The organism is Geobacter sp. AOG1 (assembly GCF_019972315.1).
Taxonomy (GTDB): domain Bacteria; phylum Desulfobacterota; class Desulfuromonadia; order Geobacterales; family Geobacteraceae; genus Geomobilimonas.
The window spans coordinates 1840357-1898027 of sequence record NZ_BLIZ01000001.1 but is presented as its reverse complement, the minus strand read 5'-3'; the positions used below and the strand labels follow the sequence as shown (position 1 = coordinate 1898027).

Annotated in this window: 52 protein-coding genes (2 of these 52 only partly in view); 13 read left to right on the top strand and 39 right to left on the bottom strand. The window is 54.4% G+C overall.

Annotated elements, in window-relative coordinates; all coding sequences use genetic code 11:
• Positions 1-401, top strand: the final stretch of a protein-coding gene (locus LDN04_RS08725) for an AsmA-like C-terminal domain-containing protein (protein WP_223908937.1). 2824 nt of this gene lie to the left of the window's left edge; only the last 401 of its 3225 coding nucleotides appear in the window; the start codon falls outside the window, past its left edge; its stop codon occupies positions 399-401.
• Between the two features lie 102 nt (positions 402-503).
• A complete protein-coding gene (locus tag LDN04_RS08720; RefSeq protein WP_223908935.1) occupies positions 504-917 on the top strand; it encodes a hypothetical protein in 414 nt (137 codons plus the stop codon).
• 55 nt (positions 918-972) lie between these two features.
• Here the strand turns inward: LDN04_RS08720 and LDN04_RS08715 are convergent, their stop codons facing one another.
• The 4 genes from LDN04_RS08715 to cdaA all read right to left on the bottom strand — a co-directional run bounded on the left by LDN04_RS08715 (position 973) and on the right by cdaA (position 5650).
• Positions 973-2643, bottom strand: a complete 1671-nt coding sequence (locus LDN04_RS08715) for a B12-binding domain-containing radical SAM protein (RefSeq protein WP_223908933.1) — start codon at positions 2641-2643, stop codon at positions 973-975.
• Positions 2621-3034 carry a (deoxy)nucleoside triphosphate pyrophosphohydrolase gene (locus LDN04_RS08710; protein ID WP_223908931.1) on the bottom strand — a complete coding sequence of 138 codons (414 nt, stop codon included), beginning with the start codon at positions 3032-3034 and terminating at the stop codon, positions 2621-2623. The genes LDN04_RS08715 and LDN04_RS08710 overlap by 23 nt, the downstream gene beginning before the upstream one ends.
• 62 nt (positions 3035-3096) lie before the next feature.
• Positions 3097-4134 carry a C40 family peptidase gene (locus tag LDN04_RS08705; RefSeq protein ID WP_223908928.1) on the bottom strand — a complete coding sequence of 346 codons (1038 nt, stop codon included), beginning with the start codon at positions 4132-4134 and terminating at the stop codon, positions 3097-3099.
• A gap of 103 nt (positions 4135-4237) precedes the next feature.
• Positions 4238-5650, bottom strand: coding sequence for a diadenylate cyclase CdaA (gene cdaA, locus LDN04_RS08700; RefSeq protein WP_223908925.1), 1413 nt, complete (start codon positions 5648-5650; stop codon positions 4238-4240).
• Positions 5651-5851: 201 nt separating this feature from the next.
• Here cdaA and ubiE point away from each other — a divergent pair, with 201 nt between their 5' ends.
• On the top strand, positions 5852-6559 hold the full coding sequence (gene ubiE / locus LDN04_RS08695; protein ID WP_223908922.1) for a bifunctional demethylmenaquinone methyltransferase/2-methoxy-6-polyprenyl-1,4-benzoquinol methylase UbiE: 708 nt from the start codon (positions 5852-5854) through the stop codon (positions 6557-6559).
• A 63-nt stretch (positions 6560-6622) separates the two neighbouring features.
• Here the strand turns inward: ubiE and LDN04_RS08690 are convergent, their stop codons facing one another.
• The 9 genes from LDN04_RS08690 to LDN04_RS08650 form a co-directional block, all read right to left on the bottom strand.
• Positions 6623-7780: a DUF3108 domain-containing protein gene (locus LDN04_RS08690; protein WP_223908920.1), complete on the bottom strand. Its 1158-nt coding sequence runs from the start codon at positions 7778-7780 to the stop codon at positions 6623-6625.
• 131 nt (positions 7781-7911) lie between these two features.
• Positions 7912-9378 (bottom strand): B12-binding domain-containing radical SAM protein, encoded by a 1467-nt coding sequence (locus LDN04_RS08685; RefSeq protein ID WP_223908918.1) that lies wholly within the window; start codon positions 9376-9378, stop codon positions 7912-7914.
• Positions 9379-9532: 154 nt separating this feature from the next.
• Positions 9533-10636, bottom strand: coding sequence for a cell wall metabolism sensor histidine kinase WalK (locus LDN04_RS08680; protein WP_223908916.1), 1104 nt, complete (start codon positions 10634-10636; stop codon positions 9533-9535).
• Positions 10637-11353: a response regulator transcription factor gene (locus tag LDN04_RS08675; protein ID WP_223908914.1), complete on the bottom strand. Its 717-nt coding sequence runs from the start codon at positions 11351-11353 to the stop codon at positions 10637-10639.
• Positions 11354-11367: 14 nt separating this feature from the next.
• Positions 11368-11649: a rhodanese-like domain-containing protein gene (locus LDN04_RS08670; RefSeq protein WP_223913362.1), complete on the bottom strand. Its 282-nt coding sequence runs from the start codon at positions 11647-11649 to the stop codon at positions 11368-11370.
• A gap of 44 nt (positions 11650-11693) precedes the next feature.
• The gene (locus LDN04_RS08665; protein ID WP_223908912.1) at positions 11694-13130 is read right to left on the bottom strand and encodes a B12-binding domain-containing radical SAM protein; all 1437 of its coding nucleotides are present in this window, start codon (positions 13128-13130) and stop codon (positions 11694-11696) included.
• 211 nt (positions 13131-13341) lie between these two features.
• Positions 13342-13725 (bottom strand): HsmA family protein, encoded by a 384-nt coding sequence (locus tag LDN04_RS08660; RefSeq protein ID WP_223908910.1) that lies wholly within the window; start codon positions 13723-13725, stop codon positions 13342-13344.
• 68 nt (positions 13726-13793) lie between these two features.
• Positions 13794-15662 (bottom strand): lipopolysaccharide assembly protein LapB, encoded by a 1869-nt coding sequence (locus LDN04_RS08655; protein ID WP_223908909.1) that lies wholly within the window; start codon positions 15660-15662, stop codon positions 13794-13796.
• On the bottom strand, positions 15662-17482 hold the full coding sequence (locus tag LDN04_RS08650) for a tetratricopeptide repeat protein (protein ID WP_223908908.1): 1821 nt from the start codon (positions 17480-17482) through the stop codon (positions 15662-15664). The genes LDN04_RS08655 and LDN04_RS08650 overlap by 1 nt, the downstream gene beginning before the upstream one ends.
• A 239-nt stretch (positions 17483-17721) precedes the next feature.
• On the opposite strand from LDN04_RS08650, the gene LDN04_RS08645 reads away from it, so the two are divergent.
• From LDN04_RS08645 to LDN04_RS08600, 10 genes are all read left to right on the top strand, one after another.
• On the top strand, positions 17722-19374 hold the full coding sequence (locus LDN04_RS08645) for a glycosyltransferase family 39 protein (protein WP_223908906.1): 1653 nt from the start codon (positions 17722-17724) through the stop codon (positions 19372-19374).
• Positions 19375-19474: 100 nt separating this feature from the next.
• Positions 19475-19930 (top strand): hypothetical protein, encoded by a 456-nt coding sequence (locus tag LDN04_RS08640; RefSeq protein WP_223908905.1) that lies wholly within the window; start codon positions 19475-19477, stop codon positions 19928-19930.
• Positions 19931-19958: 28 nt separating this feature from the next.
• Positions 19959-21587: a glycosyltransferase family 39 protein gene (locus tag LDN04_RS08635; protein WP_223908904.1), complete on the top strand. Its 1629-nt coding sequence runs from the start codon at positions 19959-19961 to the stop codon at positions 21585-21587.
• Positions 21562-22380 (top strand): dolichyl-phosphate beta-glucosyltransferase, encoded by an 819-nt coding sequence (locus tag LDN04_RS08630; protein ID WP_223908902.1) that lies wholly within the window; start codon positions 21562-21564, stop codon positions 22378-22380. The genes LDN04_RS08635 and LDN04_RS08630 overlap by 26 nt, the downstream gene beginning before the upstream one ends.
• A gap of 175 nt (positions 22381-22555) precedes the next feature.
• A complete protein-coding gene (locus tag LDN04_RS08625; protein ID WP_223908901.1) occupies positions 22556-22894 on the top strand; it encodes a hypothetical protein in 339 nt (112 codons plus the stop codon).
• A 118-nt stretch (positions 22895-23012) separates the two neighbouring features.
• Positions 23013-24515 (top strand): hypothetical protein, encoded by a 1503-nt coding sequence (locus LDN04_RS08620; protein WP_223908899.1) that lies wholly within the window; start codon positions 23013-23015, stop codon positions 24513-24515.
• On the top strand, positions 24512-25861 hold the full coding sequence (locus LDN04_RS08615; protein WP_223908898.1) for a hypothetical protein: 1350 nt from the start codon (positions 24512-24514) through the stop codon (positions 25859-25861). Before LDN04_RS08620 ends, LDN04_RS08615 begins: the two co-directional genes overlap by 4 nt.
• 42 nt (positions 25862-25903) lie before the next feature.
• Positions 25904-26593, top strand: a complete 690-nt coding sequence (locus tag LDN04_RS08610; protein WP_223908896.1) for a glycosyltransferase family 2 protein — start codon at positions 25904-25906, stop codon at positions 26591-26593.
• 55 nt (positions 26594-26648) lie between these two features.
• Positions 26649-28331 carry a tetratricopeptide repeat protein gene (locus tag LDN04_RS08605; RefSeq protein ID WP_223908894.1) on the top strand — a complete coding sequence of 561 codons (1683 nt, stop codon included), beginning with the start codon at positions 26649-26651 and terminating at the stop codon, positions 28329-28331.
• Between the two features lie 339 nt (positions 28332-28670).
• Positions 28671-30101 (top strand): lipopolysaccharide assembly protein LapB, encoded by a 1431-nt coding sequence (locus LDN04_RS08600; RefSeq protein WP_223908892.1) that lies wholly within the window; start codon positions 28671-28673, stop codon positions 30099-30101.
• 32 nt (positions 30102-30133) lie between these two features.
• Here the strand turns inward: LDN04_RS08600 and LDN04_RS08595 are convergent, their stop codons facing one another.
• The 26 genes from LDN04_RS08595 to rplS form a co-directional block, all read right to left on the bottom strand.
• On the bottom strand, positions 30134-32572 hold the full coding sequence (locus LDN04_RS08595; protein WP_223908890.1) for a YfhO family protein: 2439 nt from the start codon (positions 32570-32572) through the stop codon (positions 30134-30136).
• 102 nt (positions 32573-32674) lie between these two features.
• Complete coding sequence (locus LDN04_RS08590; RefSeq protein ID WP_223908889.1) at positions 32675-33739, bottom strand: WG repeat-containing protein; 1065 nt, start codon at positions 33737-33739, stop codon at positions 32675-32677.
• Positions 33736-35097, bottom strand: coding sequence for a cytochrome c biogenesis protein ResB (locus LDN04_RS08585; protein ID WP_223908888.1), 1362 nt, complete (start codon positions 35095-35097; stop codon positions 33736-33738). The genes LDN04_RS08590 and LDN04_RS08585 overlap by 4 nt, the downstream gene beginning before the upstream one ends.
• A gap of 124 nt (positions 35098-35221) precedes the next feature.
• The gene (gene ccsA / locus LDN04_RS08580; protein ID WP_223908887.1) at positions 35222-36058 is read right to left on the bottom strand and encodes a cytochrome c biogenesis protein CcsA; all 837 of its coding nucleotides are present in this window, start codon (positions 36056-36058) and stop codon (positions 35222-35224) included.
• Positions 36059-36131: 73 nt separating this feature from the next.
• The gene (locus tag LDN04_RS08575) at positions 36132-37319 is read right to left on the bottom strand and encodes a cytochrome c biogenesis protein ResB (protein WP_223908885.1); all 1188 of its coding nucleotides are present in this window, start codon (positions 37317-37319) and stop codon (positions 36132-36134) included.
• Between the two features lie 128 nt (positions 37320-37447).
• Complete coding sequence (locus LDN04_RS08570) at positions 37448-38698, bottom strand: hypothetical protein (RefSeq protein WP_223908882.1); 1251 nt, start codon at positions 38696-38698, stop codon at positions 37448-37450.
• On the bottom strand, positions 38695-40032 hold the full coding sequence (locus LDN04_RS08565; RefSeq protein ID WP_223908880.1) for a DUF2318 domain-containing protein: 1338 nt from the start codon (positions 40030-40032) through the stop codon (positions 38695-38697). The genes LDN04_RS08570 and LDN04_RS08565 overlap by 4 nt, the downstream gene beginning before the upstream one ends.
• On the bottom strand, positions 40032-40706 hold the full coding sequence (locus LDN04_RS08560; protein WP_223908878.1) for an ABC transporter ATP-binding protein: 675 nt from the start codon (positions 40704-40706) through the stop codon (positions 40032-40034). Before LDN04_RS08560 ends, LDN04_RS08565 begins: the two co-directional genes overlap by 1 nt.
• Positions 40687-41358, bottom strand: a complete 672-nt coding sequence (locus LDN04_RS08555) for an ABC transporter ATP-binding protein (protein WP_223908877.1) — start codon at positions 41356-41358, stop codon at positions 40687-40689. Before LDN04_RS08555 ends, LDN04_RS08560 begins: the two co-directional genes overlap by 20 nt.
• Complete coding sequence (locus LDN04_RS08550) at positions 41358-42563, bottom strand: ABC transporter permease (RefSeq protein WP_223908876.1); 1206 nt, start codon at positions 42561-42563, stop codon at positions 41358-41360. The genes LDN04_RS08555 and LDN04_RS08550 overlap by 1 nt, the downstream gene beginning before the upstream one ends.
• Positions 42560-42991 (bottom strand): DUF4418 family protein, encoded by a 432-nt coding sequence (locus LDN04_RS08545; protein ID WP_223908875.1) that lies wholly within the window; start codon positions 42989-42991, stop codon positions 42560-42562. The genes LDN04_RS08550 and LDN04_RS08545 overlap by 4 nt, the downstream gene beginning before the upstream one ends.
• A gap of 24 nt (positions 42992-43015) precedes the next feature.
• Positions 43016-44176 (bottom strand): ABC transporter permease, encoded by a 1161-nt coding sequence (locus LDN04_RS08540; protein ID WP_223908874.1) that lies wholly within the window; start codon positions 44174-44176, stop codon positions 43016-43018.
• A gap of 1 nt (position 44177) precedes the next feature.
• The gene (locus tag LDN04_RS08535; RefSeq protein ID WP_223908872.1) at positions 44178-45407 is read right to left on the bottom strand and encodes an FtsX-like permease family protein; all 1230 of its coding nucleotides are present in this window, start codon (positions 45405-45407) and stop codon (positions 44178-44180) included.
• 175 nt (positions 45408-45582) lie between these two features.
• Positions 45583-46017: a hypothetical protein gene (locus LDN04_RS08530; RefSeq protein ID WP_223908871.1), complete on the bottom strand. Its 435-nt coding sequence runs from the start codon at positions 46015-46017 to the stop codon at positions 45583-45585.
• Between the two features lie 47 nt (positions 46018-46064).
• Positions 46065-46889, bottom strand: coding sequence for a cytochrome c biogenesis protein CcsA (gene ccsA, locus LDN04_RS08525; protein WP_223908869.1), 825 nt, complete (start codon positions 46887-46889; stop codon positions 46065-46067).
• A gap of 217 nt (positions 46890-47106) precedes the next feature.
• Positions 47107-49365, bottom strand: a complete 2259-nt coding sequence (locus LDN04_RS08520; RefSeq protein WP_223908868.1) for a hypothetical protein — start codon at positions 49363-49365, stop codon at positions 47107-47109.
• 36 nt (positions 49366-49401) lie between these two features.
• Positions 49402-50097: a cytochrome C gene (locus LDN04_RS08515; RefSeq protein WP_223908866.1), complete on the bottom strand. Its 696-nt coding sequence runs from the start codon at positions 50095-50097 to the stop codon at positions 49402-49404.
• Between the two features lie 15 nt (positions 50098-50112).
• Positions 50113-51324: a hypothetical protein gene (locus LDN04_RS08510; RefSeq protein ID WP_223908864.1), complete on the bottom strand. Its 1212-nt coding sequence runs from the start codon at positions 51322-51324 to the stop codon at positions 50113-50115.
• Between the two features lie 99 nt (positions 51325-51423).
• The gene (locus LDN04_RS08505; RefSeq protein ID WP_223908863.1) at positions 51424-52035 is read right to left on the bottom strand and encodes a TetR/AcrR family transcriptional regulator; all 612 of its coding nucleotides are present in this window, start codon (positions 52033-52035) and stop codon (positions 51424-51426) included.
• Between the two features lie 543 nt (positions 52036-52578).
• On the bottom strand, positions 52579-53748 hold the full coding sequence (locus tag LDN04_RS08500; RefSeq protein ID WP_223913361.1) for an MFS transporter: 1170 nt from the start codon (positions 53746-53748) through the stop codon (positions 52579-52581).
• An 8-nt stretch (positions 53749-53756) separates the two neighbouring features.
• Positions 53757-54596: a 16S rRNA (cytidine(1402)-2'-O)-methyltransferase gene (rsmI, locus tag LDN04_RS08495; protein WP_223908862.1), complete on the bottom strand. Its 840-nt coding sequence runs from the start codon at positions 54594-54596 to the stop codon at positions 53757-53759.
• 149 nt (positions 54597-54745) lie between these two features.
• Positions 54746-55567 (bottom strand): NAD+ synthase, encoded by an 822-nt coding sequence (locus LDN04_RS08490; protein WP_223908861.1) that lies wholly within the window; start codon positions 55565-55567, stop codon positions 54746-54748.
• A complete protein-coding gene (locus LDN04_RS08485; RefSeq protein WP_223908860.1) occupies positions 55567-56418 on the bottom strand; it encodes a nitrilase-related carbon-nitrogen hydrolase in 852 nt (283 codons plus the stop codon). The genes LDN04_RS08490 and LDN04_RS08485 overlap by 1 nt, the downstream gene beginning before the upstream one ends.
• Positions 56419-56541: 123 nt before the next feature.
• A complete protein-coding gene (locus LDN04_RS08480; protein WP_223908857.1) occupies positions 56542-56925 on the bottom strand; it encodes a YraN family protein in 384 nt (127 codons plus the stop codon).
• 24 nt (positions 56926-56949) lie between these two features.
• Entirely contained in the window at positions 56950-57603 is a 654-nt protein-coding gene (locus LDN04_RS08475; protein ID WP_223913360.1) for a ribonuclease HII, read from the bottom strand.
• 53 nt (positions 57604-57656) lie between these two features.
• Positions 57657-57671 carry the end of a 50S ribosomal protein L19 gene (rplS, locus tag LDN04_RS08470; RefSeq protein WP_223908855.1) on the bottom strand. 339 nt of this gene lie beyond the right edge of the window, so 15 of the gene's 354 nt are visible here — the last part of the coding sequence; its start codon lies off the right edge, out of view; the stop codon is at positions 57657-57659.

Genomic DNA, 57671 nt, shown 5'->3' with positions numbered 1-57671 from the left:
CAGGCGGCATGCCCTTTAACGAGATCACCGGCACCCTTGCCGTAAGTGACGGCATCGTTTCCACACGTGACCTGTTCATAAAAAGCAACGCCATCAACATCTCGGTCGTGGGCAATATCAATCTGGTCAAAGAAGAACTCGACGTCACCATCGGCACCCAGCCTCTCCAGACGGTTGACAAGGTAGTAAGCAGGATTCCCATCGTAGGATGGATCCTGACGGGAAAAGAGCGAACCCTCGTCTCAGCCTATTTTGTTGCCAAGGGGAACATCGATGATCCTGACGTCACGGCCATCCCCATCGACTCCATGGCCAAGGGGGTGTTCGACATCTTCAAGAGGATTTTCCAACTCCCCGCCAAGCTGATAACCAACACCGGCGAAGTCATCATGGGGAAATAATTATGATAAGTTTCTCATGCTAAGCAAAATTTTTTATTGTCAAAAAATTGCCGTGTATGCTATTTTTCTCAATGGTCACAACAACTCATCAGGAGGATACCCGTGAAAAAAACAGTAGTGGTGGTTCTTGCAGTCATGGCACTTGCGGCCGCCGGTTGCCAGAAGAAGGAAGAAGCCCCCAAAGGCATGGCTCCCCAAGGTGGCATGCCTGCCCAGCAGATGCCAGCCGCCCAACCCGGCGGTGGTGATCCCCATGCTGGTCTCAAGCCCCAGGAAATTCCGGCTGGCGTCGGTCACAAGGGAAAAGTTGTGCAGACCATGGATGCTGCTGGCTATACCTACATCGAAGTGGAAGAGAAAGGGCAGAAGCTGTGGGTAGCGGTCATGCAGACCAAGGTCAAGGTGGGCGATGTTGTAGAGTTCCCCGACTCTCCGCCGATGGTCAATTTCCAGAGCAAGACTCTGAAGAGAACCTTCGACAAGATTATCTTCGCTCCGGGCCTGCATGTAAACTAACGCGGATATTTATTTCATTTTTATTATCAAGGCGAAACCGATCGGTTTCGCCTTTTTATTTCGCCAGCAGCTTGAGTCCTGCCAGGGCGGTCGGCTCACCGGGAGCAAGGCTCAATGCCCGCTGATACCAGGCTTCGGCCTGGTGCCTATCGCCACGCAGTCGGCACAGCTCCCCCAACGCCACACAGGCAGGCGCATGGGCGGGAACTAACTCCAGCACACAACGAAATGCCTCCTCCGCCTCGGCAACTTCCCCCAGCCCACCATACATCTCACCGATGGCAAGCCACCCCCACGGGTTATCCGGCTGCCGTTCGATTATTTCTCGATATTCTCGTTCCGCCCGAAATCTGTTCCCTTCTGCTTCATACTGCTCCCCTGACATGAGATTGGTCGCGTGGCAAAACCCCAGCAGCCTTTTCTGGGCGGCAAAATCGGCCGGCCGAAATCTGCTGCGGGTTGCTGTTCGCGTCAGACGGCCGAGGAGCTTTCGGGTCGAGAGGGCGACAAAGGGATCGTCCCGAAGATAGAATGCCTCCCGGTGGTCCTTTTCGAACATGTCGGATGAGCAAGCACCCGACGTAACAATATCTGCAAACAGGCTGGTGCCGGGGTAACAGGCCAGCGGCGATACTTGCCCGTCATGGGGTTTGATATCGTCAATGAGTCGCAGGGTCGTCTGAAGGTCCTCGTCGGTTTCGCCGGGAACCCCGGTGATGAGATAAATAGAGAGGTGCAGGCCGACCCTGCGTGTGGCCGCTGCCGCCTGCCGGATCTGGGAGGGAGTGATTCGTTTGCCCAGGGACGCCAGTATCCGTTCCGAACCTGACTCCACACCGTACTGAACACACTCACAGCCAGCCCGCTTCATCCAGCTGAGCATTTCCTCGTCCACGCTGGTAACCCGGGACTGGCAGTTCCATAGGATATGGAGACGCTCCTCCACGAGCAGGTGACAGAATTCAAGTACACGTTGACGGTCCGCGGTAAAGGTATCATCACGCAGGGAAAAGTAGATGAGTCCGTACTTGTCACGGATAGTTCGTAATTCATCGACGATGGCCCGAGGGGAACGGAAACGGAGGCTTCGCCCCCAGAATAGGGGAGAAGAACAGAAGCGGCAGGTGGCGGGACACCCCCGTGAGGTGATGATGAATTCCATCTGGCGCTGCCGGTCAACCCCGATGGCATCATCGTAACAGGATACGGCGGAAGGGAGAGTATCGAGGTCGGAAATGGTGGGACGGGGTGGCGTAACGACGATTTCACCCCTGCGACGACATGCCAGCCCGCGTATTGCAGTCAGATCCCGCGCACCCGACTGCTGCAGATGGCGGGCAAGCTCAAGAAACGTCTCCTCACCTTCCCCGAGGACCACCCCGTCAACCTGGGGGAAACCGGCCAGGAGTTCCCGGCTTCTGTGGGTCGCATGGGGCCCCCCCAGCACGACATGACACAGGGGATTCATACGCTTTGCCAGTTCGGCCAGTCGCAGGGCTGCGAAGCGGTTATGGGTGAACTGGGATATTCCAATGAGATCGGGTTTTTCATCGGCCAGCAAGGCTTCGGTTCTCTCCCAAGAAAAGGGAGAAAAATTGGCAAGCCTCGCCGTTATCCCTTCCCGCCGGAGCAGCGCACAGATGGAGCCCAGTCCGACGGGGAGAAGTGACGTATAGGGGTCGGCAGCAGTACGGCCGGTGGTTTTATAGGCGAGAAGTATCCTCATAGGCAAACTCTCTGCAGATCCTTTCCGACAGAGGCATGTCTGCAGGCAATAGACGATAGCCCGCGATGTCGGCCGGCAGTACCCAGCGGTGTTCTGCAACCTCCAGGTCCGCGACCTCTCCGGCGATCCAGAAACAACGGTAGACCAAGACGAGCACGGTACGTTCCGGATACCGGTGATAAATTACATCGAAGACCGGCCCAACCGTCACTGTTATCCCCAGTTCTTCAAGAATTTCCCGGGCAATACAGGTACGGGGGTCCTCATCCGGTTCGAGTTTGCCACCAGGGAACTCCCAGAGGTTGGGATAGGGAACGTCTGCCCGCCGGCGCGTCAAAAGTATTTTCCCTCCCTGTTCGATAAGGGCAGCCGTCACGAGAAGCGGAAGCATGATCACCTCAAAAAAAAATCCGGTCAGAGACCGGATTTTTCAGCACAACTGCCGCCCCCACCTCAATTATTATTGAGGGAGAGGCCGAGAGCGTCGTTTGCCAAGGCGTCGTCAGCCGTCTCTTCTTCTACGCCGGAGAGCAGGTCATCCCACTTGAAGACCTGCGGGTTAATCTTGCCGATCCTCTTGGCGCCGAGAAAACGAGATCGATAATAGGGAGTATCCATGGTAGAAATCACCACACGCCGGTCGCGCGACGACGCGTGGATCATTTTGTTGCCCCCCAGATAGATGCCAACATGGGAAGGGAATCGGGCATAGGTACGAAAAAAGACCAGGTCCCCCTTCTGCAGATCCCCGGGGGAGACCTCATTTCCTACCTCAAACTGTTCGCGGGCGGTGCGGGGAAGGGAAACTTCCATCTCGCGGAACACCTGCTGGACGAAACTGGAGCAGTCGATTCCGTTGCGACTGCTGCCGCCGAACCGGTAGCGCGTCCCGAGAAAACCGTAGGCTTTCGTTTTCAGGAGCTTGACATTGTCGGCTTTAAGCTCCAGGTTTTTGGTCAGATCCACCGGTTTTGAGGGGTCGGCCTCGGTCAAGTCCGCCAAACTCTGTTCGTAATCCTTCTCGCTGAACAAGTCGTTACTCTTGAGGTAAAGGCCGGCGGCTTTGGCGACACGCGGCTTGGCATCCTCGACCGCTTCGGCATCCCGCAGCACCAGCATCTGGCCAGCCTTCATCCGGGCTTTAGCACGTGGGTTGAGCCTCTGCAACTCGCTGACCGATACCCCCGTTTTCTTGGCGATCCGCACCAGATTGTCACCCTTCCTGACCCGGTATGTACTGGCAACAGCCTTTGCTTTGCCGCTGGCAGCAGCAGACCGGGGGGGAATGACCAGGGTATCACCCTTTTTTACTTGATTGTGTACCAGATTGTTGGCGGACTTGAGATCAGCAATGGAAACGTGATATTTTTTTGAAATAGCTTGCAGGGTTTCATTTCGCTTGACGCGGTGCGTCTTTGCAGCAAAGACAAGCGAAGGGAAGGTCATCAGAAATAGAAGGCAGACCAGTACGAATGTGCTGCTTTTTTTCATGCCCCCTCCTTTCATTGTTCTAAAAAAATGGCAAATGCGCGCACCTTTATATAACAACTAGCCGCTTTTGTCAAGCATGCAGGAAATCTGCCAAATCAAAGGGTTAACGACCGACGACATTCACCCGTACCTTTACCGGCTCATCTTGCAGCACGCGAAGCTGAGGAGACGGCATCACAAGACGTTTTTCTACCACCGTGCTTTGATGGATTGCGGATAGGTCGATTTCTTCAGTGGCAACACTCTCCAATTGGCTTAACATATGGGCAGGCCCCTCGGCCAGCACCGTCCCAGGTTCACTCGTAAGCCTTTTTATGTGCAATTGGCCGGGAAGCATTCCCACCGTCTTTACTCGAATACGGACCATTTTGCGGATTTTTTTCTCGGTCATAACACGGACTACCGACGGCTTAACCCCGGTTACCACTACCCCGGTCGGCAACTGGAAATTATCCCCTTTAACCGCCAACTGACTGTTTCCTTCACGAATGCTTGCCAGATCCAGATCGGCGACGACATCCAGATTCTTCGGTGATGGGATAAGGCGGCTGATGAATTTTAGCTGTACCTCCACCTCTTCCGGCGTCGTCCGGGTCAGGGCAAGTCCCTCCGGAAGGTTGTGGTACTTGATCGGCGCCGCGACCGTTATGACTCCACCCTCCCGGGTAGTAATGAGCAGCCAGCAGACCACCACCAATAGAACCGTCGCCAGCTTCGGCATCAGATTGCCGAACAGACGGCGGCGCCAGGGAATTTTCCTAATTTCCTGAGAGGGGGGGGCCAGCAGTGCATGGAGCCTTTCGCTCAACTGCTCAGGGGTGGCAATGGGAAGGAGTTCACCGGCCAGCGCAAGGGAAACCTCGCCTCGCTCTTCAGACACAATGACCACAGTTGCATCGGATCGTTCGGAAAGTCCAAGCCCTGCCCGGTGGCGGGTACCGTAATACTGGGGGAGGTCTGAATTCGCCGAAAGGGGGAGATGGCAGGACGCCTGAATCACCCGGCCGTCACGGATGAGCACTGCACCGTCATGCAGGGGAGTACCGTCGAGAAAGATGCTTCCGATAAGCTGGGCGGTCACCAGGCCGTCCACCTGCACACCATGCAGCAGATATTCATCCAGCGGCTCTCTGCGCTGGAAAACGATGATGGCACCGGTTCGCCGGGAAGCCAGGGAGAAAACGGTGTTCGCAATATCCATGAAATCAAGCTGGGCAGAGTTTTCCTGGCGGTCGAACAGGTTGCGGAGCAGACTGAATCGGTAGAGCGCCTGTCGTATCTCGCTCTGGAAGATAACGATCAGAAGGACAAACAACACCGTCCCCAGCTCCTGGAGGATCCAGCTGGTCATGAAGAGCCCCAGGTTCTTGGTCACCACATAGAGGGCGCCAAGAAAGCCGAGCCCGATCACCACCTGCATGGCCTTGGTGTTCCTGAACCAGCTGTAAAGCTGGTAGACCAGAAAGCTCATAATGATGATGTCAATTATGTCCTGGACACGGATATAGGGAAACACGGATTTCCTTTACGGCCGTTGGTCTTTGTTGCAAGACATTCCCATTGCCACCCTGAATGCCCCGTGAGGCCACGCCCCCACAACAATTTACTGGCATGCCCGGCTGATTTTATGTTACAAGTTACAACCTGTTGGACCTGCAAAGACGATAGTTCACAAGCGTAGTTTCATACCATTTCCACCACAATAAAGGTAGTAAAAATGTACAAATTAAGTGAGAAGGGGGAGCGGATCCGGTCGATGTTCGACGAGATTGCCCCCCGCTACGACTTTCTCAACCGGCTCCTTTCCCTCGGCATCGACCGGGGCTGGCGCCGCTTTGCCGTTGGCCAACTGGCGGTTCCCGCCGGTGGAGAGGTCCTCGATATCGCTACCGGTACCGGCGACGTGGCACTGGAGATCGCCCGGCAGACCCCGCGAGACGTTTCTATCGTCGGCGCCGACGTGAGCCGGGAAATGGTGGAGATCGGCCGGCAAAAGGTTGCCGCATCCCCCCATGCCGGCCGCATTATCTTCGAAATCTCCCCCTGCGAGGCGCTCCCCTTCGTCGACAACCGGTTCAACGGGATCACCATAGCCTTCGGCATCCGCAACGTCGTGGACCGCCCCCAGGGGCTCGCCGAGATGCACCGGGTGCTCAGGCCCGGTGGCCGGGTCGTCATCCTCGAGTTCTCCACCCCCACCTTCCCCCCGTTCCGGGCACTCTACCAGTTCTACTTTCTCAAGGTCCTCCCCCGCATTGCCGGGCTCTTCTCCCGTCAGAGCGCCTACCAGTACCTCCCCGATTCGGTCATGGAGTTCCCCTCCCGCGAGGAATTCAAGGCGCTCATGGCCACGGCGGGCTTTAAGAACCTTCGTCACTTCAATCTCACCTTCGGCATCGCCACGGTCTACGTAGGGGAGAAATAACCTTCCTTTTCACTTCCTTTCGGGAATCCCTGGCTGAGAACGGCAGCGGTGAAGGATGGGGAGTCACCTCCGCACTTCAGCCGGTGAAGCGGTTGGAGCTGCTTCCGCCTTTTCGGCCGACAGGAGTTCCACCGTCACCTTGCCGAGGGGGATTTGGGTCTCCACCTTCACCGGCGCCCGGGAGTTATCATCGGCCAGCCAGATCGTAACATCTCCGGTCCTCTTGAATATGCCGTCGGTCTTGAACTGCGGCTTAATCACGATGGTATCGGCTTTCCTGAATCCCGGCAAACTCACCCGTTCCCGGCGCAGCACCTGCACGGGAATTTCGGTGTACTGATCGCTGTCATAGACCTGGAGCATTTCCGACGTACCGACCTTGAGCGGCCTTCCCCTCAGGTAGTAAAAACCGGAGAGAAGATCGAGGACGTCGCTAGTCGGAACTGTCTCATTACTACTTTTGTGCGTGAAGAGATTATGCCAGAACACTTTCTTGTCCCGCAGAAAGAGGGTAAATCCGCGGTTGCTGCGTAATGAGCCTTCCTGCTGCCTGATCTTGGTAACGATAAAGTTACCGGCGATATGCCGCGTTTCGATGAAGTCATCCACGGGATAAAGGCTGGCGAGGGCAGCGTTGGACGTGACCTTTAGGGTGATCCTCACCTCTCCGCGCTCGTTTTTCGCCTCCAGCTCGGCACTACCCACCGGAAAACCGAACATGCTTATCTGGTAGGAGAGCTTTTCCCGTTCCGTCGCCAGGAACTCGCCAGCTGTTCTCAATGGTGGTACGACTTCATAGGTAGACACTGTTTTCCGCGCTGTCGCAGGCATCGTCTCGATTGTCGATAACGTTCGCTGAGAGGTGTCAGCCTTATCCGCATTTACTACAGCGCGCTCCGCTGCCTGCTCCGGGGCGGTCTGGCGCTGCGCCATCCCTTCCAGCGATGCATCGACTGACGCTCCAACCGTTGGAGTATGGTTTGCTGCATCTTTCGTAGCAGCTCCCCCCCCGACTGTCTCAGTGAGTTCTTGCCCCGTGGTTTCCTTGGCAGGCTCGTCAGCATCGCCAGACACCTTCACGTCGACCGTGACAGCTTGGAGCAGATTGACCGGTCTGGCAAAATTGTAACTGCCAAGCCTTCCCAGCGGAAACAACAGGAGGAAATGCGCCATGACGGACAAGCAGACACAGATTGTCGGTATGCGAATTCTTTCATTCATGGGAGACATTTCCCCTAGTTATGCAAAAAGCCGCACCCTGTGGGGTGCGGCTTTTAAATTCGCCCCCCTTAAGGGAGGGAGGCAAGGCCCTCCCCCAGAGGTGGCGAGCCACGGAGTTGTGCCGCATCTTTTCAATAACTCACAAAAGCGTCTGTCGTGAAATGCATTGGCATGCCGGAAGCGGAGAAATCGAAATGTTTTCCGTGATCTTTCATCATCAGCTTGAACGCGCTCATCATGTAGCGCCGTTTGAAACCGTCCTCCAGCGCGACAATTTCCTGCACCTTCTCGGTGTAAAACTTCATGTAGCAGGTACCGAGTGCCTGGGTAATTTCGTCCATGGTCATCTCGAATGGCTCGACAATGGGGGTCACCAGATTGTATTTCGAGTAATCCCATACCCTGATGCGGTCCTTCATATCCGCATGAATCGGTGTAAACGGCATGGGGGTGACGACGGGGAACACTGCGATATCCGGATTGAGATACTTGGCGGACTCGATGGTGCTGTCGATTGAATCCCATGTTTCATTCGGAAAGCCGATCATGAATGACGCTTCCGTGATGATGCCCGCCTCGCGGCACAGATCCAGTGCCTGCTTGTTCTGCTCGAAACTGGTGCCTTTGTTCAGGCTGTTCAAGGTATCCTTGTCGGCGCTCTCCGCACCGATGTAAATGTGGATGATCCCGGCCTCCGCGTATTTGTGCAGGATGTCCGCATCCCTGATGATATCTTCCACCCTGGTTTCGATGAGCAGCTGGACCCCGAACTTCCGCTCGATCAACAGGTCCAGGAACAGTTCCCAGCGGTCCCGGTGTTTGGTCGGATAGGCATCGATCAGCGTGAAAAAGCCGATATTGTAGGTCTCGATCAGGTGGGCCATTTCTTCGACGACATTTTCCGGTTTCCGGCAGCGCCAGTCCTCGCGCCAGAACATCCTCTGGCTGCAAAACGCGCACTCCATGTCGCAGCCGCGGGAGGTCAGAATGGAGGCCATTCTGCCGCCGGGCGCGACACGATACTGGTAGTCATCCCAGTCCAGCAGGTGCCACGCTGCAGACAAGGAGTCCAGTTCGACAATGTGGGGTTGATTGGTGTTTGAAACAACCTCGCCACCCTCCCGATACGCAATCCCCTTAACGTCTTTTCCTTTACCATCCGGGATAGCGGCAAGCAGCTGTTTCAAGGTCTGCTCCGGCTCTCCCTTCAAGATATAATCTACGTGGTTTTTACCGTCTTCGAGGATTTCATTAAACATGAAGGTGGGATGGGGGCCGCCCAGCAGGGTGACAATGGCCGGATTCACCTCTTTGGCAACATCCAGAATCCTGAGGGCATCGGGAACCGTGGCGGTGCTGATCGCGCCGGTGACCGGAAGATAATCCAGGGTCATGACGAAATCGGGCTGGAAGCGTTTTATTTCCTGCCTGATATCTTCGAACGCGAGCCCTTTGTTCATGGCGTCAAATATGCGGGCTTCGTGTCCCGCTTCAAGTGCGGCTCCGGCGAGATAGGCCAGATGCAGTGGGGGCCATTTGCCGACTACCTGCACTCCCCAGCAGTGATAAGGGGCTGTTACAAAAAGAATCTTGCTCATCTTGGTCCTCCCCTGCGTAAATGGTCTCAGTTGCAAAGTTGAAGCGTGCGAAGCACCTTGTGAACTTTACCAATGAAACGATCAATGGTCATGTAAAGATTTGGTAAAGAATCAGATGTCATTGAGGGATAGGGAAAGAAAGGGATGAGCGGCGCTACAAGGTTGGGTCATCATTTAGTATTGATTTTACGGCACAAGGGAGGTTAAACCAGACGCGGGTCCCATTCCCGTCGCTTTCCGCGCCGACCGTGCCGCCATGCGCCTCGATAAGTTCCTTGACTATTGCCAGTCCGATACCCGCGCCCCCGGCGTCCCTGGAGCGCGACCTGTCCGCCCGGAAAAACCGCTCGAACAGATAGGGGATATCATCTGCCGCAATGACCCCGCCACTGTTGGCAAAGACGGTCTTTATGCCGTCCGCGGTATGCTGCGTTGAAATTGTCACGATTCCCCGGCGTGGCGTGTATTTCCAGGCATTGTCGGCCAGGTTGCGAATCGCCTGCAGCAGCTTGTCCCGGTCTGCCGTCACGAGATCGCTCCCTGGGTCGAGCTGCCACTGCACATCAATCTCCTTCTCCTGGAAATTAGGCCGATACAGGGCCATGATCTGGCCGAGCAGTTCGTGGAGGGAGATATCCTGGCAATCGAGAAACGCCTTGGCGGCATCGGCTCTGGCCAGTTGCTGGAGATCGTCGACAAGATGGACCAGGCGCAGGACCTCCTGCTCAAGCATCTGAAAAGTATCGCTGGTCGGCGGGATGACGGAGTCGCTCAGGCCTTCCAGGTATCCGCGCAGGTTGGTCAGCGGGGTACGCAGCTCATGGGATATGTCGGCTACCATGTTCTTGCGCAGCCGTTCAACCGTCTCCAGGTTGTCGGCCATGTGGTTGAAGGCATCCGCAAGTTGCCCCCCCTCATAGCGGGACACCACGTTGACCCGTTCGGAATAGTTACCGTCGGCAACTTTTTTGGTGATGGCGGTGATCTGTAGCAGGGGGCGCAAGACCCAGGTAGTCAAGAGGTACGTAAAGAGCAGGGTAAAGGTCAGCGCAGCGAAAACTCCCCAGAACATGTGGTGGTGGATAGCTTCAAGAAACCTGCTATGTGCATCAACCGGCGAGATGTGGAAACGTTCTTCCAGCTCCCTGTAATATTCTGCCGCCCGCCGGTCTACGGCTTGCCAGACCACCAGCGAAAAAATCGCGAAGATCGGGACGAAGTGGCCAATCAATAACTTCCAGAGCAGCCTCTGTCGCATCTACCCTCCCGGGTTTTCGTCGCTGAAAGAATAACCATGGCCGCGCACCGTTAGAATGAAACAGGGCCGGGAAGGATCATCCTCGATCTTTTGACGGAGTTTGCCGATGTGCACGTCGATGACCCGGTCGATAACCGCCTCGCTGTTCTGATAGCACTGACTCAGGAGTTCCTCTCGGGAAAGGGGCTTCCCGGGAGAACTCATCAGAGCATACAGAAGTTTGTACTCCCACGTTGTAAGGGGAACAAGTTTCCCCTCGCGGGTTACCCTGTGTTTCTCGGGATCCAACTCCAGCCCGGCAAACGAGAGGATTGCCGCAGCAGCGGGCAAAACCGGCCTGCTGCGTCGCAGGATCGCCTTGACCCGTTCCACCAGTTCGCGGGGACTGAACGGCTTGACAACATAATCATCGGCGCCCATAGCCAGTCCGGCAATCCGGTCGACCTCTTCTTCCCGCGCCGTGAGCATCAGGACAGGGACATCGGAGCTTTTCCGCAGAACCCCGCAAATCTCCCAGCCGTCAACGTTCGGCAGCATGACGTCGAGGATGACGAAAACGGGATTACAATCGTCGGCGGCCTGGAGCGCCTCCCCGCCGTCGTGGACAACCACCGTCGAGAAACCCTCCCGTTCGAGATACGTTGCAACCAGAGCGGCGGTATTGCGGTCATCTTCTACGATCAACACTGTTCCTTCGTTGCCAGTGGGCTGATACATTCAATTTCTCCGAATCATTTAACCATGGGAAGACCTGAACGCCGCCAGGCGGCCATATGGCCCGTAAGAAGCGTGACATTGCGGAAACCGAGGAAGCCGAGCAGCACCTTGCCCATCATGGCCCGAGGACCAAGTTCGCACAGCACGACAAGTTCGGCATCTTTATCCTGCGGAAGCGGCTCAAGCAGCAACAGGATTTTCCAAACCGGTGCGTTAATCGCACCGGGAATATGGCCGGCCCTGAACTCGAACCCCGTGCGGACATCTATCACCGTCGGGGGCTGCCCAGAGGCCATTTTTTCTGCGAGTATCCGGGGATCCATAGGCGAATTCCGCTGAGTCATCCCTTGAGTTTCATTTTCATCGCATCAATTGTTGCCGGGATCTTGCCAACTATGCCGATTCCCAGTTTTTTCATGACAAAGTTGCTGCTCATGAACAGCTTGGTGATGCGCATCAGATAGTCACGCTTGAATCCGGCCTTCATGGTCATGTATTCCAGTATCTTGCCCATGTAAAAATTGCGGTAGCCGTCCGCTATCGCAACTTCAATCTGAAGCATGCTCATGTTGTGGGGCTCGATAACAGGATCGACCATGTTGTATTTTGCATAATCGTGGACACGAATAAGGGGATTGAGGTCATTGTAGCCGTCTGCATACGGCCAGGGGGTGAACGTGAAAAAGTTTGCAATGTCCGGGTTGTACTGCTGGGCCAGTTGCATGGTTTTCTTTATGCTCCCTGAAGTCTCGTCGGGGAAACCTACCATGAAAGACGCCTCGGACACGATCTCATGGTCGCGGAGGCTATCAAAGACCTGCTTGGCTTCTCCCAGGACCATCTCTTTTTTCATTGCATCGAGGGCAGTCTGGTCGGCTGTCTCGACCCCGGTCGATATGTAGATGATGCCGGCCTTACGGTATTTCCAGAGGATGTCCCTGTCCCGGATGATGTCCGAGCCCCTGGTCTCCATCAAGAGATAAACCGGGATATCCTTGGCAATGACCGCATCGAGCAGGGCTTCCCAGCGCTCCCTGCTTCTGGTGGGATGCTCATCGGTGAGCATGAAGACGTTGACGTGGTGCGTTGTAAATAGATATTCCAGCTCGTCGGCCACCTTCCGGGGGTCCCGGGCGCGCCAGGACTTCTCCCAGAACCTCTGCTGGGAGCAGAATGTGCAGTCATGATCACAGCCGCGGGAGGTGCTGATCGCTCCCAGGCGGGAGTCGGGGATCACCAGGCTGTAATAGTCCCCCCAGTCGAGCAGATCCCACGCAGTCGGGAAATCATCAATGGTCTCCCTGAAAGTGCAGCTATCTGTCTTGACGACCGCACCCTCCCTCCGAAAGGCAATTCCGGCAACTGTTGCCGGATCGCCGCCAGCCTCCAGCACCTCCAGCAAATGCCGGAGTGTGGCTTCCCCCTCGCCGATGACGATATAGTCAACGGCAGCAGAGCTTGCAAGCACCTCTTCATACATAAAAGTCGGGTGCACGCCACCCAGAATGGTTACGGTATCCGGCCTGATCTTCTTGGCCAGTTCAAGGGTCTTGACGGCGTCATTGATGGTAGCGGTGATCGCGGTTGAGGCAACGTAAGCCGCCACGGATTCGCGAAGGCGGTGTTCGATATCGGGATATGCATCTCCCTTGGCCATGGCATCATAGATCTCTGCATCCAGACCCGCCAGTCGTGCGGCGCCGGCAAGGTAGACCAAACCGAGGGGAACCCAACGGCCGGCGACTTCATCCACGCCACTATGGTAGGGGGGGGTCACAAACAGGATTTTACGGGGGTTGGTTTCTGGTTTGATACAATTCTCCCTGTTCTTTGAGCAGTAAAGTTATACCGATTCAAAATGCTTTCTGTGCTGTTAGATTAGCATGTTACGGCGATAAAACCCAGCCGTTTCACTGAACATCGCCACAAATAAACAGTGGACGGGAAAGAAACCGCAGGGCAATCGAGCATGCCGTTTCCTCGTACCGCTATGAATGCGTCATGCGCATCATACCCGAAATGGCTCCGCTGAAAAAAGCCACCAGCCAGCACGTGTAGATAGTGAGGCTGACCCGGTGGAAGACGCGGTTTACCGCCTCGGCCCGGTTGGCCAACGAGGCAATGAGCGCCAGCAGAAAATGGAAGGCCATACCGGCCAGCGAGGCAATGCCGGTGATGTTATGCCATTCGGGCGCCTTGCCGAAAGTAGCGGCAAACAGGTTCATCTGGTGTGTTCCAAGATAGTCGCACAACAGGCCGATGCCGAAGATGATCAGGTGCTTCCGGTGCAACCCATGTTTCCGCCCGCTAAAAACCGCCCACGTATAGAAGAGCAGTGCCAGGTTCATCCAGATTACCGCTTGCAGCAACATCAGCAGATCCTTTCACATCAAAGACATTCCTCACAGGCATACCGCCGCGAACAATGGAATTTCAGCCCTTACCAGGGATGGCCAAAATAAACGGTAAACAGCTCTTTGCTAGAGGGAAGTCGCCGAAGGGGGGCAAGCTCCGGAGTGTTGTTAATTGCGTCCAGGTTGCGGTATCCCAGCTTGAGGGCCTCTGCAAGATAGTTCAGAGCCGCCTCGTAATTCTTCTCACGCGCTTCAACACGGGCCAGATTAAACTGAAGATCGGGGCTGTTGCCGCCATTTTCGTAACACTTGCGGTACCATGCCCGCGCTTCGGCCACTCTTCCCGTTGCGAGACATATGTTTCCCAGCGAAATAAGTGCATTTGGGGAAGCGGGCTCCAGAAGCAATGCCTTATGATACGCCTTTTCTGCTTCCGGCAGATTCCTGGCAAGGACATAATAGCGGCCTAGTGTGAGGAACCCTCGGGGATAATCGGGAAACTTCCTCGTGAGAGTCAGCAGCAGAGGAGAAGCCTTTTCGAGCGATCCCTCGTCCATATAGAGATTTGCCGCTTCCAGAAGCGCTTTTTGTTCCACGTGAGGATCGGCAAACTCCCTTTTCAGGGCAAAAAGTTCTTCATAGGTGGCGAGGGCTTCCTTCTTTTTGTCGTCATAGATATATGCAGCGGCAAGGGTAGCGCGCTGGTCCTTGAGCGTGGGGAGCTTTTTCACCACATCGCTCCAGAGAGCGATGGCGTTCTGCCAGACCTGCGTCCGCTGGTAAGAAAGCAGCACATAGGGGATGAGCAGGCAGGTAATGACGACCAGTGCCGCGCCTGTCCGTTTTGGGAAAAACCTGTCATGGCAGAGGGACAGCAATCCGCCGACCATCCAGGCGGCGCCCAGCATGGGGAAGTAAAGGTAGCGGTCATTCATCAGGGTTGAGAGCGGAACAATCTGGGCAACGGGTATCAGCCCGAGAAAAAACAGGGCAAAACCGAAAAACAGGCACCGTTCTCGACGCCAGAGATAGATACCGGTGAGACAAAGGGTCGTAACAAGCAGGAGTGCCACGGCCACGTCGCCATCGAGGCGGTTTTTTACGAAAAAAATGTAGACCGCATTCAAATTTTCGTTTACCGGCCAGAGCAGAATCTGTACGTAGCGAGTCAACACGGTAAGCATCGTCAGGAATTTGGCAACGATGTTTCCTTCAAAGAAGTCAACACTCCCTCCACCGGCCGACTGGGTTACCATGGCAATGCCTGAGGCAACTGCAACCGTTACAATATAGGGGATCTTGTCGACAAATGCCCCTTTTTTGCGCCGAGGCTGTTCAAGGTAAAAATCGTAGAGCAGAAAGACGAAAGGCATGATGACGGCGATCGACTTGGCAAAGAGCGCAAGCAGCAGGGAAAGTACGGAGAGAATATAGGCAAGTTGACGTCCCTCTCCGGTTCGTTGCCGGTACGAGAGATAGGCGAGGAACGAGCAGAGCGAGAAAAACATGGCCAGGAGGTTCTTGCGCTGGGAAACCCAGGCAACCGACTCGACCTGAACCGGGTGCAGAAGAAAAACGGCGGCGGACACGAAAGCCCAGGCCGGTTTCCCCGTTAACCGGTAGACCAGCAGGGAGAACAACAGGCCGTTAACAGTATGAAACGCTACATTGACCCCGTGGAACCAGGCCGGGTTCAGCCCAGCCAGTTGATAGTCGAGCATGTAGGAAAGCAGATGTACCGGCGCATAGTTTCCGACGTATGATGAAGAGAAAATATGAACCAGGTTGATTGCTGAAAAGCCGCGGATATCCGGGTTGCTGGTTACATACTGATAATCATCCCAGTTAGAGAGAAAATCAAAATTCAGGACCTGTCCGTAAACCACTAACGTCAGGAGAATCAGGACGATGGCCGGGACCAGATGCGGCTTTAATTTCGTAAAGTTGGTTGACATCATCGGTGGGACTGCCTGGCGGACGCATCCAGCTCCCTGTACCTATTCATTTCGATTGCAGCTTCAGCCGGCCTCCCCATCAATTCGTACGCCAACGACAGGTTATAGTGAGCTTGAGGATTGGGCGGATCGAGGTCAATCGCTTTCTTGAAAAGCTCTACGGCGCTCGCCAGATTACCCCTCTCGGCGGCCACGCTTCCCCTGTCGATAAGGGCGGGAACGGAGTTCGGGTTCATCATCAGGGCTTCCTTGAATTTTCTCTCCGCTTCGGCGTGTCGTCCTTCAGCGAGCAGCTTTTCACCTTCCCGGCAGAGCACACTGACCCGGCCATTCAGCATCTCTTCGATATTCGGGAACATTGCCGTAACTTTGTCGTAGTATTTTTCGGCCATGGCTTTATCACCCATACTCGCGTAGATCCTACTCGCCATAATATACGATTGGGGATTGCCGGGCTCAAGAGCCATCAGTTTGTTCAATACTGTCAAGGCCTTGTCGAACTTGTTGCCTTCCCAGTAAACGGCCGACAAATAGTGGTACGCATCCCGAATAACGATACCGTTCTTTGAACAGGATTCTTCCAGATACTTCTCAGCCTTGACCAGATCCCCGTTTTCGTAATAATACATGCCGAGATTTGTAAAACCGATGCTCCTTGCCGGAGCATCGACTGTCATCTGGGCATAAAGTGACGGCATATTTTTCCAGATAGCGTTCCGTTGCAGGTCAATTGCTGCATAAAAAACACAGAGTAACACCGTACCTGCCACAATGACCCACTTATTCCCCTGGCAAATGACATAGGCCAGTGCCAGGCTGAATCCCATTAACGAAAAATAGGCATACCGGTCCGCTAACAAGGTAGTCCCGAGAGGGACTATGCCGGTGACAGGAAGTAAAAAAAGGAAAAACCAGCAGGCGGAAAAAGCTATTTCCCTCTTTGTTCTGAATATGACCGCAACGATAATAACAACCAGCAGCAGTGCCGAATAAAACGTGAAGGAAGGGACCGAAACGTCGGGGGAAATATCGTAGATCACTTTCAGGTCAACGGGAAAGAACATGTTCTTAAGGTAGCTGACGACAATTTTGGGTATCAATAACAAATTGTCCGACAGCTGAATCGTTGTGAGCAAATTGCCATGGGCGACGGCAAACGACCTGAGGGTAAGGTAGCAGATAATTGAGGCAAGGTAGGGGAGGTAAGCTGTCCAGCGTCTCTTTTCCGTGCCGATGTACCGGTCATAGGCGATCAATACGAGCGGCAGAAGCAGAGCAAACTCTTTCGAGAAAATTGCCACCGTAAAACTGATAACTGCGGGGAGCCATCTCTTGTTGACATACAGGAGCAATGCCAGCAACGAAAAACAGGCGCTGAGCAGCGTGTTCCTTCCTCCTGCATGGAAATTCACGCTTTCCACAGCAACCGGATGCAGAGCAAAGAGCAAGGCAGCGACAAACGCCATCCGTTCCTTCTTGAACAGCGCAAACACCACTCTGTAAAAAAGAAGCACACCCACGATGTGGAGGATCAGATTGGTAATGTTGAAGCCTACGGGATTCAAGCCCCAGACAGCTCGATCGAACAGAAAGGAAATATATGTCACGGGCCGGTAGTAACCAGTGAGACCATCGCCAGTCCTATCCTCATAAAGGAACAGTTTTGGCAGATTGGTGAAGTTTTCCAGCAGTCGGTTTTTAACTATTACGTCAAGGTCGTCCCATACGAAACGATTGGTGAGGGTACTGCCATAGACCACGACGAGGAGAAAAGTGATAAAAGCGGATCGCCAGAGGAGTGTTTTTTGTGAGTCGGTCATTACCGCAAAATCCTTTGTAAACCCTGACCTTCTATATGTTGGCGCCTACCCTGCACCATGTCGGCAATCGTTTTACTGAATGAAACAATCAGCCAGCAGATACTATGAGGCTGAATTTATCACCCCAGAATAAAGACCGTCAATACAATTAGCGGCAGTTTGGTGTGTCGTTGTTTGGCCGTTTCAACAAGACCGCCCCTTATTGCTAATTCCATCAACAAATGCTACATAATCTATCCATGAACACAAGAAACTTGAAAAACCCCCGCAACTTTCTTCCAATACTCATCCTGATCTCGGTAACCGTCCTCTCCCTCGCACCATTTGCCGCCAAGGCGTTTAACATCGATGAACCGCTCTTCATATGGGTTGCCAAACATATTCAATCCCATCCACTGGACTTCTACGGTTTCAGGATCAATTGGTATGGCACTGATATGGACGCTGCACGGATCATAAAAAACCCACCTCTCGCTTCATACTACATCGCCATGGTAGCGACACTTTTCGGTTGGAACGAAATCCCCCTGCACCTGGCTTTTCTTTTCCCAGCGGTCGCCGCTGTACTGGGAACCTACTTCCTGGCTAAGGATTTCACGCAAAACCCCTTGATGGCGACTCTCATCGGCATTTTGAATCCGGTCTTCATTCTGTCGAGCATGACGGTCATGTGTGACACCATGATGCTCGCTTTCTATGTCTGGTCAGTGTACTTTTGGGTGCGTGGCACAAAAGACGGCAGTTGCCGGAATCTTTTCATTGCAACCGTGTTGATAGCGCTCTGCAGTCTTACCAAATACTTTGGATTAAGCCTGATTCCGCTCCTGTTCCTGTACACACTTATGGCTCGTAACGAAAGGAGGCATCAGGCGCTATTTCTGCTGGTCCCGATTGTTATCCTTTGCCTGTATCAATGGGAGACCTACGTGATTTACGGCAGAGGACTGCTGTCGGATGCCGCCAGTTATGCCAGCAAAGAAAAGGCCCTGGATCTTGCCGCCCTATTTCCCAACCTTGTCACCGGTCTCAGTTTTACCGGGGGGTGCCTCATATCCACGCTGTTCTTTGTCCCACTGCTACGAAACAAACCCATAGTGTTTGCCGCGGCTATCCTCATCCCGATGGCAGCTTTCGGTCTCAACCGGATCAACTTTTCCCACCTCCCCGAGATCCCTTGGTGGGGATATTATCTTCAACTTTCGATTTTCGTAGCAGCAGGGATAAACATTCTCGTTCTTACCGGTCAAGACTTCTGGCAACGAAGAGAGTCTGATTCCATGCTCCTTGTTCTGTGGATAATGGGAACTTTTGTCTTCGCTGCCATCGTGAACTGGTCCGTCAACGGAAGGAGCATCCTCCCGATGGCTCCTGCCGTGGGTATCGTCGTCATGCGTTTCCTCGAAAACAAAAAAGAGCCCATGAGGCAACCAAGTTTCAAACAGATGCTGATATCGTTATCCTGCGCCTGGCTCGTTTGCATGATGGTCGCATGGGCCGACTATAGTCTGGCGGAAACGGCACGCACCGCAGCAAAGGAAATCGGCAGGACATATGGTGGTTCGGCTAAACCGCTCTGGTTCCAAGGGCATTGGGGTTTCCAGTACTACATGGAGAAGAATGGTGGTACTGCATACGACAGGGTAAAAGCCTCAGTCCAACCTGGAGATATCATGGTGATCCCGGAAAATAGCACCAACGCCTTTCCGGAAATCATGGTGAAAGGCACCCCATTAAAAGTCCTGCAGTTCACTCCGGCAAGGTTTTTGACTACCATGAACTTTTCAGCCGCCGCCGGCTACTACTCCAGCAGTTTTGGGCCACTCCCGTTCCTGGTCGACAAGTCACTCGAAGAACGGTATCATATCGTCGTTTTCCCGCCATCTCATCAGTAGGGGCACGACTTGTCGCGCCAAGCAGGCCACTGCAGGATTTGTCCCTTAAAAAATACATCATCGTCTGCAAATATAAATATTACAAGACCACGGAGGAATTATGAAAAATTTAGCAAGAATTGCGGTGAGTTGCGTATCTCTGGCGGCGGCGTTATTGCTCATTATTTCCTGCTCAAGCTCAAGCTCAAGCAAAAATGACCCTGCGATCATTGTTTGCAAAGAATTTATAAAAAAAGCGGCAACAGGTGACAAGACATTGGCAGATCTAATTGATTTTGAGTCAGCGGCTCAAAAATATGGGACGACAGAACAAGAGATAATCAAAAAAGAAGGTGCAGAAAAATGGAATAAAATAAAAGATGACATGGTAACTACCATCATCACAACGTTCACCCCTCTTAAAAATAACTACGACACGGCTTTCAAAGATTTCAAGGTAGATGAAAAAGGGGTGGATTACTGGATTGTCTCATATGTAAACCCGGCAAAAGAACGCAAAATGATGATGGTAAAAAAGAGGGCCGATAAGCTTAAAGCATATTTTTACCAGCGCTGATACCGGACTATTTATGTTTTAGGCTCATATGAAAGAAAGAACCATTGACCTCGGCAGGTTTGTGCCATGCCTGCAGTATATTCCGCTGGCTCTTGTCCTGGCGGTTGTCGCCTATGTCCGTATCCGGCTTCTTCAGGTTCCCCTTGAGCGCGATGAAGGCGAGTACGCTTACATGGGGCAACTCCTGCTCAATGGCATGCCTCCCTATGTTCATGCCTATTCCATGAAACTCCCCGGAGTCAGCGGTGCCTACGCACTTATCATGGCGTTATTTGGCCAGACCCCTTCAGGTATTCACCTGGGGCTGATACTTGTCAACGGGTTGTGCGTTTTATTTGTATACCTGTTGGCATTGCGGCTGTTCGACCGTGCAGCTGCTTTCCCCGCCGCCGCAAGCTACGCTGTTTTGTCCCTCAGTGAGTTCGTATACGGCATTTTTGCCCATGCGACCCACTTCGTTGTGCTGTTCTCATTGGCTGGCTTCATCTTACTCCTAAGTCCTTACAATAGAGCCCGCACATTGCTGCTGTTCCTAAGCGGGTTCTGTTTCGGTCTGGCATTCACCATGAAGCAACCTGCAGCATTGCTGGCTGTCTGCGCATTGCTGCATCTTGCCTGGACTGGTTACCACACGCACGGCTCCAGCAGAAAGGCTCAGGTAACGGGGTTCGCCCTGTTTCTGTTTGGATTGGTCGTTCCCTATACGCTCATCCTAATCTGGGTGCTCAAGGCGGGCGCATTTGAAAAATTCTGGTTCTGGACCGTCACCTATGTCCGGGAATACGCCTCCGGCCAGACAGTCGCCCAAGGTCTGTCCGTATTGGACCGCACATTTCCGCTCATCGTGAAACCGCATCTTCCACTCTGGCTCCTGGCAGGCGCAGGTGCACTTTTCCTGATGGCAAACCGCGGGCGGTGCACAAACAGGCGGCTTGTCGCGGGGCTGTTGTTCTTTTCGTCCCTTGCGGTCAGTTCGGGTTTTTATTTCCGGTGGCACTATTTTATTCTCATCCTGCCGGTAATTGCTTTACTGGTGGGCGCTTCATGCGCAGCAATCGAGGATATAATTGCTCCGGGAACGAACAGTAAAAAATGGCTGGGGCGCATGGTCCCCACGCTCCTCGTCATGGCGGCAATCGGGTATGGTCTCTACCAGGAACGATCGTACTTTTTCAAGCTCACCCCCCTGGAAGCGAGTGCTGCAACATATGGGACAACCCCCTTTCCCGCAGCGATCGAAATTGGCCGCTACATAAAGGATCACACCTCTGGCACCGACCGGATTGCGGTACTTGGCTCCGAACCGGAGATTTACTTCTACGCCGGAAGACTGTCGGCAACGGGCTATATTTACATGTACAGCCTGATGGAAGACCAACCGCATGCCGAGAGGATGCAGCAGGAATTGATCCGCGAAATCGAACAATCAAAACCGATCTACTGTGTCTTCACCAAAAACCGATTCTCGTGGCTGGGGAGCCCCTCTTCGCCGCGATTGATTTTCAGCTGGTTTGAACCGTATGCACAGGAACACTATGAGCAAGTCGGTGTTATTGAACTGTACGATTCAGAAACACGCTACTTCTGGGACGCAGATGCGGCACAACACACTCCCGGCTCGGAGTCATATCTTGTCGTCTATAAACGCAAGTCCTAATACTTTGGATACTGGACTCGATTTGAGCACTGTTTTTCTGTCCATAATAATTCCGGCATTCAATGAGGAAAAACGTCTCCCCGTATATCTGACGAGAGTCCTGGAATATCTCGAACGGCAGGACTTCTCCTATGAGGTAATTGTCGTCGATGATGGGAGTGCCGATGCAACTGCGGAAGCCGTTGCACGCATCATGGAAGGAAACAACCGGGTTAAGCTCATCCGCCACCCTGCAAACCGGGGTAAAGGCTATGCGGTCAAGACCGGCATGCTTGATGCGTCCGGCAAACTTCGGCTCTTTACCGATGCCGATGGTGCAACGCCTATCATGGAACTGGAACGGCTTCTAAAAGCCATTGATAGCGGAGCAAACGTGGCGATAGCTTCCCGGGCAATGAAGGATGATTCATGCACCATAAACGCCCATCTCCACCGGAAAGTGATCGGGAGAGTCTTCCATAGCATTGTGAACGCACTAACGGTAAAAGGAATCCATGATACCCAGTGCGGCTTTAAACTATTCACTGCCGAAGCAGCACAGGAGGTATTTCAACTCCAACGCATCGATGGTTTCGGGTTCGATGTCGAAATTCTTTATCTCTGCCAGCGAAACGGGTACCGCATTACGGAAGTGCCGGTTAATTGGACCGATATAGCGGGTTCTAAAGTCAACCTGATCGTGGATTCACTTCGAATGTTAACGGATATATTCAAGATACGGCTCAATGAAATGACAGGAGCTTATCAACCCAACTCTTTATCTGTAGAGGGGAAGAATACCATTCCGAAGTGATCAGGACGCGCCAATACTGCGTGCAAGTGAAGCAGGATCCTTGTGAAAGTAAATGGAATGCGGTATAAACGCGTGTACAGAGTTGCAGGATTCCCCCAAGCGTTGATAAACCGATACATGCTTGGCATCTATGCTGATACCTTTGAAGTAAAACCATATTTTTGAGGAGATGACGATGAAAAGCTCAATGATTCTACTATCAATTTTGATGCTATGTATGATCGGATGCAGCAAGCCGGAAACAAGGCTCGTCGGCAAATGGAAGAGCCCGACAGTCCAGGGCTTTGTTGCAGAATTTAATAAAGACAATACGGGATTCACGTCAACAGTTGTTCCAGGTCATGCCGGTAAGATAGCAGCTGAAATGAATAAATTACCGTTTCAATGGACAATCTCGAAGGACGGGAAGATTAAGATTAAAGAAGACAAGGCGGAATACTTTGGCAAATTGGCGGGAAACAAGTTGGAGTTGGAGGTAAATGGCGCAACTGTCGTATTGGAGAAAGCAAAATAACGCTCTTTTTATTCCTTTAGCCAAAAATTTACTGATATGAGGATTTGTCTTGCACGATGGGCTTGACATCAAATCGCCAAGGTGCGTTTCAGATCGGGAAACTCGTTTTGCATTTTCGGTGGCCATAATTTTCCTGCTGTATGCAGGTTTCTCCACATTTCATCACGAGATGTGGCGCGATGAGATGGGTCCTTGGCTCATAGCCCGTGACAGCCGTTCGTTATTCGACATCTTCCACAACATCAGATACGATGGCCACCCCTCACTCTGGTACCTCCTGATCTGGCCCCTCACGGTTTTCACCATCAATCCCGAATCAATTCAGTGGCTGAACCTGGGGGTCGCCGCCAGCGCCGTCTTCCTGATCGCCCGTAACGCACCAGTCTCCCGGTGGGTACGCACCGCCGTTGCCTTGGGATATTATCCCATCTACGAGTACGGCTCCATTGCGCGTAACTACTCCCTTGGGCTCCTCGCCCTGGTAGCATTCTGCACACTCTTCCCGTACCGCCGTGAACGGCCTTTATTGCTTGGCGTCCTGCTCCTGGTGGCGGGGAACAGCAGCATGCTTGCCTGTATTCTTGCCATCGCCGCCCTTCTCATGCTGACTATCGAGACCGTCATCTTCAGGCCTCAACCGACAAAAATCAAGCAAAGCTGGTGTGGAATCGGCATCGCGGCAGTGAGTATCGCCTTTGCAATTTGGCAGATGATCCCGCCGCACGATTCCGGTTACGCAATGGGTTGGCACTTCAGTTACGATCCGGTCAAACTGGTAAAGGTTTTGAAGAACATGACCGCCGCCTATCTGCCATTGCCGAATGCCGGTCCCGGTTTCTGGGAAACCGAATTCCTTGCGGCATTTTCTCTGTATCGCAACTTTTCCTGGGTCGGCGCTCCCCTCCTCCTTATCATTGTCTCGTTGGCCCTGTTGCGCCGTCCGCTAGCGCTTGTCTATTACCTGTGCGGCAGCCTGGGATTGCTGGCTTTCTTCTACGTAAAGCATGTCGGCTATCTGCGGCATCACGGATTTCTTTTTGTCTGCTGTGGGACCGCTTTGTGGCTCGCCAGGACCATGCAGCCGGTCACCCTGGCTGGCCTGCTGGATGTTGCAGCGCGACGCTCGGAAAGGGCCGTTGCACTGCTTTTCCCGGTTATCCTGGCCGTGCACCTTGCCGGTGCACTGATTGCGGTCGCTGGCGAGTACAAGTACACCTTCTCCGCGGCCAAGGCGACAGCCGACATGATCCGTGAGCGAGGGCTCGACAAACTGCCGCTGATTGCCGACCTCGATGTTACCGGCATGCCCGTGGTAGGCTACCTGAACAAACGCTCTGCGTTCTATCCCTGCGGCGACCGATACGGTTCGTATGTCGTATGGGATACTGCCCGGATGCAGCACTCGATCGTCTGGGGCGAACCGTTGCAGATGGCCGCAAAAACCGGGTCTCCGGCGGTCGTGCTCGTCGATGACTTTGTTATGAAAAAATTCCCGCCTCCAGCGGAGTTGCAACCCAAACTGCAATTGATAGGTTGTCGCAACGCCGAGATTGCCACCGATGAGAGTTACTGCGCCTACCTCTTCGATCCGGACCACACCATAGAGGCCTTGCGACAATGACGGACAGGACAACCCCATCAGATACGCCAGTTCGGCAAAATCCACGCTGGTTCTTCCTCTTGTCGGTGGCCATTCTGGGAATCATCGGCATAATGGCGGTTTACTCCCTGCGGCTGAACTTCCCGCCGATTCGCAGTGACGGCCTCGGTTATTACCTCTATCTCCCGGCAACGTTCATATATCACGACTTAAGCCTGCAGAGCATTGCCGAGGTCTTTAACAACGGACATATCCCTGACGTGACCCCCTCGCTGTGGCAATACTCCGGCCCCGCTCTGTGGGAAGATTCCACAAATTACCTGATAAAATATCCCTTGGGCGAAGCACTTCTGATGCTGCCGTTTTTTTTCTTGGCATGCATCGCGGCGTTTGTTACCGACACTCCCGTTGATGGCTTTTCGCCGCTTTTTCAATACGCTGCCGCAATTGCCGGCTTGTTCTACGCAATCGCCGGCATTGCCATACTTTGGAAAGTGCTGGAAAGGCGATTCAGGCAAAACACCATCCTCCTTGCCATGGTCGGCATGGTATTCGGGACAAACCTCTTTCACTATGCGACCTATGACAGTGTCTTCAGTCATGTGTACTCATTTTTTCTCTGCTCAGCCTTTCTTTACATCATTCAACGCATCTATTCACAGGATTCCGCACGGTATTTCATAAGCGGAGGAGCATTAGCTGGCCTGATCGTCATCACACGGCCCACAAACGGACTTTGGTTGCTCTTTGCCATCTTTTACGGCGTGGACTCTCTCCATGCTCTGTCGGACAGACTTTCCTTCTGGAAGCGCCACGTAACCAAGGTAGTGTATGGCGTCCTGCCGTGTGCCTGTGTCATTTCCCTGCAACTACTGTACTGGAAAATCATTACCGGGCATTTTGTTGTATTTTCATATCGTGGCGAGTATTTCAATTTTGCACGTCCTGAGATTTTCAATGTGTTGTTCAGTGTCCGTAAGGGACTGTTTTTCTGGTCTCCCATTCTTCTGCTGGTCATTCCCGGTTTGTATTATGTGCGGAAAGGCGCCCGCGAGTTCTTGGCACCAACCTTACTTTTTTTGCCGTTAAATATTTACGTCATATCCGCATGGCATAGCTGGTTCTATGGCGGTTCGTTCGGCCACAGGGCATTTATAGAATCACTTCCGCTTTTTGCGATATGCTTCTGCTCTCTCTACGAAGGATCGTCATCTTTATTCTGGAAGCGATTTATGATAGTTCTGACGCTTCTGTGTGTGATACTTTCTACATGGCTGATGCTCAAGTATTGGACAGGCGTCATCCCTTTTGATGGCACTACATGGGACTATTTCGTCAAAACATTCTTTAACCTGACCTCCCGCTGATTCACCTATCAGATCCCGGCAGCAGTAGTGAGGATGCCACACATGATTCTGAGCATTATAATTCCTGTCTTCAACGAAGTGACAACCATCGATGAACTGCTGAAACGCGTGATGGCTGTTCCTCTTGCCAAAGAGATCATTGTTGTCGATGATTTTTCAACAGACGGTACCCGGGAAAGGCTCGCGGGGTTGGTTGGTAAGTACGGCAGCCTCAAAGTGGTCTGCCACGAAAAAAACAGGGGAAAGGGGTGTGCCATCAGAACCGGTCTGGGGCATATCACCGGAGACATAGTGATAATTCAGGATGCCGACCTGGAATACGATCCGGCCGAATATCCGAAACTTGTCAAACCGATTGTCGACGGCAGGGCCGATGTCGTGTACGGCTCTAGATTCGCTGGTGGCGAGGAGCATCGCGTCCTCTACTTTTGGCACTATCTGGGAAACCGATTTTTGACGCTCATGTCAAACATGCTCACCAACCTGAATCTGACCGACATGGAGACCTGCTATAAAGTGTTCAGGGCTGACATCATCAAAGGGATCAAGCTTGAACAGGACCGCTTCGGCTTCGAGCCCGAAATAACTGCAAAGGTAGCCAGAGCAGGTTGCAGAATTTTCGAAGTCGGTATTTCCTACAGCGGCCGTACCTATATCGAGGGGAAAAAGATCGGCTGGAAGGATGGGGTTAAGGCAATCTGGTGCATCATCAAATACCGGGTCATGACATAAGGGCATTATGAACCGCTCGGTCCGAACAAACGTAGCCTTTTGCAGCTTCCTCTGCGTGCTGACAGTTGCCGTTTTCTGGGGAGTACTGGGCAATGACTTTTTAAACTACGATGACTTTCAGTATGTTACCAGCAACAGACATGTAACGTCCGGAGTCTCAATCGAGAATGTCATCTGGGCCTTCACGTCAGGCTATGCCGCCAACTGGCATCCCGTCACCTGGCTATCGCATATGGTGGATGTCGAACTGTTTGACATGAATCCGCAGGGACATCACCTGATGAACCTGCTCCTCCATACTGCCAATGCCTGCCTGCTTTTCCTGCTCCTCAACAAAATCACCGGCTCTGCCTGGCGCAGTATGGTCGTCGCCTCACTCTTTGCTATTCATCCGTTACATGTGGAATCGGTTGCCTGGGTAGCAGAGCGGAAGGACGTGCTCTCGACATGCTTCGCATTGTTGACGCTGCTGGCGTACGCCTCGTATGTGCAACGAAACGGCACCTGGCGTTATTTGGCGCTATGCGGATGTTTCTCGCTCGGTTTGATGAGCAAGCCGATGCTTGTTACCCTGCCGTTTGTCCTGCTTCTGCTCGATTACTGGCCATTGCGGCGGTTTGTGCCCTGGAGTTCGGAAACTGTCGATGAACGATCGTGTCGGGCCGGTAGCAAACTGCCGCTCTCCCGGCTGGTTATGGAAAAACTACCTCTGTTTGCATTGGCGCTACTCTCCAGTTGCATCACCATATTTGTGCAAAAAGGGGCTCTGCATCCCCTGGACGTCACCCCCCTGTCGTTTCGCATCGGCAATGCCGTGACAGCCTACCTGCGTTACCTGGGCAAAACGGTCTGGCCTTCCGATCTCGCTGTTCTTTATCCTCTCCCTCCGTCAATTCCGATACTTCATAGCGTGAGTTCCGCAATACTCCTGCTGCTGACTTCATATGGTGCCTCTGCGTTATCACGCAGGCGTCCCTATATTCTCGTCGGCTGGCTCTGGTTTCTCGGCACGCTTGTGCCGGTTATCGGAATAGTACAGGTGGGTCTGCAATCCATGGCGGACCGTTACACGTATTTCCCCTTGATCGGGATCTTCATTGCGGTCGTTTGGGGGGTAGCGGACCTTGCGGGGGATCGGCCGGCCTGGCGCATTCCGCTTGCACTGGCTACCGCGGGGGCTCTAACCGCATACAGTGCAGTTAGCTGGAGTTATGAGCGCTGCTGGAAAAACAGCAACACCCTGTTTTCCCATGCCATCGCCGTAACCTCCGACAATTATTATGCGCATTACATGCTTGGCAAGGCCCTTTACGACGAGAATATGCTTCAGGACGCTCTTGTCCACTATTCCAGAGCCCAGCAGTTGAACCCTCGATTTGCCGATGCCTATGTCAATAGGGGAATTATCTATTCGAAGCAGGGAAAACCGAAAGACGCCATCAACGATTTTTCAACGGCCCTCTCGATAAATCCCGGCTCCCAATATGCACACTACAATATTGCCGTCGCCCTTCAAGCCCAAGGAAGGGTTGAAGAAGCCATGATGCATTACGGCGAAGTACTGCGTCGTGAACCGGACAATGCTGGCGCTCATTACAATCTGGGGAATGCTCTCATGGGCCTTAAACGATGGGATGAAGCACTACGTCATTTTTCCGAGGTAGTGCGGTTGAAACCGGAGTCAGAGACCGCTCGCCAGAATCTGGAGATGTGCTTGAAGCAGAAAGCGAACCAATGAATGTCTGATATGACGGACACACCCAATCCCCTATACCGGCTTGGACTCATCATCCTGCTGGTAGTGGCGGTTTACGGGAACATTCTCAACCACGGCTTCGTGTGGGACGATACCGATATCATCGTTCATAATCCCCTTCTGGAAAAACTTGGGAACATCCCTCTTTTTTTTCTTTCAGAAGACAAGGTTACCGCCGCAACGGGTTATTACCGCCCAATGGCCTATATTTCTTTTGCACTGGACCGGGCCATATGGGGGTTGAATCCGCTCGGTTTCACCATTACCAATCTGGTACTCCACATCCTCGTTGCACTTCTCTTCTACGCGGTAATCGCGGCATTGTTCACTAAGGAACGACTTGCTTTCGTTGCGGCCATGATATTTGCCGTGCATCCCCTGGCCGGAGAAACCGTTAACTTTCATGCCGGTGGCCGGAATACTCTTCTCTGCGCCAGTTTTGCGTTACTGTCGTTGCTTCTTTACACCAAGGGGAAACATATCCTGGCGGTCGTCTGTTTCACGTGTGCAATTTTTTCGAAGGAATTTGCCCTGTTATTGCCGCTGGTCTTTCTTTTTCATGATTATCGGCTGCAGCAGAAAAAGGTTCGTTTCAGCACCTATATTCCTTACTTCATATCAATCGTCTGTTATCTGGCTCTCCGGTCAGTTGCCGTCCAGAAAGCAAACTTTTTGGAGACAATCAGGTTTTCAAAGCAGTTATGGCTGACCCCCTACCTGGTAGTGAGATACCTGCTGAACATGATCTATCCATTTCAGCTAAAGGTCATGTACGACGAAAGCACCACCATCCCTCTCTGCATCCTCTGCTTGCTGGTTGTGATCCTTCTGACAGGTATTGTTTTCATCTACAGGAGAGACAAAGAACTGTCGTTTTCCGTCTACTGGTTTCTTATTTTCCTGCTCCCTGTAGTCAACATTATTCCGCTCGTCTCAAATTCCCTGATTGCGGACCGTTATGCCTATTTCTCGTTGATGGGCTTTGCCCTTGGGGTGGCAACCTTCATCTGCAAGACCGACAAGCGAGGCATGACCGTTATCATGGTGATAATCTGCACAGTTTATGCACGTGCTGATATCAGGCAGAACAACGTCTGGAAAGATGACGAAACGCTTTTCACCCGGATGGCAAACGATGCTCCGGAGATGTTCGTCGGCTATCGCAATCTCGGACTCTACTATTACAACAGGAGTGACAGGGCTAATGCCGAGCGCTATATTGCCATTGCCTGCTCCAAACCGGATATCCCCCCCTTGTTTCTGACCGGTGCCGCCTCCATATTCGTGGAAACAAACAGGCTCGACACGGCCGAGGAATTGCTGATCAAGGCCCTGAAGCAAGATTCTGCCAACCCCGAACCGTACGTGTTGCTGAATATGATTTACGAGCAGAAGGGAAATAAACAACTGGCCGACTCATACCTTAGCAAGGCCCGCGAAGCGATCCCCGCGTTTGAAGAAGAGGTGACCAGAATGGCTGAAGTATTTTGCCGCGAAGGGGAAAAGTTTATTGCTGAACATGAGTACATTCACGCGAAGAATATTTTGTGGCGCGCATTACTGGCAAAACCCAACTTTGTTCCCGCACTCATTGACATGGGACGTTTGGGCTACGAACAGGATGATTTTGCGACCGCAACAAGATACCTCGAACAAGCACTGGCACTTGATCCTTCAAATGCTGCTGCGAAAAGCACTCTCAACCTGGTGCATCAGAAGCAGGGAAAAACGACGGGCTCACGCGAAAAGTGAAAAAACCCCATCAAGCAACGGGGCACGACAGATCATCGCCTTACCTCATGTCCCCGTCTGCGCACTGCCAGCCCACCAATTGCCGCTAGGACAACCATCCCGCACAGGGTCATTGCCACTCCAATTTTATATGAGACGGGTGAATAACGAAAGGTGACGGTATGCCTTCCTTGCGGGACGGAAACGGCCCGGTAGGCGTAGTTGGCCCGATACAGCTTTGCCTCCCGGTCATCTACCTGTACGCGCCAGTCCGGGGTATACAGGTCACTCATGACAAGAATGCCGGGTTTGTCGCTGGTGACCCGCAAAACGACTTCATCGGGGGCATACTTCACCTGCTCCACGAGATATCCTGCGGGAGGAAGGGACATGGCAGCGACCGGGGGCTGGGGCGCTTCATCCAATAAAACTTTTCTGCGGAAATCCATTTTTTTATCAAGCATTTTATCCAGCATCACCCTGCGGTCTGGGATGACCTCGCTGTCGTAGACCATAAATGCTCTCGGCAAGGCCTGCTGATTTTCGTAAATCGCGAAGTATCGATTTTCGAAAAGCATCTTGAACTTGTCCGGAGGGAGGTCACGCGGGGATATGACGTACCTGACGTTGAGGAAATCGACCAGCGGCCAATTTGGGTCCCACTGCTGCCGGGAATCGATCTGCCCGCCGACGCTCGGCCCTCCCTGGGCAAGATAGAGCTCCGAAAACCGCCGGTACACCGGCACATCGTAGCCGGCTACATCGGCAATCCCGTAGACTGCGCCATAGTTCGGATAAAAATATCCGTCAGTCGTCAGAATCCGGTAAAGTTGCTGCTCTTTTTTTTGCAGAAATTCCACCGCGGGAACAGACGGCAGGATCTCGGATTCTTTGACCATTGGGTTGTAACCCCAAGCCAGCGCACACAGTTCAAATACCGTCAGGGCAAACAACAGGCCGGGGAAGAAACGTGAAAAATGGGAAAAGCGCAGACTGACGAGATAGCCGAGGACGATGGCAATTGCAATGGCAAAGGGAAGGTACGTCCGCCATTGCTGTAACGCAAAGACCGAGTGAAAGATTTTATGGCCAAAGGTTCCGGGAGGGAAGGCGTTTGCAACGGTGCATTTAAGGATAAACATACTGAGAAAGAACAGGATGGTCGCCAGGATAACGGCTGCAGCGGCATAAAAGCCCTTACTCTTCCTTTGGGCGGATTTTAGCTGACAGAGAAAACTGTCATAGCCAAAGCCAGCCAGAACTGCGGCCAGAAAAACAAACGGAAGCCGCAATCTCTTGCTGGGAGCCATGGAAAATACCGGCAGATGACTGATGGCTTCAAAACCCGGGAGATGCCAGGCGACCCCTATACAGAACACAGCCAGGGCAGAAATGATAAGCAACGGCCTATTCTTTGAACCGGCAAAAAACGAACCGGCTACCAACGCCAAAGGAGTCAAACCGAAGTATGCGGATTGTTCGTTATAGTTCTGGAAGCTTGTGAAAGGCCAGATATAGCTGTGGTCCAGAGGGTTGCCGAAGAAATTCGGGCAGAGGAAAGTGACTGCTGTGGTAATGTTTTCAAGCCACTCTTGCGAATAGAAAAGACTTCCTCCCACATCCGAAGCCCGCCCGCCACGGGCAAATGTCGAGCTCTGCACCATGAAATCGAGAAATGGCACCAGCTGTATACCGCTGATTACGGCTCCGATAATTACGGCCAACAGGAAAGAGCCAAGGAACCCGGCTTTTCCCCGGAAACCTGACTCCAGAAACACCAATCGTGCCAGGAAGTAGAGCGAAAACACTGCAAGAATCTGGAACGTTGTCTCAGGATGTCCGCTCAGTAGCGACAGCCCCATGCCTGCTCCGAGCATGGCAGTTCGGAACAGGTTGTTTCGCCGCAGCAGTTTTTCGCCCGCCCACATCAGAAAAGGGAGACAAACCAGGACATTTGCCAGGGGAAACCCCACCCAAACTATCAGCGGCCCGGAAAAAGAAAAGGAAATGGCGGATAAAAGGGCTCCTTTATTTGAAATCCGCAGTTCGCGACAGAAGAAAAACGTGAACATACCCGCGAAGAGCAGATTGAAAATGACCCGGATGGTTGCTACCTTCCCCGGAGAGAGTACGCGAAGCAATAGATTTGGGGGATAGAACAGAGATGATTGGGAGTTGGCAACCAGCGCTTGGCCGGTAAAAATATACGGATTCCAGAGGGGTACATGACCTTCTGCCTGCATGGTTTTGGCAGCAATGCTGTGCCAAACGTAGAACTGTTCGATTTCGTCGCTTAATAGCGTATTCTGGGGGGGAAGAGGGGGGACGTTGTCCCGGTTATAAAGAAAGGGGTTGCTCGCCGGTATATCTCCCGGCACGATCACTTTTCCTTGGAAGAAAACCGGCCAAAACAGCACGCCGAGCGCGAGGCAGAGGCAAACCACTACATAACGTGTGTTGCTTGACTTAGGTGACTTGAACAAAGCGTCCACGCGCGAACCGCTTTCTCTGCAAAGATTGACAATAGTAGCCCCGACTCCTGTTCAGATCTCATGCCGGATCCGACCCAAAAGGCAGGTCATGTAACGCAAAGCTCAGTGAAAGGTGGTGTAATAAGAGGTGTACTGGTCAATCAGACGTCCATCCCAGTCGAATTCGGGCTTGATCACCATTTCACCCTTCTTGTCGATGTAACCGCACTTTTCCCCCACCTTTACCGGCGCGAGGCCGTTGACGAAGATGGAACCGGCTTCATATTTCGGTGCGATCACCATTTTCCCCTGCTTGTCCATATAGCCGATCTTCTTCTCCTGCACGACCGGCGCAAGCCCCTCGCTAAAAATTGTGGGAGAATCGAATTGCCGATCCATGATCTGGTTGCCCTTTGTATCAATCAGCACCCATTTACCATCCTTGCTCACTGCAGCAACCCCTTCGTTGAAGTTGGTGGCGTTGCCATACTGTGCAGGAATGACCAGCGCGCCCTTATGGTCGATAAATCCTACTTTGCCATATTTCCCATTGATCTTTACCCTGGCAAGTCCATCCTTAAACGCCCCTGCCTCGAAATATTGCGGTTCGATGATCATCTGTCCCGATTTATCGATGTAACCGCGCTGTTTGCCAATTCTTACCGAAGCAAGCCCTTCGGAAAAATAGGATGCATCAAAGAATCGGGGGGTGATGGCGAATTTGCCATCTTTTCCGATATAACCGGCCTTGTAACCGTCTTTTTCGATAACGACGACCGACGACAATCCTTCCGTAAAGGCAAAGGTAAAGACATAGCGCGATTCGGTGACCTGTTCGCCTTTCTTGTCGATGTAGCTCCACCTGTTACCGTTCTTGACCGCCGCTCTGTCTTCCTTGAAAATGGAACCGGCATCGAAGCGAGGCGGAATCACCATATTCCCCTTCACATCGATGTAACCGTCTTTGCCGTTCTGGCGCACGGCCGCCAGGCCCTCGGCAAAGATCGACGCATTTTCGTACTGGGCGGGAACCACCATTTGGCCATTCCGATCGCAGAATCCGTATTTCCCCTGGCTTTTCACCAGCAGGCGGTATGAATCTGCCTTCTCGGCAACTTTTGTTCCTTCACGTTGACATGCGGTACAAAGCAGCAGCGCCGCAAGGGCCAGTCCGATCATACGTCTCATGTGTCAGTTCTCCCGTCATTATCAAGTAGCTTGTTGAACATAGCAGTGAATTCGTCTTCAGTGAGACTCTTGTAAAATTCAGACCGGCCTGCAACAACAAGAAGCGACTCCCCCTCTTCTTCCCTCACGATGCCGATAACCTCTCTTCGGTAGAAAAGAAACCGCCAGACAACCGCCAGCGATGCGATAGCAAACCCCGCATAAATTATGGAGAGTCCCCGCTCCTTGAAGACCGAAAAGCGTACCCAGTACGGCAGTTCTTTCAGCATCAGCTGGTAGTCGGCAAACGCAAGGGAGCCACCTTTGGTCACGGTCCCCGTGGTGATCGTTTTCCCTTGCCGCTCCACGCTTATCATGAAGACCGGGTTTTTGAATTCCGCGGAATGACTGGCTGGCGCGCCATTTTTTATGTAGTAATCGGGATAGAAAACCGCCCGGAAATGATACCCCGCCAAGGAAAAGACGTCTTCCTTTCCTCCCATGACGTTCAGCTTCGTATACGCGCCATCGATTTCCTTACCTGACCGGTCCTGGACTACGAACAGCGGCGCCGGACCCACGGTGCTGACAATGAAGGAGGAGTTGTCGGCCTTGTAAGGGCGGTTGACATCGGCTTCGTGTTCCACTCCTCGGTCGTCCACCATGCGCACCTTGAGGCCGGTCGGCACCCCGCGGGTAAGCATGGGAAGAATGCTTTTAACCGTGAACGAAACCCTGGGAGGGGGGCCGATCTTCGGCATTTTGGGTGACGCAGTATAACGGGCCACTTCTCCCTGAAAAGTCTCTCCTTCAGCAAGATCGATCACGCCGGTGAACCTGGTATATACGCTGATCATCCCCCCGAGGAGGATGAGAAAGAAACTGATGTGAAAGAGCCCGAAGGCAATCGGTGAAAAGCGGTTTTTTACTCCGCAGAAGCCATTGCTGTCCCCTATCACGGCAAAGCCCCGCTTGCGCAGCAAACCAAGGATTGTCGAGCCGTCCATACCGGTTGGCAGTCGGTACGTGGCATGAAACGGGTAACCGGAAGCTGATTCAGGGTTTCCCGGTTGCCCTTCGGGAAGGGCTATTCGCTTCTTGATCAGGGGAATCCGCTGCCACATGACGAGCGCCAGGTTGATAAAAAACAAGACCCAGAGTGTCAGCATGAACGGCGAGGCGTAGATGGAAGTAAACCCGAACGTCTCGAAGAACGCTACCAGTGAGGGAGAGTTGTGTTTCCACTGACTATACATAGCCTGCGACAACAGGCTTCGCTGCGGAATCCAGAGCCCTGCCAGGAACATCACGCCGAGCAGGGAAATGAGCAGTAAAGTGAAACGGAGAGAACTCAGAAATTTTATAAATTTATTATGCATGGGGAAGGTATCGCAACCTGAAGCTTCTTGAAATGTAGTACGCCAATGAGGGATGAAGCAGAGCCGATGAGAGAGGAGAAAAGCTCAAAAAGCTCGTCCTTCATCAGCTCTCGCCTATCACTTCCTACCGCACCTGGAACGTGTGGATGCTGGAATCGACAACAAAGGTGACACCGAAAAACGAGATAATGACCGTGCTCAGGGCAGCAATTGCCAACCACGCCAGACGTTCATTCCGCCAGCCGAAAGTGATACGCAGATGGATGCAGATGCCGTAAGAGAGCCAGGAGATAAGCGACCAGGTTTCCACCGGGTCCCAGCTCCAGTAGCTGCCCCACAGGTCCTTGGCCCAGATGGCGCCGGCCGCGATCATGATGGTGTCGGTGATGAACCCGAATACCACATAGCGAAAGATCATCTCATCAAGACGATCCAGGGAGGGGAACCGCTCATAGGATGGATTCACGACGCCACTCTTCGAGCTCTTCCTTTTCATCAGGTAGAGAACTCCCGCAGCCATTGCCAGGGTATACGCACCGAATGCCAGCCAGGCGAAGTATACATGGATGTAAAGCCAGTAATTCTTCAGGCTGGCTGCCATGGGAGTAAGTACCGGATTGCGCATGACGCCGAAGCCCATCATTATGATCACCAACGGGACAGAGGCGGTGGCCAGCGCTTGCAGGGCCTTGTTCCGCCACCCCACAAAAAGGGTCCCTGCGATTATGAACCACCCCCCCATCATGGCGCTCTCGTAGTCACCTGACCAGGGAAGATGACCTTGAGCCTGGTAACGGGCGCAAATGGCGATTGTATGGGTCAGGAACCCGATCAGGATAAGGATCGTCATCTTCGGCATGAATCGGGGGTTCTTGAAGACGAAGGAATAGATGTACCCGCCGCTCGCCAGGGAGTAAATTACCAGGGAAATCCAGAAAAAAATCATTTCAAAATTCGACATAGTGGCTACCTTTATCCGTTCGTTTGTAGCGAATTGTAGGGAGAGTGCGTGCAACACCCATCTATCATAGCTGTCATTGCTTGTCCGAATCACTCAGCAACTGCAGGGTTTTCCTGCCAATGACCCTCACCTGGCACTTTTCCTCAGATCCTTCCAGCCAGATTCGCTGGGGCCGGATCATAATCCTGATGAACCCCCCGACAGCGGCGAGAACAGCTCCGATGATCAACATGACCCTATGCCTGCCGCGGGCCACGCGAATCTCGCTCCATTGAGCAAGCCCCTCCAATGAGGCGGTATACTCTCCCTGCGCAATCTTGTTTTTACCCCACAGCTTCAGTTCGGTATCGACAATTTTTTTCTTGTCCAATGTTGCCTGTATCTGAATCGCTTTGTCTTCCGGGTTCAGCCAGGCACTCCCCCCCACATTTTCAGACTGGGGATATTTGAGCGAACCGTAGTAACTGTATGCCCCCTTCTTTTGCGGGAGAGGAAGAAGTTTTACAAAATTCTCGTAAACAATGGACTTATCCTTTCTTATCATAATCAGGGCATCGAAGATAAACCTGGTCATATGGTAATCGAGTCCGCCATAGAGGAATGGTTTCCCGGGAGCGATGATGCCAGTAGCCAGTTCCTTGCGTTCCTGAGAGAGCAGGGCTATTTCCGTTGCCCCTTTTGGCCATTGGGGATTCGGCAGTATCTGCTTTTTTACCTGAAGCAGCGGCAATCGGGAGGCACCAGCGAGAGAACCCGCTTCAAATTGTCCAATCAGCCCCTTGCCATCAAGCGATATCGGCTCGCCAACACCCAACCGGCCCATAACCGAGTATTCACGCATGTAGTCATAAGAACCGAACAGGAGCAGGAGCAGCAGGCCGACATAAAGCAATGTTGTCCCCAGGTAGCCGAGGTCGCGTTTCTCCCCGTAATCGCCGGCAACAGTAAAATGAAAGCCGACACCGGTCAGAGCGGTCTGCAACTGTGCGGCCGGGCGGTCTATCTCAATTACACTCTTTGGCGGATGGTAGTCTGCGCCATAGCGGATGTCACCACGCATTCTCACCATGCGCCAGACAAGCCTTAGCGCAATGCACACGCAAAACAGCACGTTATTACCGAGGAGCAGATCCCCCGAAACGGGAAGACGCAGCTTAATTCTGAGCACGGAATATGCGGGTATGACCAGGAAAACCAGTAAGAAATAGGGAGAGACAAAAAATATCTTAGAAGCTCCGGAAAACTTGGTATTTTTGTTCATTCGCTCTGTCACTTCCTGAAATGGGGTAAGAGAAAAAATATGGTTCGTTCTATCGGCTTTTGAGGTAGCAAAACCTCAAAAAGTACACCCGGTTGTTTACCATACTTCAGCGGCACAAGCCAGTAATTTTAAGGGGTGGAAGGCCGCCTTGCTTCCAGGATATCCAGTGTTTCGTGGAAAACCCCCGCATGTGTTCTTCTCCTCCCTTCTGCACGGGAACAGGCATTAACAGCATCATGTTCCTGTAAGAAAACCATCTCCCGGCGTGGCAAGAAAACCCTCACCGGCAACCAGATACAACCTGCGCCCATGAAAAGCAAAGCCGCTGTCCAGACCAGCAGGACGCCATAGTCCTGTATGAAGTCAGTTATCACCATGCGCCTGAAATCGGGGATTGCCAGACGGAATCCCTCATGAACAAATTCCCCGCCAGTCGGAGCGTTCCCCCTGAAGAGGACCTCCTTCCCTTTCAGAACCGTGAACAGCAAGGTGAAACGTCCCGTCATATAGGGGTCGCTCCCGTCATCCGGTTTTACCATACTGAAGACGATCTGGTACGGAGTTCCGGGAATTTCGAGCCGGTCCTCTTTTCCCGGTGGATAGATATTCAATGCACCCTGGATCTCGCTGGCTGACTGCATCCCTGGCGCAGAAAAACGGATGACGGAGACAAATCCCAGGTAGCGGGGGTAGACGAAGTAGCCCCGATAGAGAGAAGGGGGATAGAGCTCGAAGACCTTTCTTCCATCCCCTGCCGTCGACGGAGCGACTTCCAGTCTAAGTTTTTTGTCGAGAATTACCCCGGAAGACGCCTCCAAGCGAATCCTCTCCACCAGACCGCCGCCTCCTTCCGCCGTGGGGATCGGTTCACCCTCGACAACGTTCATCCTGTGCGAACTGCGGTTTGTAAGACTGACCAGGATGCCGGTAAAGAGGCAAAAAACCGCGGCGAGGAAGAGCAGTCGAGTGGGAAAGATGCTGATCCCCCGCCAAGCGGCAAGCACGCCTTCCTTGCGGCGACAGTTGTAACCTTCTGCTTCAAGGCGTCCCCGCAATTCGGCAAATTCGGGTGACGCAGGCACGGCAATCGATTCATCGAACAGACCCGCAGGAGCGTCGTTCTCGTCACCGTTTTTTGCACGACGCCTTTTGAGATGCCTGTCCGTTTCCTTCAGCATCAGACACAGGCTGTTCAGGGGGATCAGGGCAAGAAGAACTACCAGAATGACGCTTTTGCGGGTAAATGCCATCAGGGCTATCAAAGTATCATCGGTCCCAAAGGCAATCCCGATATAGATAAGCAGGAAAACTCCGCACACAAGGGGTGGCACGGCTCGGGACGACAGTACTGCCCAGATTGCACTCAGCAGGCGTTTCACTTGCCCCCCTCCTTGATTCGTGCTGTTGCCTGAACAGTCATATTCCAGCTATTAATGATGGTCATACCGTCAATATGCACACCATCCTCTTTCACCGTGAACGGAACGGGGACGGGGTTGCACCCCCCCGGTTTCCCAACGGTTTCCAAGGGGATGAGCGTCTTGCAGTAATAGCAGATCACCGTTCCCTCTGCCTGGCCATAACCGTCCGGCTTGCAGATGGCGCAGGCGTCCAGATCCACCGTAAATTGTCCCGAGGGGTTCAACAGCACGAAGAAACGAGCCTCTTTTCCTCCCTGCTTGTAAAGGTATTTGTGCAACTTGCCATCCTCCAGGTTGATTTCTCCCTGTTTCGGAATGACTATCTCCCCCGCCGGGTTCGCCATGACAGGCACTGGCACCGGGTCCCAGTATTCCACGCTCGGGTAACTGCTCCGGTAGGCCGCGGCCGCAAAAACCAGCAGGGCAAGCAGGGGAACAACGAGCCGAAACCGCCGCTCCCTGATAGCGGCAGCCAGCAGCTTGCGCCGTTTCGCCCCTTGGCGGATATGTGCCACCGACGGCAGCAGCTCGAAGCGGATCGCCAGAAGAATGAGAACAACCGGGGTGAACCAGATGATCATCCCTCCCCAGAATCCGACTCCATTGCCGAACAGGAGCCCGATATAGCCCCAGAGATAGGTGCGGATGAAGAGGTGATCAGGAATCAGCATCGATTCAAAAAACTGGTGGACGAAGTCGTGGGCGAACTTCATTACCTTCATGCTCAGGGGAGAAAAGAGATCGAGGCGGATAAGAGAGGAAGCGCTGAATAACAGGAGTGCCACCACAGCGGCCATGAGAGCGGGCTGAGACACTGTCAGGTACGCCGGCAGCATCTTCTCTGCAGCCAAGGCAGCGAAGGCCAGGACCACGGCGACGAGGACAAGTAGTAGCAACGCCAGGATATTGCCACTGGGTGCGGGGAGCCGACAGGTGCAAATCGCTCCCGCGATGATGCTCGCCGTAAATGTAAAGATTACCGCATAATATGACGCATTGACGAGTTTTTCTCCCTGGAAGACATGAAATTCCCGCATGGTATTGCGGTACAGTGCAGCCACGGCAATGCCCCAGAGCAGGAGAAACACCCCCGCCACCACGCCCCTGATAATCCCGAACGAGAGTTCTCCCGGATATGAACGCAAAAGGGCAAAAGCCCCCACCACTCCAAGAGCAAACCCGGCAATGCCCGCAGCCGCCACGGGAAAACGCCGCCCGGAAAAGCCTCTCAGCAGGACCAGTACGATCCCGAACCAGGAAATAAGAAGGGGAATAAGCTTCACCGCAACCATCAGGACCTCATCCGCTCTTCGCGCACCAGCACTCCGTCATCGAGGTAGATGGTCCGGTCCCCCCAGGTGGCCACTTCCTGGTTGTGCGTTACCATGATAACGGTAAAACGCTCCTCTGCCCGCAACTCCTTGAGCAGTTCCATTACCATCACCGTACTCTTGTGGTCCAGATTGCCGGTCGGCTCGTCCCCCAGCAGCAGTTTCGGACTGTTGATAATCGCCCGGGCGATACAGACCCGCTGCTGTTCTCCGCCCGACAACTCACCCGGCCGGTTCTTCAGACGATGGCCTAGACCGACCCGTTCCAGAGCTGATCTGGCTTCGGCCTCATCCGGCACACTGTGAAAGTACTGCGCCAGCATGACATTCTCGACAGCCGTAAGGTAGGGAACCAGATGATGCTGCTGAAAAATTATGCCGACGAATTCCCTGCGGAAACGGGCCAGACCGTCTTCGGACAGCATCAGCAGATCTTCCCCACCGACCCTCAAGGAACCGGCACTGGGCCGATCGAGCCCACCCACCAGATTCATGAACGTACTTTTTCCGGAGCCGGAATGCCCCATGACGGAGAGCCACTCTCCCTCCGGAACCTGCAGGTCGAGAGGCTTCAGTGCGCAGATATCGCCGTAACTTTTAGTAAGCCCCCCGGTTTCAATAATCGCTGCTGCCATCTTCTATAACCCTTCCTTTGTGCATCAGTATGCGTCGAAACCCCTCATCACCCGGCAGAGGGGTGTGGGTCGCCATCACCAGGGTAGCCTGCGCATCGCAGACTTCCCGGATAATCATCTCCATCGCCTTCCTTTGCCAACCATCGTCCAGGTACGCTGCCGGCTCGTCGATGAGCAGTAAACTGGGGGAAAGGAAGAGAGCTCGGGCAAGGTTCAGGCGCCGTTTTTCGCCCCCCGACAGGGCAGCGGGAAACAGATCGAACATTTCCGCAAGTCCGAATGCTTCGAGAAGCCTCTCACCCCGGTCGATGGGAAAGTGGTCCCTACAGCGGAGAGCCGGCAGGAGAAGGTTCTCCATCACCGTCAATTCGGGGATGAAGACCGCTTCCTGGAAAGCATGGGCAACAGTTCCCCGCTGCCGGTCACTGGAATTGCGCACCTCTTTGTCATCCAGGGTGACACTCCCTGAGGTGGGTCGGGAAAGCCCGCCGATGACACTCAGGAGGGTTGTCTTGCCGCTTCCCGACGGTCCGTTGAGCACGCAGAGAGTGCCTCTCTCGATAACAAGGTTGACACCGTCCAGGGCACTAACGGTCCCGCCACCACCCGGCAACGGGTAGGATTTGCATACGTGCTGCAGTTCCACCCGCATCAGACGCCTCGCAGAAGATCAGCCGGTTCACGGCGCAGGAGGAGAAACATGATGATGACCGCCTCCACTGCCATGGTCCCCGCGAAAACCAGCCAGAGCCAAGGAAGACCCGAAAGGGCCAGGTCAAGCCCGCCGATCAGGAGCGGCATCCCGGCGGTCACGGCGAAATAGGAGGCGAAGAGCCGCAGCACGAAAAACGCACCAGCACTCCCCGCCACCATCCCTGCCAAGGAAAGGATGAAAGCTTCAGCGCCAAACAGGAGCATGATCACCCCCTTGCCACAGCCAAAGGAATGAAGCAGCCCCAGACTTGGCCGGTGCTCTCGCCAGTAAAGAAACTGGAGCGCCCCGCCGGCAAGCACGGCGAAGAGCCAGGCAGCTGCGGCAAGCGGCAGCTGTCCCCGGGCAAGTTTTTCCATCCTCAGTCTGTTTTCCCGGAAAAGCCCGGGAATCGTCAGCACCTTGATACCGGGATGCTGACGCTCAAGCAGTGACGCCATATCCTGCGGAATGACCGACGGGGCGAGCCGGACCAGCAGAATCGACGGATATCCCCATGGCACACGGAGCGAAACCCCGCCGCCACCCTTGGAAGAGCGTTCCATGACCGACACTCCATCCAGTGGGATGAAAACAGCATTGTCGAAATACCCCATGCCGCTCTTTTCCAGGCGGGCGGCCACGGTGAAGGTATGATTATAGAAACGCATGGCTGCGCCAGGCGCCTTCATAACTGAACCGCCGACCAGGATCGACTCCTTTCCCTCCTTTAACCGGACAACCGGACTCAGCCAGGGAAGGACAGTAAAGTCACGGGACGGATCAAAGCCGACCAGGAGGAGGTTCCCTGCTTCACAGCAGGAGGCCGGCGCGGATGAGAGAAAATATTGCGGTGCGACCTGCCTCACTCCCGGCATGGCGACAATGCTCCGTTCGATCCCTTCAGGAAGAGAAAAACGTACCGGGACCCCGCCGAAAAGCCCGGCCCCAAGGGGAACCTCTGCGCCCCGCGGCACCACCATCAGATCCGCCCCCAGGCGTTTCGCCCCCCTGGCTGTCGCCTCCTCGATACCGCTGCGCAACAGCACGACACTGGCCAGGAGGAAGGAAACCAGAACCAGCAGGAACCCCGTGGCAAAGAGCTTAAGGGGAGCCCTGACTGTCATTCGCAATGCTAGGCCAGCAAGGCCGAACCGTTCGCTCACACTCTTCTGCCCCCTGATCCTGCCACCAGCGCGACAACCGCCACCAAAACCTGTACCCCTCCGGTCAGCAGAACCGCCGGGAGGGTGCCCATACGGCACGGCATGGTGGCTGCCATGCAGACACCCGGCCAGACAAGATACAGTGGAAAGATTAAGCACGCGGCCCCAGCGGCGGCGAGCAACACCCCGTTCCTGGCGGGACCAGGGGAAAGCCGGAAAAGGGCCAGGACGGAGACCAGAGTCACCGCGCCGAGAAACAGCGTGATACTGCCGGAGGTATCGCAGTGCATCATTCCTCCCGACATCCGGTCAGCCTGATGAGCAAAACCACAGGTGGGGAAAAGCCACCGGGGGATGGCGACAAGAAACCCGCCGGTGACGGCAAGAAGCAGGGGTGCTGCAATGGTTTTCCGTGTGCGCTCGGTCATATGCTTATGTTACCAGTGATCCGATTACTCACCACGCAGGCTCCTGACCGGATCGAGCCGGAACACCGCTATCATCGGTCCGACACTCCCCAGCAGAGCAAGAAAGAGACTTACCCCCAGGGATATGCCGGTAAACCACGGAATAAATTCGGCTGAAGCTGAGAAAACTGTTCTGGTGATGAACTGGGCAATAGCACTACCGAAGATGTACCCGGCAAGCCCGCCCAATACCCCAAGTACCAGCGCTTCACCACAAAAGATCAGCATGACTTCCCACCGGGTTCCCCCCATCGCTTTCATGAGCCCGATCTCCTTACTCCTCTCCAGCACCGTTGTGCTCATGGTACCGGCCACGCTGCTTCCGGCAGAGACCAGCACCACCGCCGTTACCATGATCATCAGCAATTTTACCTTGGCGAGCAACCCCTCGGAGGTCCGGGCGGTCTGGCGCACCTCGTTGACTTTTGCCGATGGCAGAAGCAGCTGTAGGGCGGCAGCGCTCTTTTTGAGACTGTCACCGCCGGCGGTCACCATGAGCCGAACCAGCGTGAGTTGTCCGTCCAGGCCAAGCGCCTGTTGAAGTTCGGGCAGTGCCAGGAACAGCAGGCCATCTTCCTCCCCGCCGGAAGAAACAATGCCCGAGATACGAAGCCTCAGAGTTTGAGACTTCCCGACAAGTTCCAGCGTATCTCCCGTCGTGAGTTTCAGACGGGTCGCCAGATCACTGCCGACCACCGTTTCCCCGGCAGCGGGCCAGTTGCCTTTCAGCTGCCACCACGGGAAAAGACGGCGAATATCGGCAAAGTTGACTCCTTCCACCATGAGATCGGCATCTTTCCAGTGCAGGGCACCACGCAGATGAAAGGAGCGTTCCGCCTTCAGGCCGCTTCGTGCAAGGGCATCTTCCACCAGGCGCTGTTGCAGGTAGGCAGGTTCGCTGACAACGCCGAAATTGAGCCCTCCGCTTCCCACATCCAGACGGGCCGACTCGGGAATGACAATCAGGTTTGCCCCGTATTTACGTACCTCTTCCGCCACCCGTTTCCCCATGGAGGTCGAGACAATGCCGAGGGCCGTGGCCAGGCTCGACGCCATGGCCAGCACCGCCAGCAGAAGCACGGTACGTCCCTTGCGGTGGGCAAGTGCGCGCAAAACGAGTTGGAGAAGCCAGCGGCGCCTGTTCATGTTATCCTTTCAGGACTCGTACCGGCTCGATCAGGAGCGCCCGGCGAAGAGGGGCCACACTGCCGGCTATGGCGACGATAAAGGCCGAAACGATGGCGGTCGGGAAGAGCCAGAGAGGTGATGCGATGGTGGAGTTGAAGACCGTTCGGCTGATGATCTCGGCCAGTTGGTCACCGAGCAGGTAGCCGACCACTCCACCTGCCACTGAAATGATCAGAGTTTCCCCGACAAAAATGGCGCTGATCTGAAAACGGTCGGCTCCGACCGCCTTCATCAGGGCAATTTCAGGACTCCGCTCCGCCATGGAGGCCATCAGGCTAGTGGATACCGCGGTGGCAGAAGCCCCCAGAGCCAGCACGGTGAGGAACAGCATCACACTGTTCAGCTTCTTCAGCAGAGCTCCCTCGGCGCTGGCAATCTGCCAGATCGGTTTGGCACGGCTGCCGGCCATAACCTCTTCCACATTCTTGGCCACGGAGGTCACGTATGCCGTGCAATACCATTTCTCGTATTCATCCTTCGACATGGTGGCCGGATCTTTCTTGCCGAAATCATCCATCGGCACCGTAAGAGCGCTCACCAGAACACGAGACACCTTTCCCTGCCGTTGCAGAAGCGATTGAACGGTTACCAGGGGGGCGAACAACTGCTCCTCCTCATACCCACCGGTAGTGACGATTCCTGACACATGAAACCGCTGGGTTCTTTCCCGAACGGTCGTCGCCACCTCACTCCCGACACCAATTTTCAGCCTCCTGGCCAAAGCAGCGCCGACAATGGCTTCGTCTGCGGCCGCGGGCCAACTCCCCTGCACGTCCCACCAGGGAGCGATAACCTTTATTCCCTGAACCGTCGTTTCCTCCCCGGGCACTTCCAGTCCCTTATTAAACCAAGTTCCGGAAACAACCCCCCGCTCCGTCTTACCCCCGGCAGAAAATTCGGCGATGCCGAACAGGTAGGGGGTAAACCCGGTGATGTTGTATTTCCAGAAAACCGTCTTGATTCCCGGCAAGTCCTCTTCACGTAAGAAACCGCCACCTTCGACGGCAGAAGGTTCGATGAGAATATTTGCGCCATAGCTGCGAAGTTCCAGTGCCATTTTGTGAGAAACTTCGCCGGCAATGCCGAGGAATGCCGTGGCCACGGCAGCCCCCATGGTAATTGACAGAAAAACCAGGAACACCGCCTTGGGACGTTTGAGGAAGGAATTTTTGAGTATACGGAAGAGCATTACGTAGACCGGTAGATAAGGGATGCGGGTTGAGGGAATGACGAATTCAATTTCATCATGTCGGTTCTGCCTCTAATTGAGTTGAACGTAGGTCATCAACGGGAAAACCTTTGGTAACCTTATGCACCTCAATGCCATGGTCAAATGCCAAACAGTAATTTGTGACAGTGAAAGGTTATTTTCTTCCATCATCCCTCATCAGGTCTGCCTGCATTTCCGCCGGAAGCGAATCGCGCAGCTTAACTACTTTCGCTTGCATCCTCCGCCACGCGTAAATTCCCCAGACCACCGCCGTAAACATCATGACATGCTTCACCGCCAGCGCCGGCACTTGCAGCTTGTCGGCCGCATTGGCCCATTCGAAACTGGTATAGAAGATGGTACGCGGGACGCCGCCCAGGACTACCCACCAGAGGGCGAACTTGAAAAGTTTCTTCATTTGACGGTTTGTCTTCAGGAAGAAGAACGTCGCCTCGGGCGTGTCCATGGACGCCTGTATGCGCATGATGGCATGCAGAGCGAAACCGCTCCCCACTAACAACCCGGTTGCCATATCGTGGAGATAGTTGTTCATCATGATGGCAACGCCGAGTCCCGGACTGATCTGCATGGTATACATATCCTTTCGGTGTGCTTTTACACTTCCTTTGTTATCTGTTACTGCACATTGAAGAAATGCTGGCTGCTGCTGTTCACAAAGTTGACGCCGAAAAACGAGATAATGACCGTGCTCAGGGCAATAATCAGTAACCACGCCACCCGATACTCGCGCCACCCAAAGGTAACGCGCAGATGGATGGCAATCCCGTAGGTGGTCCAGGAGATCATGGACCAGGTCTCCACCGGATCCCAGCTCCAGTAGCTCCCCCAGAGGTCCTTGGCCCAGATGGCACCGGCCGAGATCATCAGGGTATCGGTGATGAAGCCGAAGACAAGGTAGCGAAACATCAGCTCATCCAGGCGAGTCAGCGAGGGGAACCGCTCAAAAGCGGGATTTGCCGGGTTCTTGCGTTTCAGCAGGTAGAGAACGCCAGCGGCCATGGCCAGGGCATAGGAGCCGAAAGCCAGCCAGGCGAAGTAAACGTGAATATAGAGCCAATTGCTCTTGAGATTCGCCGCCATGGGGGAGAGGGTCGGGTTGCGCATGACCCCGTAGCCCATCATGATGATCACCAACGGAATAGTGGCAGTGGCCAGTCCCTGCAGCGCTTTGTTATTCCAGGCAACAAGCAGCGTGACTGCGACAATGAACCACCCACCCATAAGGGCACTCTCGTAATCTCCAGCCCAGGGGAGATGACCAATTTCCACGTAACGGGCGCAGATAGCAGCGCTGTGGGTGATGAAACCAGCGACGATGAGCAGCGTCAGTTTCGGCAGGGGCCGGGGATTTTTGAACACGACGGCGTAGATGAATCCCCCTGCAGCCAGGGAGTAAATCACCAGCGTTATCCAGAAGAGAACGGTTTCCAAGTTTGACATCAGGTTGTGCCTTTTTCGTAAAAAACCCCCGGAGTCCGAAAACCTCGGAGGTCATTAATGGCTTGAATATCCTATAATAAAAGGTCCAATTTGCTGTTAAGTTTTATATCAGAAGCATCGGTAAATTAAAATAAAAAAAGCCGGCACAAGGCCGGCTTTAGTGCATATCATGGATTGAGTGGAGGGATCTTGCGATCCCTCCATCTCCTTTAGAGGCCTAGTACTTCAGAGGCCGTGTTACGAGTGCGTTGCCGGCCGTTGCTTCACGGACCGTCGGTTCAGCGGCGGTCGGTGTTCTGGTGGTGCCACCACCCATCGGATTTGTTCCCGCCACTGGTACAGATGTGCCGTGGTGTGAACAGGCACTGAAGCCAGCATTGCCATCAGTTCCGGTAAGTGCACTGTTGGTATAGCAGCCACCAGCCGGTTTCCCATCCGGAGTTAACAGGCTTGAGCCAGGAGTCGGGCCGGTCGCTGGTTGAGGAGACAGGTCTTTGCCATCCCAGCCGCCCGGAGGTGCATAGCGGTAGTTACCCATACCCGGCATGAAGCGGTAGGATTTCTGCGTTCTGCCGAGACCATCGACGTAGGTGTTGTCACCACCGTGGATGCCGCCGAAGCCGCTGCGGAGGGCGCTGTTATGGCAGTTGGTGCAGGCGATGCCGGTAATATTACCGGAGTTGGCATTGCTGCCGGTAATGAACGGTTCGGTCGAGCCGCCAGGCATCGGTGCCGTAGCACCCGGTGCAGGAATGAAATCATTGAATTGCGTTTTGTCTGGCTCCCAGGAATGCGCAAGACGCGTTGTAACGCCGATATTGTTGGCCGAGTCCGCGAGACACTGGATATGGAAGGCCGATACGGAGTGGGCAGTAGCATAGCCCAGAACCTGGTTCTTGTTCTGAACCGGGTGGAGTTGGCCAAAACCTGCACCGGCCGAGTTGAACGTGCCTTTGTTAAGACCTGCCACGTGACAGTTGAAGCATACATAGGTGAGGTTGTCATGCAGCGCATCGGTACCGAGGCTGTTACGCAGCAGGTACTCGTTGGCGGATCCGTGTGCGCCGATGGCAACAGGGGTCGCCGAACCATCAGCGCTCGTGGAGGAACCTTTTTTCCACTGACCGACGGTGTGGCAGTCGCCGCAATGAAGAGTGGAGTTGTCGGCGACGTTCTGGGTGGCGCCGAGCGGGATGTAGGTGGCTACGAACTTGCTTGCTTCGTAGAGGGTTGCTTCCCCTTCGCCCTTGGGCAGATATTGTGAACCGGTGATTCCTGAAGCTGCAAAACTACCGCTGCCATCGCCTACGGCTACTTTGTCGAGGGTGAAATCACCCGTCATCGTTTCGGCGAACGCGGCAGGATCAATAGCATTACCGTCGAGGTCGGTGTGCCCCTCAGCGATTTCGCTGGCCGCAGGCATCGGTTTACCCGTACGTGCAGCCCATGCTGCCGCATTGGCTGCAGTTGAGAAGCGGTACTTGTAACGCTGGCCGCTGACTGCATGGTGCGAAGCGTTGGTGGTAGTGAAGGCGGTCTTTACATCAACTACGCCAGCACGGGCCACCTGGTCATAACCGTTGGTCAGGGTATCGGCAAACGGGTTGGTAGCCGAGAAGGGGCCACCGAAGTTCTGGCCCGCCATGATTGCAGCGATACCAGCGCTGGTTGCGCCGTTGCTGTCATGGCAGGAGAAGCAGAAGTTGTCCATGTCGGTATGTTCGGTACCGCTCCAAGCGATGGCGGCATCGGTATCGGCATTACGCAGATAAATTTTGTTGTCTTTCATGTGGTAGGTGGCATCAACAACAACTTGGCCAGCTGCAGCACCCAGTTTGCCTTCCAGGTGGCAAACTACGCACTGTGCATTCGTGGGTGCGGCACCGGTGATGTGGTGCGATCTCTTGGAGAATTCACCAACGATGGCGCGAACGCCGCTGTTGTCAACCACCAGACCCGGCCCATGCTCCAGCGCTACAGCGTGGCAATCTACACAGCCAACACCACCAGTGCTTGCTAAGGTCGGTTGGGCACCGTGAACACCACTCGTGCTGCCTGCGGGAAGGTGGCAAGGGCCACATGTTTTATTAAAGTCCAAGCCTTTGACAGCCGCAAAAGGAACCTTGTTGATGCCACCGTCCCCATGACATGCAACATCACTGCACCGGCTACTGGCCAGCGGATCCGGGAAGGGGATCGGGCCGACGCCATTATGTTCGGCTCCGCCGCCATGACAGCCCTGGCAACCGGCTTCATCCGTGTTATGTGCCGAGTTAAGATATTCGGGAAGAAGTTGGGTCTTTGATATAGGGTCAATTGTGGTTGAATGACAGACCCTGCATGTTGCCTCGTCAACCTTCGCCACATTCGCTGCAGCGGTCCCTCCCTCCTTGTTGCCGGTACCGCAGCCGGTAAGCGCGGTCGCCAGCAGTGTCGCGAAAAGCAGTGCTGAATACTTCAGGCTTGTTCTACTCATGCTGTTTCCTCCTTGTGTTGGTAGGCTATTGGGACGTCAATACGTTCCGGGCAGATGACATTTTCTGCAGGTCTTGTCTCCTGCCTTGTCCCGGAAATTTTCCTTGATCCTGCCCCAGTTGCGGGGGTGGGGACTGGTCTTGCCGCTGGAGTGACACTGGATGCAGACATCACCTTCCGGATGACAGGTCTGGCAGGACTGAAGGTTGCGCCGTGCTTCGGTCGCATGCTCATGCAACGCAGGGGCATACTTCTGTCCGTCGGGGCCGAGCATCAAGTGCGACTTGATCCGCAGCTTTCCTTTGGGGAAACGGTCATGGCAGGCGGTGCAGTACTTCTGGTCATGGCAACGATAGCAATTCTGCGGGTTGTCCCCGGCCTTGATCGGATGAATGGTGATGAAGTCACTCCGGTGACTCTTGGGCACATAGTCGCGACCGAAGGTATCCGCCGACAGGTCGGCGTTGATCCCTCCACCCTTGTGGCAATCGAGACAGAACGACTGCGTATGGCATTGGGCACAGTTGTTGGTGGATTGCTTGACAAGCGTCCGGTGGCTCCGTAGCCAGTCCCCGACGTGGTTGGGTGCAATCCCTTCCGCCTTGTGGCAGTCATTGCATTCGGCGATCTTCATTTCGGCATATTCTTTGTGCTGCTGTTTCTGGGCCACGGCCTGCTGCACGTACAAGGCAGACATCAGCAGAAGCAGACAGACGAAAAGCAGTTTCTTCACAAGTGCACCCCCTTTCTAAAAGTCATAGTCGAATGTAACCCGTCCGGATGTGTTATGCCGGTACTGCGCGTTGACATCGGTCTGGATGCGCCCGGAAACAGCCACATTGTTCGCGACTTTGTATTTACCCCCCAGCCAGTATCGACGGGCAATTTCATCGTTGGTCAGAGAGTCCCGCTGGTAGACGTCGTAGGTGAAACCGCCGGCTATATTGGCCTTCTTGGTGATCGCATAGTCAGCGTCGATGATGACCCCGTTCGTGTTCCCATAGTAGCCGGTACGGTTGTCATACTCCACATTCACCTTGAGCGGCTCGAAAGGCCGAACCCCCAGTCCCACGTGGTAGACATTTGCTGCCGCACCCTCGCCATACCCCTGACGATTGTAGCCGGCATTGATCGATACCATGTCGTTAAAGGTGTAATCGACCCTGAACAGACCTTCCGCGTACTCGTTGACGGCAAACACCGAGTAGATGGAGGTAGTGTCGAAGGTGGCATAGCTTTGGTAGTACTCGCCGGTGAAGACCAGGCTTGACGTGGGGAAGTATTTCAACCCGGCTTGAACCTCGTTGAATGTTTCAGCAGTCAGGTCATATTTGGCATTCCCGTAAACCTTGAGGTTGTTCAGAAGGTACTGCTTGGCAGACAGACCCAGGATATCGCGGGCCACATTGCCATGATCCCATTTGCGGAACCAGCTCACCTCGGCATCGGTTTGCTTGAAGCCGGTCAGATAGGCTGACATGCCCAGGTCGGTGTTCCAGTTGTAACCGATCTCACCGTCAAGCCCGAAAATGACATCGCGGCCGCCAAACAGTGAAAAGCCCACCGGACCGATATTCTTGATATCGACCTGGAGGCCATCGATGATGGCACTCCCCGCAGCGACATTAACGAACTGCCGGCCGACTCGGATGTCGGCCTTATCGAACAGGTCGCGGTACTCGCCATAAAGGTAGTAGAGCCGCCCTGCTCCCCCTTCGCCATTGCTGAAATCCTGGGAGAGTCTGCCATAACCGTAGATGTTGAACTTGCCCGCCTTATCGATGTTGGTAACGGAAAGGCGGAGGTACTCGGCCGCTTCGAACTGGCGCTGCTCAATGAGTTCGTTATTGAACCACAACAGTTGGGTGGAGCTTCTGCCATGGATTTCCGCGGACCAGGCCGTGGTGGAAACCAGCAGAGACCCCAGGAGACACATGCGTGTTACCCATTTAATCCCCATTCAATCGGACCTCCTTTCTAAGTTGATCACATGCTGCCACTTGCGTCACGGTTCGTCGCTTGCATCCCTCCTTTTTACACGGTTTTTTTACATGTCTACTCATTCAGAACGCCTGCTACACGTGCCATACAGGAATATCCGCACGAACTCACGAATCACCAGCTCACGATCGGTGGACTTGTAGTTCTTCCGCCCCTGCAGTTCTTCCTGATTGAAATAATTGAAGCAGATACCATGGAACATTCGCGCGCCCTGCTCCAGGTCGAAATCCCCCAGACAGCCCCGCTGCTGCAGTTGGCGGAAACAGGCAACAAATCCGCCGAGCAGGTCATCCAGGAATGCATGATACACCGTGAAAAGCTTGGCCGGTGCGCGCTGCATTTCCGCCTGCATGATCCTCACCCAGTCCTTTCTCAGGACGAGATAGTCGATGAATCTTCCAGCGAGGGTGGTAAGCGCTTCCTCGCAGGGGAGAGCGGCAATCTCCGCGAGAAGCTGCGGCATAACGGAAACAAAGGTAAAACGGGACATCACCTCTTCGAGGAGCTTGTCCTTACTGACAAAATGACGGAACAGGGTCACTTCGGCGACCCCTGCCTCACGTGCTATCTCCTTGGTACAGGCGCCGGCATACCCCATCTCTGCGAAGAGCTTCAGGGCGGCACACAATATCCTTTCCCTGGTATCGGATTCGGGCTGGGTCCTGGCCAATTCGACCCCTTGTATGCAAAAAGACACTACTTTGATATATGAGCAGACGACTCTTTGAAGGTTAACATTAATTTACAGTATGACAACCCATGCTTCGCATAATTTCACAAAACTTGAAGCATTTCTCATCGAAACAATAAAAAGAATCCATGCAGCCAGCGGTGCAGTTTATGGCCATAATTGCAAGTACTTACTTACATCACGAGACAAAAAAATTTTGCGGTCGCACTTTCGCTTTAAATCGACCGATATGCAAACCTCAGTTTATCTAGCATAAAGCCGGCCAAATCACGTTAGCATTGGCACGCTTGTGCTTCCATGAGAATTTGTTGTTTGACATTAGACTGTTATAGCAATGCAACAAATGGCCACTGCAGTAACGCAAATATGTATAGATGTCATAAGACGGCATTACGGGGCCAGTTCATCGCCATTTACCCGCATAAAACGTCATTTCACCAAATGCACATTTCCGTGGAACAAAAGGGGGGAGACACTGGAATCAGCAGAAAGACAAGCAGACAGAAAATGGAGTGATAACTGTTAGTTGGCGACTCCCGGCCGCCGGGCCGGAACGAAGAGCAGCAGGAGAAGTCCCGCAAGGCAGGCAATGGCAGCGCCGCAGCCGAAGGCGACGTGAGGCCCCAGCCGTTGCCACAAAACGCCGAAGATGACACTGGCAGGCAGGGCACCGATGCCAATGGCGCAGTTGTACCAGCCGAATGCCGCGCCACGCTCGGCAGGGGCGGCAATATCCGCCAGAAAGGCCTTTTCCACCCCTTCGGTCAGTCCATAGAATAGCCCGTAGAAGGCAAAGAGGAGCCAGATGTGCAGTTCGGTGGTCGCCAGGGCGAATCCCACGTAGGCAAGGGCATAAACAGACCAGCCGGCAACGATTACTCCGCGCCGGCCGACCCGGTCCGAGAGTGCGCCGAACGGCATGGTGGCAAGCATTTTTATGAGGTGAAAGAAGGTCCAGAGGAGGGGGATGAGCGCCGGGGTCACGCCTAACTGGCTGGCCCGAAGCAGGAGAAAGGCATCGGAGGAATTCCCTAGGGTAAAAAGGAAGAGGATCAACAGGTAGGTACGCAGCCTCCCCTTGGGAATGGTGAACAGGAAGTGACCATCCTCAAGATGCCGTCGACCGGTTTCCCGGACTTTCAGGATTATGAGGAGCACCGCCAGGATGCCCGGTATGGCAGCGAGCCAGAATACAGTCCGCAGGTCGAGGGCAAACAAGGAAAGACAGGCGGCCGCCACGAGCGGACCGACAATGGCCCCGGCATGGTCCATGGAGCGGTGAAACCCGAAGGCCTTGCCCCGCACCCCGGCATCGACCGAATCGGCAATGAGTGCGTCACGGGGTGATGTGCGGACCCCCTTGCCAAGACGGTCGGCAAAGCGGATACCAAGGACGGCCAGGGGTGTCGTCGCCATGGCGATGAGCGGCCGGGCCAAGGCGGAAACGGTGTAGCCGGTCAGTACGAGCCCCTTGCGGCCCGGCAACCGATCGGAAAGGATACCGGAGCCAAGTTTCAGGAAGGATGCAGTGGATTCCGCCACCCCCTCAATGATACCGAGAAACGTCGGCCCCGCACCGAGCACAGTAGTCAGGAATAGGGGGAGGAGGGGATAGATCATCTCGCTGGATACGTCGGTGAAAAAGCTGACGAACCCCAGCACCAGGACATTGCCCGTAATGCCGCGGAACATCCCCCTGTTCATTCATCCTCTCCTTTGAGCCTGAGCGCCTCGTCATATACCGCACTGCGGGTTTGACCCGTTTCCAGCGCAACACGCTTTACTGCATCCTTCAGTGAAACCCCTTCCGCCAGGCAGCGCCTGAGCAGTTGGGGCACAGCCTCCGCCGGCGGCGCTTCGGGAGCATCCGCAGGAGCAACCAGGATCACCACCTCCCCTTTGATCTGCCGCCCCTCAAGTTCGGCAAGGACAACAGGGAGCGTACCACGGACGAACTCCTCATATATTTTCGTCAGCTCTCGGGCCACCACCACCTCTCGCGCACCGAGCAGCTCCTGCATATCCTCCAGGGTGGCAAGGAGCCGATTGGGAGACTCATAAAAGACCATCACGCGCTGCTCGGCGACCAGTGAGGCAAGCTTTTCCCTTCGTTTTCCTGCGCGGTTCGGCAGAAACCCGGCAAAGATGAAGGCATCGGTAGGAAGTCCGGCGGCAGAGAGGGCGCAAATGGCGGCAGATGGCCCGGGAACCGGAACCACGGTTATTCCCGCGGCTACCGCATCCCGCACCAACTGATAGCCCGGGTCGGAAATACAGGGAGTGCCTGCGTCGGAGATGAGCGCCACCGACTCCCCTCCCTGCAGGCGCTCCAGGAGGTAGTTCCCCTTGAAGTTCTGGTTGTGATCGTAATAGGAGGTAAGAGGGCGTGAAATACCGAAATGGGTCAGAAGCTTGCGGGAATGGCGGGTATCCTCGGCAGCGACAAGGTCCACCTCTTTGAGGATGCGGACTGCCCGGAAGGTCATATCCTCCAGATTACCGATGGGAGTGGCTACTATGAATAACGTTCCTGATGGCATAGATCGTCCAGGAAACGCGATTTTTTCGCAAGGTCAAGGCGATCGAGGGATGACGCGGAGACGTAGTACCCATAAATCGGGCATAAACATCGCTACGTCGCACAAGGAATCGCGAAGATCAACGCAGAGATTGCGGAAAAAGCGCGTTTCTATTTCCCCCAGTCGCGGGAGTAGCGGAAATCCCGGTCTATGGTCCTGTTGGAGACCTTGGCAATGACCGGCAGGCGGCGCTTGAAATGGGAGTTCTGCACCTTGGCCTGGATCTTGTCGATAAATTCAGCCGCAAATCCCTTGGCAAGCAGTTCATCACGGCTGTAGCGCAGGTCGATCAAGTGGTAGAGGAGTTCGTCAACCTCCCGGTAGGTGAAGCCCAGTTCCTGTTCGTCGGTCTGTCCGGCCCACAGGTCGGCGGAGGGTTTCTTGTCGATGATGACCCGGGGCACCCCCATCGCTTCCGACAGCTGCCAGACCTGACTCTTGTAGATATCACCGATGGGGTTGAGGGCACTCGCCATGTCGCCGTAGAGGGTGCCGTAACCGAGGAGAAGTTCGGTCTTGTTGCTGGTGCCGAGTACCAACGCGGACCAGGCCGCCGAATGGTCATAGAGTATGGTCATCCGCTCCCGGGCCATCTTGTTCCCCCGCCGCATGTTGTCGGCGTCGGGATAGCGTGCGAAATAGGCATCCACCATCGACGTTATTTCGATCACATCGTGGCGTATCCCCAGCTGCTCCGCCGCCAGACGCGCGTGAGCTTCGCTCTCCGGGTTGCTGGTCCGGTACGGCATGATGATGGCCTGGACATTCTCGGGGCCGAGAGCCTCGGCCGCCAGAAAAGCGACTAGGGCCGAGTCGATGCCACCCGAAAGGCCGAGCACTGCCCGCGTGAGACCGACCTTCCGCACCTCCTCGCGAATGAACCCGACCAGGATCGTCCGCATGAGCGTCGTATTCATTCCAAGACTTCCCATCAGCATCCCCTTTCCCGGTCAATCCGTTCAAGTTCCTTGAGGGTGACGGACAGGCTCTCGTCCCGCATCAGGGGGGAGAATATCCGCTCGCGGCGCAATTCCCCCTCTTCGATCCGGGCCATTACCAGATCATCCTCAAAGAGCTTGCCCCGGGCTGTCACACTTCCAGCGGGGCTCACCACCTCCGACCCTCCCCAAAAACTGACACCGTCTTCGTAGCCAACCCGGTTGCAGTAGAGCACCCGGCAGTTGAAGAACATGGCAGTTGTGGCGGTCAATTTCTGCCAGGCAGACGTGGAACCGAGGCTTTCGTCTTCGCTTACCCCCCGACCGGGGCTGCTGGAGAGACAGAGGAGCGTGGTGGCACCATCCATGGCAAGAACATAGGGGGCCGACAGGTGCCACATATCCTCGCAGATGAGTATCCCCAGCCGGCCGAACCGGCTGTCGAAGGCGCGGAATCGTTCCCCCCGGGCGAGGTAGCGCTGCTCGTCGAACATCCCATAGGTGGGAAGATAGACCTTGCGGTGCACATGCCTCAGTTCCCCGCCATCGAAATAGAGGGCCGAATTGAAGAAACGGTAATCGGAAGAGACCTCCACGCAGCCGATAACGATGGCTATGTGACGGGAGAGTTCCTTCAGCCGAATAATCTCGGGTGCGTCGAGGCTCAAAGCGACATCAGGCACGAGGTCCTTGAGAAAATACCCCGTCAGGGCCAGTTCCGGGAAGAGCACCAACCCGGCTCCTGCGTTGACTGCATCGGCCACAGCCGCTTCCGCCAGTGCCAGGTTGTCGGCAACACAGCCGAGTTTCGGCTTGATTTGTGCCAGTGCAACGGTAAAATCCATGGTCGTCTCCGCATTTTTCGTCAACTATTACCACAGGGACGGGGGTATTGCAACGATATGCACGGCAAAAGACGCTGTGCTCAGGGGAAAATTCGTTTTTGTATCCGGCAACCGGCGCAGGGGTCAATACGCAAGGTCGAAGGCATTGCGAATATGGTCGATGACGGGGACCTGGTGGTCCAACAGGAGGATAGCGATCACGTCAAAGCGGGCATTGACGTCATGCCGGTGGTTTTTCGCCAGCCATGTCAGAGCCGCCTTGGATATCTGCCGCTGCTTGAAGGGTGTGACGCTCAACTGGGGTGGACCGTAGGACTCACTGCGACGGCTCTTGACCTCAACGAATACGATGGTCCCTCCATCCCGGGCCACGATGTCCACCTCACCCCCCTTGCAGCGGAAGTTCCGCTCCAGGATGGCAAATCGCTGTCCCCTCAGGTAGGCTACGGCGATCCCTTCCCCTCGCTCGCCGACGCTTTTGTTGTCCGAACCCGCCTCACCTTTCACCTTTCACCTTTCACCTTTCACCTTTCACCTTTCACCTTTCACGTGTTCTTTCACCCCCCGGAAGGTGGTGCGGTGGATCGGACAGGGGCCGAGAGATGCAATGGCTGCCAGGTGGCTTACACAACCGTACCCCTTGTGCTCCGCAAAACCGTAGCCGGGGTACTGTCGGTCGTAGACGGCCATCAGCCGGTCCCGCGTGACTTTGGCGATGATGGAGGCGGCAGCGATGGAGATGCTGGCGCTGTCCCCTTTTTTTATGGTGCGTTGGGGAATGGAAAGCGGAATGCAGGAAATGCCGTCGATGAGGAGATAGTCGGGGGGTAGCGAGAGGGCGTTTACGGCCTGGCCCATGGCGGCAAGGGTCGCCTGGAGGATGTTGATGCGATCGATGAGGAGATGGTCCCCTATCCCGACACCGATCGCTACCGCGCGGGAATGGATGAGGTCAAACAGCTTGTCTCGACGGGAGGGGGTCAGCTTTTTCGAATCATTGACACCGGGAAGATCGACCCCCGGAGGGAGAATTATCGCTGCCGCGACGACCGGCCCGGCCAGAGGGCCACGTCCGGCCTCATCCACACCAGCCACCTGCCGGTACCCCTGTCTTGTCGCCAGCTCTTCGAATTGCCGCATGGACGGCTGCAGTGACTGACCGAACAGATCCACGGGTCCCCTCATCACCGAATGGCCCTAAATAAAAAGCCCCGGGAAGACCCGGGGCTTCCAGCCGGTTACTGTGCCACGTA

Bases quoted from the DNA above. Each gene is read 5' to 3' on its own strand.
- LDN04_RS08715 (WP_223908933.1), bottom strand. From the start codon at position 2,643: ATGAGGATACTTCTCGCCTATAAAACCACCGGCCGTACTGCTGCCGAC.
- LDN04_RS08645 (WP_223908906.1), top strand. From the start codon at position 17,722: ATGAACACAAGAAACTTGAAAAACCCCCGCAACTTTCTTCCAATACTC.
- rsmI (WP_223908862.1), bottom strand. From the start codon at position 54,596: ATGCCATCAGGAACGTTATTCATAGTAGCCACTCCCATCGGTAATCTG.
- LDN04_RS08590 (WP_223908889.1), bottom strand. From the start codon at position 33,739: ATGAGACGTATGATCGGACTGGCCCTTGCGGCGCTGCTGCTTTGTACC.
- LDN04_RS08575 (WP_223908885.1), bottom strand. From the start codon at position 37,319: ATGAACAAAAATACCAAGTTTTCCGGAGCTTCTAAGATATTTTTTGTC.
- LDN04_RS08475 (WP_223913360.1), bottom strand. From the start codon at position 57,603: ATGAGGGGACCCGTGGATCTGTTCGGTCAGTCACTGCAGCCGTCCATG.
- LDN04_RS08710 (WP_223908931.1), bottom strand. From the start codon at position 3,034: ATGCTTCCGCTTCTCGTGACGGCTGCCCTTATCGAACAGGGAGGGAAA.
- ubiE (WP_223908922.1), top strand. From the start codon at position 5,852: ATGTACAAATTAAGTGAGAAGGGGGAGCGGATCCGGTCGATGTTCGAC.
- LDN04_RS08640 (WP_223908905.1), top strand. From the start codon at position 19,475: ATGAAAAATTTAGCAAGAATTGCGGTGAGTTGCGTATCTCTGGCGGCG.
- LDN04_RS08610 (WP_223908896.1), top strand. From the start codon at position 25,904: ATGATTCTGAGCATTATAATTCCTGTCTTCAACGAAGTGACAACCATC.
- LDN04_RS08680 (WP_223908916.1), bottom strand. From the start codon at position 10,636: ATGCGACAGAGGCTGCTCTGGAAGTTATTGATTGGCCACTTCGTCCCG.
- LDN04_RS08530 (WP_223908871.1), bottom strand. From the start codon at position 46,017: ATGCAGATCAGTCCGGGACTCGGCGTTGCCATCATGATGAACAACTAT.
- LDN04_RS08625 (WP_223908901.1), top strand. From the start codon at position 22,556: ATGAAAAGCTCAATGATTCTACTATCAATTTTGATGCTATGTATGATC.
- ccsA (WP_223908869.1), bottom strand. From the start codon at position 46,889: ATGTCAAACTTGGAAACCGTTCTCTTCTGGATAACGCTGGTGATTTAC.
- LDN04_RS08565 (WP_223908880.1), bottom strand. From the start codon at position 40,032: ATGGTTGCGGTGAAGCTTATTCCCCTTCTTATTTCCTGGTTCGGGATC.
- LDN04_RS08685 (WP_223908918.1), bottom strand. From the start codon at position 9,378: ATGAGCAAGATTCTTTTTGTAACAGCCCCTTATCACTGCTGGGGAGTG.
- LDN04_RS08540 (WP_223908874.1), bottom strand. From the start codon at position 44,176: ATGAACAGGCGCCGCTGGCTTCTCCAACTCGTTTTGCGCGCACTTGCC.
- LDN04_RS08485 (WP_223908860.1), bottom strand. From the start codon at position 56,418: ATGGATTTTACCGTTGCACTGGCACAAATCAAGCCGAAACTCGGCTGT.
- LDN04_RS08655 (WP_223908909.1), bottom strand. From the start codon at position 15,662: ATGTCAACCAACTTTACGAAATTAAAGCCGCATCTGGTCCCGGCCATC.
- LDN04_RS08490 (WP_223908861.1), bottom strand. From the start codon at position 55,567: ATGGGAAGTCTTGGAATGAATACGACGCTCATGCGGACGATCCTGGTC.
- LDN04_RS08510 (WP_223908864.1), bottom strand. From the start codon at position 51,324: ATGGGGATTAAATGGGTAACACGCATGTGTCTCCTGGGGTCTCTGCTG.
- LDN04_RS08500 (WP_223913361.1), bottom strand. From the start codon at position 53,748: ATGTTCCGCGGCATTACGGGCAATGTCCTGGTGCTGGGGTTCGTCAGC.
- LDN04_RS08520 (WP_223908868.1), bottom strand. From the start codon at position 49,365: ATGAGTAGAACAAGCCTGAAGTATTCAGCACTGCTTTTCGCGACACTG.
- LDN04_RS08670 (WP_223913362.1), bottom strand. From the start codon at position 11,649: ATGGCCTCTGGGCAGCCCCCGACGGTGATAGATGTCCGCACGGGGTTC.
- LDN04_RS08635 (WP_223908904.1), top strand. From the start codon at position 19,959: ATGAAAGAAAGAACCATTGACCTCGGCAGGTTTGTGCCATGCCTGCAG.
- LDN04_RS08675 (WP_223908914.1), bottom strand. From the start codon at position 11,353: ATGTATCAGCCCACTGGCAACGAAGGAACAGTGTTGATCGTAGAAGAT.
- LDN04_RS08585 (WP_223908888.1), bottom strand. From the start codon at position 35,097: ATGCATAATAAATTTATAAAATTTCTGAGTTCTCTCCGTTTCACTTTA.
- ccsA (WP_223908887.1), bottom strand. From the start codon at position 36,058: ATGTCGAATTTTGAAATGATTTTTTTCTGGATTTCCCTGGTAATTTAC.
- LDN04_RS08555 (WP_223908877.1), bottom strand. From the start codon at position 41,358: ATGCGGGTGGAACTGCAGCACGTATGCAAATCCTACCCGTTGCCGGGT.
- LDN04_RS08615 (WP_223908898.1), top strand. From the start codon at position 24,512: ATGACGGACAGGACAACCCCATCAGATACGCCAGTTCGGCAAAATCCA.
- LDN04_RS08535 (WP_223908872.1), bottom strand. From the start codon at position 45,407: ATGCTCTTCCGTATACTCAAAAATTCCTTCCTCAAACGTCCCAAGGCG.
- LDN04_RS08650 (WP_223908908.1), bottom strand. From the start codon at position 17,482: ATGACCGACTCACAAAAAACACTCCTCTGGCGATCCGCTTTTATCACT.
- LDN04_RS08660 (WP_223908910.1), bottom strand. From the start codon at position 13,725: ATGTTGCTGCAAGCGGTAATCTGGATGAACCTGGCACTGCTCTTCTAT.
- LDN04_RS08690 (WP_223908920.1), bottom strand. From the start codon at position 7,780: ATGAATGAAAGAATTCGCATACCGACAATCTGTGTCTGCTTGTCCGTC.
- LDN04_RS08545 (WP_223908875.1), bottom strand. From the start codon at position 42,991: ATGACCGAGCGCACACGGAAAACCATTGCAGCACCCCTGCTTCTTGCC.
- LDN04_RS08560 (WP_223908878.1), bottom strand. From the start codon at position 40,706: ATGGCAGCAGCGATTATTGAAACCGGGGGGCTTACTAAAAGTTACGGC.
- LDN04_RS08705 (WP_223908928.1), bottom strand. From the start codon at position 4,134: ATGAAAAAAAGCAGCACATTCGTACTGGTCTGCCTTCTATTTCTGATG.